The following is a 46934-nucleotide window of genomic DNA, read 5'->3' on the forward strand; positions in this document are numbered from 1 at the left end:
CGCCGCAGCGCTGGACGCGGTCGGGGTCCTCGACGAAATCGCCTTCGGCAAGGGCTACGGCGAGGAGAACGACTGGTGCATGCGCGCCCGCAAGGCCGGGTTCTCCAACCTGCTGGCCGAGGACGTGTACGTCTACCATGCCGGCCAGATCTCGTTCGGGCTCGACCCGGGCGGCGAGTACGACCAGGGTCAGGCGGCATTGCTGGCCAAGCACCCGGACTACCCGGCGTTGGTCGGCCAGTTCGTCCAGGCGGATCCCGGTCGGCGCGGCCGGGCGCGGCTCGACCTGCATCGGCTCGCCCGGCACTTCCGCGGCCGGGCTTTGCTGTTCGTGACCCATAGCTGGGGCGGGGGCATCCAGCGGCACATCGACGACATGATCGCCCGGCTCAAAGCCGAGGGCACGGCCGTGGTGCTGCTCTCGGTCGACCGGGCCCGGAACATCCAGGTCAACGTCTCGTATCGCAGCCGCGAGTTCGTGTACCTGCCGAGCCTGGACAGCCTGTACCTGCCCCGCGACGCCGACGCGGTGGCCGCGTTCGTGGAGCAGCTGGCGCCGCTCCTGATCCACGTGCACTCGCTGGCGGGGCTGCGCTGGAACGCGGCCCGCGCGCTGATGGACCTCGTATCCGGCTCGGGGCGGCCCTATGCCTGGACGCTGCACGACTTCTCGCCGGTCTGCCACCGCAATCACCTGGTGATGCCGGATGGGCGCTATTGCGGCCTGGCGCCGGTGCCGGTTTGCCGGGACTGCCTGGCCTCGGACGCGGACGGCTACGAGGAGCCGGACCCGGAGGAGCGCCGGGCGACGTTCGGGCGGTTCCTGGCCGGGGCGGCGCGGGTGTTCGCGCCGTCCGCCGACACGGCGGGGCGGATCGGCGGGGTGTATCCGGATCTGGCGATCACAGTACGGCCGCACGTCGAGCACGACCGGAGCGTGCGCTCCACCGCCCTGCGCCGGCCGGGCCGGGTGCGCCGGATCGCGGTGCTCGGCGCGATCAGCGCGACCAAGGGCGGCCTGTTCCTGCAGGCGCTGGCCACCGATGCCCAGGACCGCAAGCTGCCGCTGCGGTTCGCGATCGTGGGCTACACCGATCCCGCGCTCACGGGCGGCCTGGAGCGGGCCGGGGTGAGCCAGACCGGGCGCTACACCGGCGACGACGAGGCCCTCGACCTCGTTGGGCGGACTTCCGCCGACCTCGTCCTGCTGCCGGCGATCTGGCCCGAGACCTACTCCTACGCCCTGACGCTGGGATTGCGGACAGGCCTGCCGGTAGTCGCCTTCGACCTAGGCGCCCAGGGCGACCGGCTGCGGGCCTACCCGAACGGCCACGTCCTGCCCTACGCCCTGGCCAACGACCCGGCCGCCTTCAACGACCGGCTGCTGGCGATCGACATCTCGGCCGCCGGGGAACTCTCGGTGCCGATCCAGGCGGCCGAATACGACGACCTGATGCGCGACTACTACGTCCTGGACCTGAATCCGGCCGGGGCGCAAAACCCACTCGACGAGGACGCCGCATGATCTCCGTCAACGAGGACATGAAGCAGGAGATGCTCCGGCGCGGCATCTCGGTGCTGCATCCGGCCCCGTTCGGCCTACCGGAGGACTGCACCTTCGAGCCGCCGTGCAGCATCAAGTGGATGGGGATCGATTACTGCCTCACCATGGGGGCGTTCTCGTACGCGGTGAGCGGCTATTATTTCGGCGCCGACATCGCCCGCTACTGCTCGATCGGCGAGAGCGTCCAGGTCGGGCGCGGCAGCCATCCGGTCCATTGCGGCTCGACCTCGCCGCTGTTCTACACGCACCATTCGGCGGTGTTCGACCGACTCGATCCCCGCGCCGAGGATTACGAGATCTGCGGCCCCTATCTGTGGCCCAAGCGCGTGCGCATCGGCAACGATGTCTATATCGGCCACGGCGCCTTCCTGATGCCCGACATCACCATCGGCGACGGGGCGATCATCGGCGCCATGGCGGTGGTGACCAAGGACGTGCCGCCCTACGCGATCGTCGCCGGCAGCCCGGCCCGGGTCGTGAAGATGCGCTTTCCGGACACGCTGATCGAGCGCTACCTGGCGGTGCGCTGGTGGCGCTACGCCTTCTGGGACCTGCGCCAGTGCTCGATCACCGACCCGGAAAAATTCCTCGACGCGGTGGAAGAGCGGATCGCCGGCGGGATGCAGGAATACCGCCCGGACCTGATCCCGATCCAGTCGCTGATCCCGGGCGCCTGAGGCTCACGCTTCCGCGTCGGCGAACCGCGCGAACGCCGCCACCAGCGCGTCGGCGGCCGGCCCGCTCAGATCGCTGAAGCAGAGCCCGTCGCCGACGAACACGGTCCACACCCCGTCATAGGTCGCTTCCTTGCGGATCCGCATGGCCACCCTCTGGCATTGATCTGGATCAACGGTCGGGAACGGGGGGCGTTGCTTTGGCGGGTTTGAATTAAAATCGCGTTGCGAACATGCCGGATGACGGGAGCAATCTGTTCGTCCGTAGGTATCCTGTTTGGATCGGCACTTTGAGGCGTCATTCGGCTTTATCTATACCGACATGAAAAATCTGACGTCCTGTCGCCGGGTTGCCGTGCATCAGGAAGCCCTCCCCGGCTGATCGGCTCAGAACGGATCCGGCCGAGAGCTTGCTGTAGGCCCCTAAGCTTACTTTCGGCAGGATCGAGGCGCCCGTACCTAGGAATGCGGCCGTCCCACATACCGCGTGTCCGCATAGTCGCGCGCCTGGTGATAAGACGACGGACGCGTCGAGCCGGGCATCGTGACCAATTACCCCTTGCGCGTTCAGCAGCACGTTTGCGCCTACTTGCGCATAGGGGCCAACGAAAACCCCTGGATAGATGATCGCGCCGTCTCCGATCATCGCCGAACGAGCGATGTAGGCCATCGGGTGGACAATGCGCGCCAGAGTAAGGCCCAAGCGGACAATCTCAGCATACACTTTGTGTCGGATTGTTGGGTCGCCCGTGCAGATAATGAACTGCTTCGCCTCTTTGTCTGAGACGGATGCAATATCCGCGTGAACAGTAAATGAACCTCCGCAGACAGCCGTAAGGTCCGGGGCTCGCATCGGCCCGGGGGAAACCACGTCTGTGACTTGGAGTTTGCGTCCACTCTTTTCGATATTGAGGTCCAACAGGAAGGTAGCGACCTCGACAGCAAGACTGCCCCCACCGCACAAGACAAGCCCACAGGTCATAAATCCTCTCTATGGTGCTTCACGGCTAACATGGTGCGCTGAATTATGGTGCTCCAAGTTCAGTCAGCGCACGCCGCAGGGCCGCGCAGACGGCAGTGACATCGGCCTGGGTCAGGGCTTCGAAGGTCGGCAGGTTGAGCCCGCGGGCCGACCAAGTTTCAGCAACCGGATAGCGAATATTCTCATAATAAGGCGGCTGGTCATGCATCGGGTGGAAGACCGGCCGGCTATCAATTCCCTCGGCCAGAAGCGCGGCCATCACGGCATCCCGCTCGCGAGCGGCTCCCTCGGTCAGCAACACGGTGATGAGCCAAGGTACTGGCACCGCCCAGGATTCCGCACCCAGCAAGCGCAGGCCGTTGATTCCGGCGAGGCGCTCCGCGTACCAGGTAGCGATTTGCCGCCGCGCCGTGAGGATTTCTTCGACCCGTTCCAATTGGGCAAGACCGATCGCAGCGGCGATGTTCGTCATCCGGTAGTTGAAGCCCACCACCGGATGAATGTAGCGGCGCTGCGGATCAACGCCCTGACCGCGATAGAGGCGCAGGCGGGCAGCTAGCGCTGCGTCGTCCGTCACCACCATGCCTCCCTCGCCGGTGGTGATAATCTTGTTCCCGTAGAAGCTGAAGGCGGCACAGGCTCCCAGCGATCCGACCGGGCGCCCTCGATAGCTCGCCCCATGCGCCTCTGCTGCATCTTCGACCACGATGAGATTATGGCGTTCGGCGAGATCTAGGATCGGGTCCATGTCGGCTGGGTGGCCGTAGAGATGGACTGGCAGGATGGCTCTGGTGCGCGAAGTGATCCGGGCTGCGATTTGATCCGGATCGACGTTAAGGGTCTCCGGCTCGGAATCGACGAAGACCGGTTTGGCGCCGCAATAGGTCACCGCGTTCACCGATGCGATGTAGGTAAGATCCGGCACGATCACCTCGTCGCCAGGACCGATGCCGAGGGCCGTAAGAGCCAAGTGGAGTGCGGCGGTACCGTTGTTGACCGCTACTGCGTGAGAAACACCACAGAAACGGGCGAAAGCAGCCTCGAAGGCATCGAGGTAGCGTCCGTTGGACGAGATCCAGGTGCTGTCGAGGCATTCGAGCACGTAGGCGCGCTCGTTCCCGGCAAGGCTCGGGGCAGCCACGGGGAGGAGGGGGCGGGGCGTCATGGTCAGACAGTCGGCCCCGTGGCGAGCAATGTCTCATCCGCCTCGCTCAGCGGCCGACCGGCGGCTTTGCGGTAGAGAATGCCAAACCGGCGTGCCACCGACTCCCAAGTGTGCCGTGCAACGACATCCCGCCCGCGGGCGGCAAGTTGGTTACGCAGCGGCGCATCCGACCATAGCTTGAAGATTGCGCTGGCTATATCGCCGCCGCTGTCGGGATCGAACAGAAGCGCGCCGCCTGCCGTCTGCGACGGAAGCGACGTGACGTTGGAGCAGGCCACAGGGCAACCGATCGTAAAGGCTTCCCAGATCGGAGCGCTGGCGGCCTCGAACTTCGTCGGCACAAGGACGCCGCGCGCAAGATGATAGAGCAACACTAGATCACGTTGGGCAATGTAACCGGCCCACCGAATGCAATCGGTCACATTCAGTTCTGCTGCTCGCTCGAGCACGCGCAGCGAAAATGGTGTGAACGCCCCAGTAAAGACTATAAGGGGCGCCTCGAAGCCTTGAGCGCGCAGCAACGCAGCAGCCTCCACCAAGCGGATGTGGTTCTTGTGCTCCCAGCCGGCCGCCGGATAGAGTAGGAATCCGCCTGGCTGGAGTTGCAAACGATCGCAGATCGTCCGCACTTCGATCGGTGTCGGCGGCGCTCGATCGGCGGCAGGCGGCGCGAACGGAATGATGGGCATCTTTTCGACTGGCACGCCGTACTGCCGCTGGATATCCTCGGCAATCCAGCGTGAGGCCACGGGAACGATCGTCGCCGCAGCGCAAAAGTACTGATATATCACCTCGCGTTGCTCAAGATCTTCTTCGGAGAAGAACTGTGGTAGGTGAAGATGCTGGAGATCGTGCGGATGGTAGAGGAACGGCAGGTCGGCATCGATCGCGAATTGTGACACTGCGTGCACCACGGCCACGCCTGCGGCTCGGAGCGGCCCCGTTGCGTCGTGAAATCGTATCCGGAGTTTCGTGCTCTCATCCTGAAAATTGAACTTCCGCTTGGCCAACGGCGTGCCGGCCAGCCTGAACTCGCGCTCGCGCACCGGCTGGGAGGCAATGTCCAGCGGCAGCAGAGCGCAATGGTCCGGCATGATGGCACGTAGGTCGCCACCTGCCTCCGCGTTCACAATAAGAGAGAAGCGAAAGTCATCCGCTGAGAGATGATGAAGATGTGTTACCAGACCGCGTGTGACTTCGGCCACGCCGCCGGCCGCTCCAAGAGAGGCACGCGCATCAATTGCGACATGAAGCGGTTCGGCCACGGCTCGAAGTCCCTCTGAGGAGCCCGCTCAATATTTCTGGGCTCTCACCTCATCGGACCAGAACCTTGCTTGGGGCTGTCTCACCAGGGGATGCGGCCGTACCGCTCGATGAGCATCGTGTATTCTGCCTCACTCTGTTGCTTAAGAACCGGATCGACTGCGATCCGGGCTGTGCCGGAGCGGGAATGCACCAAGCGGATGACCAGCGGAGCCAACATCGTGTGCCGCTGAACTTCTATCTTGTCCCCCCCAAAGCGCACGACATTGGCAAGCCAAGGGCGCACCTGTTCCGCCAGCGCGAGGCTATTCGGCGCCATCGCATCGACGAGATGGCAGCGCTTGATGCCGCTTTCGCCCAGTCGGCCGAGCCACTCATTGTCGAGATGCCAGCGCATGGCCGGATCGAAGCGTCCGACCCGCCGGAGGGTGTCGAATGGCATCATCCAGCCCGACGGAGTCGGAAAATCGTTGATGCGGACGATTTGGCCATGCTCGTCGACCTCGAGCTGAGTCGTCGAGACAAAGCCGCATCCATCTAGGACACCCAGGCTAAAGGCCAGGTATTGTGAATCCCAACGATCGTCGTCTTCGAGGAACGCAATGTAGTCGAAGCGGTCTCCCGCGGCATCAATTCCGGCATTCAGGGCGCCGACCTGCGAGGATGTATCACTTCGAGCCCAGACGACGTCGCTCCGCTCCGCGAGTCGGGGAGGGACGCTCGCACCTGCATCGATTCCGATGATGAAGGTCAGCGAGACTCGCCCCTCTGCAACGATCGTCTGAGCCAAGGCGCTCGCAATTGCGCGTTCCAGAAAATAGTCATTGGGACCGATCTGCTCCAGTCGGGACGGTATAATCACGCCGACTGGAATTTTCTTTGAGATCATTTCGGATCCAAACCGTAAAACTTTGCAGCACTTATATTGCGAAGATTCAATGAAAATATTGTCCACGACTCGTCGATAATATTAACAAACACAATGAAGCATTGTCTTGTAAACATCATGACATTAAATTAATTATCTATCGACGCCCGATGTTGAACAGGAGTATTTGCTCATCCGGAATGGCCGAACGCATTACGATGTATCGTCTTTTTCTGCCGGCCATGTCAACGCACGTCAAACTTGCCGTTAAAAACTTCGGCTCACGCAAGCCAAGATCTTGAATTTAACAGACCGGCGATTCTTCAGCGTAAAATAGCGCCTGAACGAACTGGTATATCGCCAGTTCGACGATCTTCGTCTGAGAACGTTTGATTATTTTCTTAATAAATTTTATTTTATAATAAATGATATTTGAAAAACTTTGGTCACACATTCAGAATACGCCCCAGACGATCGTTTCGTCACACTTCGCAAATTCAACCCCGTCATGAGGAATCTCGTCATTATGGAATTATCGTGACGTCCGCGCATCCTTGGTCGTATCCGTCAGCGATACCGCATGAGCACAGTCGATCGTTCTGAGACGCGGGTCGAATGTGACCGCCCGCAGCCTGCCCTGTTGCCGCACCGATCGCGTACTACTCTGCCGCCGCCAGCCGCCAATCCGCCACGGGGTCGCCGGCCATCCAGGCACCGAGATCAATCCGAGCGCGGTCGGTGAGCGCCCGCCGCTTCAGCACGGCCTTTTCCGGGCCGCGCAGGCGGCGGCCGGTCTCGTTGCGGGGGGCCTGGGCCAGGGGCGGGAACAGGCCGAAATTGACGTTCATCGGCTGGAACGAGCGCGGGGCGTTGGCCTCGCCGTCGGCCGCGACGTGACCGCCGGTGATGTGCGCGATGAGGGCACCCAGCGCCGTGGTCTGGGGCAGGGGAGCGAGCGGCCGGCCCGCCGCCTCGGCCACGGAAAAACGGCCGGCCATCAGCCCGACCGCGGCGCTCTCGACATAGCCCTCGCAGCCGGTGATCTGGCCGGCGAAGCGCAAGGCGGGCCGGGCCTTCAGCCGGAGGGTGGCGTCCAGCAGCCGCGGGCTGTCGAGATAGGTGTTGCGGTGCAGGCCGCCGAGCCGCGCGAACTCGGCCCGCTCCAGGCCCGGAATCGTGCGGAAGATCCGGACCTGCTCGGCATAGGTCAGCTTCGTCTGGAAGCCGACCATGTTGTAGAGGGTGCCCAGCGCGTTGTCCTGGCGCAGCTGCACGATCGCGCAGGCTTTAACCTGCGGGTCGCGCGGGTTGGTGAGGCCCACGGGCTTCATCGGGCCGTGCCGCAGGGTCTCGGGGCCGCGCTCGGCCATCACCTCGATCGGCAGGCAGCCGTCGAAATACGGCGTGCCCTCCCATTGCTTGAACCCGATCTTCTCGCCCGCCACGAGGGCGGCCACGAAGGCGTCGTACTGCGCCCGGTCCATCGGGCAGTTGAGATAGTCGGCCCCCGTGCCGCCGGGGCCGGGCTTGTCGTAGCGGGACTGGAACCACGCCACGTCCATGTCGATCGAGTCGCGATGGACGATCGGCGCGATGGCGTCGAAGAAGGCGAGGGACTCGGCGCCGGTGAGGGCCCGGATGCCCTCGGCCAGCGCCGGGGCGGTCAGCGGGCCGGTGGCGACGATGCAGGGCCCCCATTCCTCGGGGGGCAGGCCCTCGACTTCGCCGCGCACGATCGTGACGTTGGGGTGCTGCTCCAGGGTCCGGGTCACCGTGGCGGAAAAACCCTCGCGGTCCACCGCGAGGGCGCCGCCCGCCGGCACCTGGTTGGCGTCGGCGGCCCGCATGATCAGCGAGCTTAAGGCGCGCATCTCCTGGTGCAGCAGGCCGACGGCGTTGCTCTCAGGGTCGTCCGACCGGAACGAGTTCGAGCAGACGAGTTCGGCCAGGCCGTCGGTCTGGTGGGCCTCGGTGCCGCGCACAGGGCGCATCTCGTGGATCACGGCGCGATGGCCGGCCTCGGCCACCTGCCAGGCCGCCTCGGAGCCCGCCAGCCCGCCGCCGATGATGTGAAGGGTCTGTGTCATATCCCAGAATAGCGAAGGACCGTCGCCCGGATCAACGGGCGGCGGTCCTTTGAATGAAATCGCGATGGGTCGAGGAGATCAGACGCGGGCGATGCCGTGGATCTCGCTGCGGTTGATGCCGAGATCGGCAAGGTCGCGATCCGAGAGGCGGGAGAGCTGGGAGACGGTGTCGCGGTACCGGAGATAGGCGCGGACGCGACTCAGGACGCTACGAGCGGCGGACATGGAGTTCATTGACCTCTGTTCAGGCAGGGGATGGCGCGCCGTTGCGCATCGCTGCCTCTTGTTGGTGCAATGCACATATAAACCTGCCGCGGCGCAGCAGGAGTCAAAAGGTCAAGGATCTGGTCTGCACGGGCCGCATGGTCGGCTTAAGAAACCGGCAACCTTCCCAGCTGGTCATTCTTTGTGCGCATGGTGAGACCCGGCCTGAACGCGCGAAGGGCGCCCCACCGGCCGGCGGGGCGCCCTTCGCAGTGCGGTCGAGCCCGGTCGCTCAGTAGAACGGGCGCGGGCCGTAGAAGCCGTAGGGCCGGTCATAGGGTCGGTAGAACGGCCGCGGCCGGGCATAGCCGTAGCCGCCGTAATAGACCGGCCGGCGCCAGTAGGGCCGGGGACCCCAGTTCGGGCGGCAGATGCCCCAGGGATTCGGGTGGAAGCCCGGGCCGCAGCCCCCCGCCGCCTGGGCGGAGCCCGCGAGCCCGAGGCCGCCGGCGATCGCGGCGGCCATAACGAGTGCCTTCGCGCGCGGTGCGCTCAGAATCGCCATGACAGATCTCCTCGAAGCGTCCGGCGGATCGGTGCCGGTCGAGAGAGAGTCGGCCCCGTCGCCTGAACCGACCCTGAGCCTGAGGTTGTATCCCGTGCAGGCTCGCGTCGGCATCCGAGAAACGCGGCCGCGGCGGCGACGGTTTCGCGGGCGCCCGTCAGTGCAGCGAGGGCGTGCGCAGGAACCGCTCCCGGTCCGCCGAGACCAGGGCGAGCTTCACGCCGCGGCCGTCGCGGCGCACGGTGAGCGGGACGCGCACACCCGCCTCGCCGAGCGCCCAGATGCTGCGGAACAGGGCGGCGAGGTCCGGGACCGGCTCGCCGGCCACCGCCTCGATCACGTCGCCGCTGCGCAGGCCGCCGGTCTCGGCCGGGCCGCCATCGGCGAGCCCCATCACCACGATGCCCTCCTCGCTCTCGGTGGCGTAGAGGCCGAGCCAGGGCCGCGGCGGCCGGTTGGCGCGCCCGCGCGTGGCCAGGTCGTCGAGGATCGGCGGCAGCAGGTCGATCGGCACCACCATGTTGATCGGGCGCGCACTGCTGCTGCCGCCCTGCTGCAATTGCAGCGAGCCGATGCCGAGCAGCTCGCCCTGCGCACCGATCAGCGCGGTGCCGCCCCAATGCGGGTGGGCCGGGGCGGTGAACAGCGCCTCGTCGAGGACATACTCCCAGTACCCGGCGAATTCCTGCCGGGCGACGACCTCGACGGCGACGCAGCGCTGGCGTCCGCCCGCTCCCGCCACCACCGCCCGGTCGCCGGTCTTCAGCCCGGCCGAGCGGCCGATGGGCAGGGCCGGGACCCCGAGTTCGCCCAGCGCCTGGACCAGGCCGAAGCCGGTGGCGGCATCGAAGCCGAGCACGTGGCCCTGCACCGAACGGCCCTCCCGGGTGGTCAGCCAGACGCTCTCGGCCTCCGTGACCAGGTAGCCGACCGTCAGCACCAGCCCGTCCTCCCGGATCACCACGCCGTTGCCGGCGCGCTCGGTGCCGAGGGTCTCGGCCGTGAAGGCGCTCTCCGGCACCCGCGCCGACAGGGCGAGCACCGACGAGAGCGCCCGATCGAGATCGTAGCCGTAATCCGCCGGCCTGGGCTGGGCCTGCGCCGGGATCTTCCACTCGCCCTGCGTCGCCATGAGATTCCTTCGGCTGGTTCGCCCCTGCGCCGGCGCCACCGGACGCGCGAAATCGGACTTAGATAGGCGGTCCGCGCGGCCTGCGACACCCGTGGCGCGGCGCCGCGCGCGGATCGTGCGCGCCGACGGCCCGTCGACGATCCTGTGCGGGGCCGGCGATGTGACAGGACGCGCGGGGGCCCTTAGACCTATCTTACGGAAACGCGGCCGGCAGGGGAACGGGCGCGCGGGTGCGGGAACGGATCTTGGCCGGACCGATTTTTGCCGCGGGGGCGACCCCGGACCGGGTGCCGCCGGGTCTTCCCGGCGCCGACGAGGCCCGGCTGCGGCGGTTGCTGTTCGAGATCGGGCGCGGCGAGGCGGCGGCTTTGGCCGAACTCTACGATCTGACCAGCCCGAAACTCTTCGGCGTGATCCTGCGTATCCAGCGCGACCGGTCGCTCGCCGAGGATATCCTTCAAGACGCGTATCTGCGGATCTGGCAGGCGGCCGGGAGCTACGACCCCGAGGCCGGACGCCCGCTCGCCTGGCTGTGCACGATCGCCCGGAACCGGGCGATCGACGGCCTGCGCCGGAAGGGATCGGTGGAGGTTCAGGGGCCGGTGCGGGACGACGGCGAGGATTGGGTGGCGCGGCTGATGGACCCGCATGACGACGCCGCGGCGTTCCTGGACCGGGACGCCCTCGCGGCCTGCCTGGGTCGGCTGGAGCCGGCGCACCGGGATTGCGTGATGCTGGCCTATTGCGAGGGTCATTCCCGGGAGGAACTGGCCCAGCGCTACGAGCGGCCGGTCAACACGATCAAGACCTGGCTGCATCGGGCGCTCGCCTCCCTGAAGACCTGCCTGGAGGCGGTCTCGTGAGCGGCGGCCCCGAAGACCCGACTTCGGATCCCGCTTCGGATCCCGACCTGCGCGCGGCCGAGTACGTGCTCGGCACCCTCGACCCGGGGGAGCGGGACGCGATGGCGCGCGCCCTCGCCACCGATGCCGCCCTTGCCGGCCGGGTGCGGGCTTGGGAGCGGCGGCTGTCGCCGCTGCTCGCCGCGATCCCGCCGGTGGCGCCGCCGCCGCGGGTGCGGGCGGCACTGCTGCGGGCGCTGGCGGCCGGGTCCGGCGGGTCGCACGATCCCCTCGCCCATCTGCGCCGGCAGGTCCGACGCTGGCGGATCGCCACCGCGGGGGCCGGGCTGCTGGCGGCGGGGCTGGCGCTGTTCGTCGCGGTCGGGCAGCGGCCGGAACCGGAGGGCGGCCGCTACCTTGCGGTGGTCCAGGGCGGCGGCGCGCTCCCGGCCCTGATCGTGCGCGTCGACACCCGCACCGGCACCGCCCAGGTCCGGCCGGTCGGGGCCGAGGCGCCCGCGGGCCGGAGCCTGCAATTGTGGTATGTCGGCGCCGAGGGGCCGAAGCCGCTCGGCCTCATCGGGGCTGGCGCGAGCCGGGTGAGCCTGCCGCAGGGCGCCGCGCCGGACGGGGTTCTGGCGGTCTCGGTGGAGCCCCCGGGCGGCTCGCCGAGCGGCCAGCCCACGGGGCCAGTGGTCTATACCGGCACGCTGATCGCCGAGTAGGAACCGCGGCGCCGGGACGGCACCGCGGCGCGTGGCCTCTGGATCAGGGCGTCAGCACGGCGTTGACCACGTGGATCACGCCGTTCGACTGCATCACGTTCGGGATCGTCACCGTGGCGGTGCCGCCCTTCACGTCGGTGATCAGGACCTTCTTGCCCTGCACCGCCACGGCGAGCGGCTCGCCCTCGACGGTGGTGAGCTGGCCCTGGCCGCCGCCCTTCTTGACGAGCGCCATCAGGTCCTTGGCGGTGTAGACGCCCGGGACCACGTGGTAGGTCAGGATCTTGGTCAGGGTCGGCTTGTTCTGCGGCTGCACGAGGCTCTCGACGGTGCCCGGCGGCAGCTTGGCGAAGGCGGCGTTGGTGGGCGCGAACACCGTGAACGGGCCGGGGCCACTCAGCGTCTCGACGAGGCCGGCGGCCTTCACGGCGGCGACCAGCGTGGTGTGGTCCTTGGAGTTGACCGCGTTCTCGACGATCGTCTTGCTGGCGTACATCGGCGCGCCGCCGACCATCGGGTTCTTGGCCTGAGCCGCGCCGGTGGCGCCCAGACCGAGGGCGAGAGCGAAGGCGACGGCCCGGGCCGCGCGCCGGCCGCTGAGAGCGTTGAGCATCTGTGTTTCCTTCCGTCAGGCATCCCGTGATCGCGCTGTGCTCGGGATTGCGTGGCCGCTTACGGGGCCTCGGGCGGAAAGGTTTCACAGGACCCGACTTCGGGCCGGGACCGGCGGACAAAAAAAGACCGCCCGGCGGAGGCCGGACGGTTCGCCGTCCTGGCGGACGGGATGGCGGAGATCCGGGTCTCCCACCGCCTGCGCGGCGGGAGACCCGGATCTCGGGTCGATCAGTACTTGCGGACCAGGGCCACCGGGGCCGGTGCGGCGGGGGCCGGGGAGTACAGCGGCACGATCAGGCGGAGCCAGCCGTCCGTGGAGTAGTCGCTGCGGGCGCGGCTGAACGGCGTCGCGGCGATCTGCGCGCCGGTGACCACGTCGCGGGCGACGTAGGCCTGCACGGTGAAGACCTTGAAGTCGTAGCCGATCAGGCCGCCGACGGCGAACCGGCCGCGGTTGTTGGCTGCCAAGCTGGTCTGGCTGATGTCGAAGTTGTAGGTGCCGTAGGCGACCGGGCCGATCTCGAAGTTGCCGAACTTCTTCGTCGCGGTGATGTCGAAGTTCAGGGAGTCCGAAATGCGGAGCGGGCCGATCGCAGCGCCGACCTGGCCGGGGAAGCGGCCGGGCGAGTCGTAGATGTTGGCGGTCAGGTTGCCGGTGATGTTCCAGCCGTCACCGGTGTAGCTGCCGGCCACGCCGAAGCGGTAGGTGTTGGAGGAGAGCTGACCCAGAACCGGGGTGGCGGTCGTGCCCTGCGGCGTGATGATCGAGCCGCGGTCGCCGTTGAGGTCGTTCAGGTATGCGCCGCCGAGCAAGCTGACGCCGAAGTTGTTGCCCAGGTCGAACGCCCAGATGCCGCCGACGAAGGTACCGACGTTGATCGAGATGTCCTTATTGCGCACGCCCGCCGGGTTGCGGGTGAACGCGAACACGGTCGGGGGCGCCACGAGCAGTTCGACGCGGCCGCCGAACGGCACCAGCGGGGTCGACCAGACCAGCACCGGGACGTTGACGGCCGTATCGGGATCGTTCCGGCCGTCGGTGCGGCGGAACGTGAAGGTGTTGATCGCGTAAACGCCCTCGGGCAGCGGCGCGCCGATGGCGAGGCCTACCTGCTCGCCCGGAACCGTCGTGGTCTGCGCCTGCGCGATCGTCGAGGTCATGCCGACCGTGAGCGCGACCGCGCCGGCCGCGAGCCAGTTCTTCATCATTGTTTCGATCCTTCCCAAGGTCTCAAGGCATCCGTCCCGCATTCGGCACTACCCTGCCGGTCTGCTCGCCATTGGCGGCTGCCGACTTCCGGTGTGCCGAGCGCCCCCACGGAGCCCGCCCGTCTCAACGCTGCTGACTATTCTACAGAGACCTGCGGAATGACAGTGGAATGCTGGTCGAAGCGGCAAAACCGGCTGAACCGTTGCGCAAAAGACGCATTTTTGCGGCGATGCAACACAGTCCCCAGAATTGAATATAGGGGCCCTGGCCGGCAAAATATCGTTGAACGGTCAAGCTGTTGCCGACGGCATCGGCGGGAGAATCCGGCAAGCAGGGGCGGGTGAACGGGCAGCGGCCGACCCGGGGCGCGGGGCCCGGGATGTCCGCTCCGGACGGTCCGGAACCAGTCCGAACCGACCGTCGCGGCCCGAATCACGGGTCGCGGCGACTCGTTTCAGCCGAGATTCGAGCCGTCACCCGGCAGAATCTGCCGATCCAGCTCGCATCGGCGCCTATTCGGCGGCGCTGCGGCGGCCGGTCTGCGGGGCGGGGCGCCTTGCCAGGACCTCGCGCAGGAACCGGCCGGTATGGCTCGCCTTCGAGCGGGCGATCTCCTCCGGGGTGCCGAGCGCCACGACCCGGCCGCCGCCATCGCCGCCCTCGGGACCCATGTCGATCACCCAGTCGGCGGTCTTGATCACTTCCAGGTTGTGCTCGATCACCACTACGGTGTTGCCCTGGTCCACGAGCTCGTGGAGCACTTCCATGAGCTTGGCGACGTCGTGGAAGTGCAGGCCGGTGGTCGGCTCGTCGAGGATGTAGAGGGTGCGCCCGGTGGCGCGCTTCGACAGCTCCTTGGAGAGCTTCACCCGCTGCGCCTCGCCCCCCGACAGGGTTGTCGCCTGCTGGCCGACATGGACGTAGTGCAGGCCGACCCGCTTGAGGGTCTCGAGCTTCTCGCGGATCGCCGGCACCGCCTTGAACAGCTCGGCCGCCTCCTCGACGGTGGAATCGAGCACGTCGGCGATGGACTTGCCGCGGTACTTCACCTCCAGGGTCTCGCGGTCGTAGCGCTTGCCCTTGCACACGTCGCAGGTGACGTAGACGTCCGGCAGGAAGTGCATCTCGATCTTGATGACGCCGTCGCCCGAGCAGGCCTCGCAGCGCCCACCCTTCACGTTGAACGAGAAGCGCCCCGGCTGGTAGCCGCGCGCCTTGGCCTCGGGCAGGCCCGCGAACCAGTCCCGGATCGGCGTGAACGCGCCGATATAGGTGGCCGGGTTCGAGCGCGGCGTACGGCCGATCGGCGACTGGTCGATGTCGATGACCTTGTCGAGATGCTCCAGGCCTTCGAGGCGGTCGTACGGGGCCGGGTGCTCCAGCGCCCCGTTCAGTTTTTTCGCGACGGCCTTGTACAGGGTGTCGATCACCAGGGTGGATTTCCCGCCGCCCGAGACGCCGGTGATGCACGTGAAGGTGCCGAGCGGCACCTCGATATCCACGTCCTTGAGGTTGTTGCCCCGGGCGCCGAACACGCCGAGCTTGCCCTTCCGGCTCTTTCGACGCGCGGCGGGGGTGCGGACCGACATCTGCCCGGTGAGGTACTTGGCCGTGAGCGAGGCCGGGTTGGCCAGCACCTCGGCGGGGGTGCCCTGGGCGATGATCTCGCCGCCATGGATGCCCGCGCCCGGACCGACATCGACCACGTAATCGGCCTGCAGGATCGCGTCCTCGTCGTGCTCGACCACGATCACCGAATTGCCGAGGTCGCGCAGGCGTTTGAGCGTGCCGAGCAGCCGCTCGTTGTCGCGCTGGTGCAGGCCGATCGAGGGCTCGTCCAGCACGTAGAGCACGCCGGTGAGCCCGGAGCCGATCTGCGAGGCCAGCCGGATGCGCTGGCTCTCACCCCCCGACAGGGAGCCGGAGCCGCGGGCGAGGGTCAGGTATTCGAGGCCGACATCCACCAGGAAGCTGAGCCGGTCGCGGATCTCCTTGAGGATCCGGACCGCGATCTCGTTCTGCTTGGGTGTCAGCTTCTCGTGCAGCCCCGAGAACCAGCGATGGGCTTCGGAGACCGAGAGCGCGGTGACGTCGCCGATATCGGCCATGGCGACCTTCACGGCGAGCGCCTCGGGCTTCAGCCGCTTGCCGCCGCAGGAGGCGCAGGGCGTCTCGCTCATGAAGCGGCCGATTTCTTCCCGGACGGCGTCCGAGTCGCTCTCCTTGTAGCGGCGCTCCAGGTTCGGGATCACGCCCTCGAACGGCTTGTTGACCGCGTATTTGCGCAGGCCATCGTCGTAGGCAAAGCGGATCGCCTGCTTGCCGGAGCCGTACAGGACCACGGCGCGGGCCGCCTCCGGCAGGCTCTGCCAAGGCACGCTGGTCTTGAAGCCGTAATGCTCCGCCAGCGCGTCGAGCGTCTGGCCGTAATACGGCGAGGTCGATTTCGCCCAGGGGCCGACCGCGCCGCGCTTCAGGCTGAGCGCGGGGTCCGAGATCACCAGTTCGGGGTCGATCCGCATCTCGTGGCCGATGCCGCCGCAGGTCGGGCAGGCGCCGAACGGGTTGTTGAACGAGAACAGCCGGGGCTCGATCTCCGCGATGGTGAAGCCCGAGACCGGGCAGGCGAAGCGGGACGAGAACGTGATCGTCCGCGGCTCCTCGCCCTCGGGGGCGTCCGCGAACACGATCTCGCTGATGCCGTCGGCGAGCTCCAGGGCTGTCTCGAACGAATCGGCCAGCCGCGCCGCGATATCGGCCCGCACCACGATCCGGTCGACCACCACGTCGATGTCGTGCTTGAACTTCTTGTCGAGCTTGGGCGCGTCGTCGATCGCGTAATACTCGCCGTCGATCCGCAGCCGCTGAAATCCTTTTTTTTGATATTCGGCGATCTCTTTTCGGTATTCACCTTTTCGCCCACGGACCACCGGAGCCAGCAGGTACAGCCGGCTCTTCTCCGGCAGCTCCAGCACCCGGTCGACCATCTGCTGGACGGTCTGGCTCTCGATCGGCAGGCCGGTGGCCGGGGAGTAGGGGATGCCGACCCGCGCCCAGAGCAGGCGCATGTAGTCGTAGATCTCGGTCACCGTCCCGACGGTGGAGCGGGGATTCTTGGAGGTGGTCTTCTGCTCGATGGAGATGGCCGGCGAGAGCCCGTCGATCTGATCGACATCGGGCTTGGACATCATCTCCAGGAACTGGCGGGCATAGGCCGAGAGCGACTCGACGTAGCGGCGCTGCCCCTCGGCGTAGATCGTGTCGAAGGCGAGCGACGACTTGCCCGAGCCCGACAGCCCGGTGAACACCACGAGCTTGTCCCGGGGGATCGTCAGGTCGACGTTCTTGAGATTGTGCTCCCGGGCGCCCCGGACCGTGATCACCCGCCGGTCGGCGGCGGCCGGCTGCGCGGCGTCGAACAGCGCCTCCAGCTTGGCGTCGGTGGCGGCTTCGTGGCGTCCGGCGCCCGTCTGTGCAGCCTTGCGGGCGGATGCGGGTGCCTCGGCCTTCTTACGCGCGGGCTTGGCCGGCACCGCCTCGACAGCCGCCGCCTTGGCGGGCGTCTTGGGCGAAGGCGCCTTTACGGGAGAGGGTTTGGGGGCGGCTTTGCCGGCGCCGACTTGGGGTCCGACTCGGGTTCCGGCTTGGGCTTTGGCCATGAGGGCGGCGGTCTTTCGAGGCGTCGACACGGTCGGGCTGGCTTGCGCGCGGGTCAGCCGCCGCACCCGCTCATGTCGAGCCCGGAGCGGTCGACGGCAAGGTGGGCCGGCGGGACGCAGGCCCGTCATGCGACGCCCTTGCTAGAACGAAACGCGTACGCCGGCAACCGCTCCTCAGAGGCCTGTCGTTTCACGACCGGGAGGACTGGGTTTCCAAAGGGCCTGCGGCCCTTTGGCGGGGTTCAGGGGCGGAGCCCTTGAGACCTGCAGGGCGCTGCCCTGCACCCGCAAAAGGTCACGGACCTTTTGAATCCGGGACTTCACGCGTCGGCGTTGCGAGCCATGAAGGTGGCGGGTGAGCCGTCCGCCGGGTCCACGAACACGATGTCGGTGGGCGCCCGCCGCGGGGTGTCGATCGACAGGAACGTCACCGGCTCGTCCGGCGCGATCTCCGGCATCGCGTGCACCGTGCCCTTCTCGAAGAACAGCAGCTGGCCGGGGCCGAACGTGGTGAGGTTCGCGGGGTCGCCCAGCCAGACGGTGCCGCGTCCCGACAGGCAGTAGAGGTACTCGTCGCAGGTGGCGTGGTAGTGCGGCGGCGTCGGGCGATAGACCCGGAACACCCGGGCGCTCGCCGCCGCCCGGTCGGTCAGATAGGTGTCGACCAGGAGCGTCTGCGCGCTGTCGGGCAAGGCCGCCGCCAGCGCCAATACGTCGAAGAGGCCGGTGCCGGTCTCGGTCATGGCGCCCGCCTCACTGCGAAAAGCCTTCGAGCACGATCTTGCCCTTGGCGCGCCCGCTCTCGATCAGCGCGTGGGCCCGCCGCAGGTTCTGGGCGTCGATCCGCCCGTAATGCTCACCCAGGGTGGTGCGCAGGCGCCCTGCATCCACAAGCCGGGCGACCTCGTCGAGGAGCGCGCCCTGGGCGCCGATGTCGGACGTGCCGAACATCGAGCGGGTGAACATGAACTCCCAGTGCAGCGACAGGCTCTTGCGCTTGAGCAGGGCCACGTCGAGCTGCGCGGGGTCGTCGATCAGGGCGAACCGGCCCTGCGGGGCGATCAGCTCGGCGATCTCGGCCAAGTGCGCGTCGGTGTTGGTGGTCGAGAACACGAGGCCCGGTGCGCCGAGGCCCAGGGCCGCCACCTCGGCGGCCAGCGGCCTGGCATGGTCGACCACGTGATGGGCGCCGAGATCCCGGCACCAGGAGGCGGTCTCGGGCCGGGACGCGGTGGCGATCACGGTCAGGTCGGTGAGCTGCCGGGCGAGCTGGATCGCCACCGAGCCGACACCGCCCGCCCCGCCGACGATCAGGATCGCCGAGGCGGCGCCCGGCACCGGCTTGACGGTATCGAGCCGGTCGAACAGGGCCTCCCAGGCGGTGATCGCGGTGAGCGGCAGGGCGGCGGCCTGCGCCCAGTCGAGGCTGGTGGGCTTGTGCCCGACGATGCGCGCGTCGACGCAATGGTACTCCGCGTTGGTCCCCGGCCGGGTGAGGTCGCCCGCGTAGAACACCGCATCGCCGACGGAAAACCCCTCGGCCTGCCCGCCCTTGGCGACCACGGTGCCGGCGGCGTCCCAGCCCAGCACCTTGACCCCGCCCGCCTCGGGCTCGGCCCGCAGGCGGACCTTGGTGTCGACCGGGTTCACCGAGATCGCCTCGACCTTCACCAAGAGGTCGCGGGGTCCGGGCTCGGGCTGGGGCAGGTCGCAATCGACCAGGGCCTCGGACTCGGTGATCGGCAGGGATTTTCTGTACCCGACGGCGCGCATCGCAATCTCCTCCGGCTGACCCGCCAGGAGATGCCGCCCGCCTTCACGGCACGCAAGTACGCACATAAAACGCCACTAGTGCCAAGAATGATACCGTCGAGGATCTCGTCATGCCCCGCACCCGACATCATCGCGGCACGTGCAGCCCCGGCTGCGCCGTCGAGGCGACCCTCCGGCTCATCGACGGCAAGTGGAAGGGGGTGATCCTCTACCACCTGCTGGAAGGGACCCTGCGCTTCAACGCGATTCGGCGGCGGCTGGCGAGCGTGACCCAGCGCATGCTCACGAACCAGCTGCGCGAGATGGAGGCGGACGGCCTGATCGCGCGGAAGGTCTACGCCGAGGTGCCCCCGAAGGTGGAGTACAGCCTGACCGAGCGCGGGCGCTCCCTGGAGCCGATCATCCACGCGCTGAAGGCGTGGGGCGATTTGCATGCCGAGCTCGGGGCCGACCTGCAGGCGGATACGGCAGATCCGGTTCGGACTGCCGCCTGATTGTGCATCGCACGAAGCGGCAAGGCCCTGCACCGTAACGGTGTTTTTATATCCGTGCGGGATGAGTCCGGTTAACCCTGAACCGTTCTGGATCCCGATGGCCGTCCTCTCCTCGCTCCGCGCCCGCATCCTCGCGGTGGCGCTTGCGCCCTGCCTCGCCTTCGCGGGCGCGGCCGGCTGGGCGGTGTCCGACCAATGGGCGCGGCGCGCCGAGATGGACCGAGTCGAGACCCTGGTCGGCCTCGCCTCGCGGATCAGCGCCTTCGTCCACGAGGGCCAGCGCGAGCGCGGTGCCTCCAGCCTGTTCCTGGGCGCCAAGGGGGCGCAGTTCGGGCCGGAACTCGCGGCCCAGCGCAGCCGCACCGACGCGGCTTTGGCCGGGCTGCCCGAGGCGATGGCAGCCGCGACCGGCTTCGGCCCCGCCTTCGCGGCGCGGGCCGAGGGATTCGCGAAGGCGCTCGCCGGGCTCGCGGCCCAGCGCCGGGAGGTCGACGCCCTCGGCCTGAGCGCGCCGCAGGCGGTGACGTTCTATACCGGCCTGATCGGCGAGGGGCTGGGCCTGGTCCGGGCGATGGGCGGGGTGATCGACGAGGCCGGCCTCGCGGCCCGGGCGAACGCCTACGCGGCGTTCCTGGCGCTGAAGGAGGCCGCCGGCCAGGAGCGGGCCGCCGCCTCGGCGGTGTTCGCCTCCGGCACCCTGGACCTGCCCGCCGCGCGCCGGCTCACCACGCTCTCGGCCGATCAGGCGACCTACGGCGCCCTGTTCCGGGCCGGGGCCACCGACGGGCAGGCCGGATTGCTGGACGCGGCCGAGGCCACCGAGCCGGCCCGGGAGGTGGCGCGCCTGCGCAAGGCCGCGCAGGAGACGATGCCGGGCACGAGTCCCGCCTTCCGGGACGCGCCGGCCTGGTTCCGGCTCGCCACCCAGCGCATCGACGCCCTGAAGGGCGTCGAGGACCGCCTGACCGCCGACCTGGTCTCCGCCGCCGGCGCGGTGCGGGCCCGGGCCGACCGGATGCTGACGGCCTGGATCGCGGGCGGGCTCGCCCTGTTCGCGCTCTCGGTCGGCTTCGCCTTCTGGCTGGGCACGGCCATCGCGCGGCCCCTGGTCCGGATGGCCCGGGTGCTGACGGCGATCGGCCGGGGCGAGGGACACGACGAGCCGGGCGCCGACCTGACGATCCCCGCCGGAGGCGCGCGCGAGGTGCAGGCGATCGCTGCCGCCGCGGTGACGTTCCGCGACAGCGTCGCGGAGCGCCGGCTCGCCCGCGCCGCGCAGCAGCGGCTCGCCGCCGAGACCGCCGCCGCGCAGCGCACGGCCGCCCTGAGCCTCGCCGACAGCTTCGAGCACCAGGTCGGCGGCATCGTCGAGGCGGTCTCGGCGGCGGCCGAGCAACTGGAGGCCTCCGCCCACGGCATGGCCCGGGCCGCGCAGGACACCACCGACCTCAGCCGGGCGGTGGCCGGCGCCGCAGATTCGGCCGCCCGCTCGGCCGACACGGTGGCGGCAGCCACCGAGGAACTGACGGCCTCGGTCCGGGAGATCGGCGTGCAGGTCGGGGCCTCGGCCGACCTCGCGGCCTCCGCGACCCGGGATGCGGACGGCATGGCCGGGGAGGTCCGCCGCCTCGCCCAGGCCGCCGGCAGCATCGGGGAGATCGTCGCGATGATCTCGGACATCGCCGGCCAGACCAACCTGCTGGCGCTGAACGCCACGATCGAGGCGGCCCGAGCCGGGGAAGCCGGCCGCGGCTTCGCGGTGGTCGCCGCCGAGGTCAAGAACCTCGCCGGCCAGACCGCGAAGGCCACCGAAGAGATCGCCGCTAAGGTCTCCGAGATCACCGGGTCCACCGAGGCCTCGGTCCGGTCGATCGGCGGCATCACCGAGGTGATCCGCAACCTCGCCCGGATCGGGGCCGAGATCGCCGCCATGGTCGAGCAGCAGGGCGCGGCCACCGCCGAGATCGCCCGCACCACCGGCCAGACCTCGCAGGATACCCGGGCGGTCTCGGGCCACATCGCCGGCGTGGGCGATGCGGCCGATATGGCCAGCCACGGCTCGTCCCAGGTGCTGGACGCCGCCAGCAACCTGGCCCGGCAGGCCAGCGCCCTGCGCGGCGCCGTCGGCGATTTTTTGGCCAACGTGCGCGCCGCCTGACAGCAAAGTCCCGGATTCAAAAGGTCCGAGACCTTGTGCGGGTGCGGGCGGAGCCCGCTGTTTTCAAGGGCTCCGCCCCTGAACCCCGCCAAAGGGCTGAGCCCTTTGGGATCTCAGGACTGGGCCTAGGAGAGGCCGAGGTTGAGCAGGCGGTTGGCGTTGCGCCACAGGGCGGCGTCCAGGGCGTCCTCCGAGAGGCCCAGCGCGCGAAAATCCTCGACGCCCTGGCGCATCGGCCGGAACGGGAACGAGGAGCCGAACAGGAACTGGTCCTTCATGAAGCCGTTCGCCGCCTCCACGTAGAGGCCGCCGCCGGGGGCGAACGTGTACATGTCCGGGGAGACGAACACGTTCTCATTGCGGAAGGCGACCGTCACCATCTCGGCGACATGCGGGTAGAACCCGTGGCAGCACACGATCGGCAGCTTCGGGAAGGTCTTGGCGACCCGGTCCACCGCCAGGGGATCGTTGAGGCGCAGGTCCGGGGTGGTCGGGCCGGACATCACGAAGGCCGGCACCGCGAGTTTCTCGCACAGCTCGTAGAGCGGCATCAGCCGCTCGTCGTCGGCCCGCATACCCTCGCGGTAGAAGCCGGCATCGAGGTTGATCCCCTTGAAGCCGAGCTCGGTCACGGCGCGCTTGGCCTCGGCGACCGCCGCCTTGCGGCCGAGCTTCACCGGGTCCACCGAGGCGATGCCGATCAGCCGCTTCGGGTCATGCCCGGCGGCCTGCGCGAGGGCATCGTTCGAGATCCGGACCCCCGGCACCGAGCGGGCGACCATCACGGCGACGTCGATCCCGGCCCCGTCCATCTCGGCGCAGAACCCCTCGATCGTGGCGCCCCGGGTGAAGTGCTCGACCTCACGGCTGCCGACCCGCGCGTTCAGCCAGCGCGCGACGCCGAATTCCGGCGTGTCGGGCTCGGCGCCGAAGAATTTGTGCAGGAAGGTCGGACGGCTGCGCATGTCCACGACGGGCATTTTTGGGGACTCCACGTTTGTGATGTGAGCAAGGTATGGGCTTGAACCTCGATCGCTGAATCAGATCAAGGATTCACAAGGTCGAGACCTTGTGCGGGTGCAGGGCAGCGCCCTGCAAGACTCGCCTGGAAGACTCGGCGGCTCGTCCGCTCAATGCGAGACCGCCTCCAGCACCTTGCCGCGGGTCTCGACCCCGAGAGTGAGAACCAGCAGGGCAGCGATCAGAAACCCGCCCGCTCCGACCTGGAAGGCGGTGGCCGGCCCGTAATCCCGCACCAGCACCGGCACGATCATCGGTCCCAGGATGGCGCCGATCCGCCCGAAGGCCGAGGCGAAGCCGGCCCCCGTGGCCCGCGCCCGGGTCGGGTACAGTTCCGGCGTGTAGGCGTAGAGGCAGCTCCACATGCCGAACATGAAGAACTGCATCACGAAACCGGACACGAACAGCCAGGTCTCGCCGGCGGCGTTGCCGTACAGCCAGGCGGCCGCGGCCGCGCAGATCAGGAACAGCGCCGTGGTCGGCTTGCGGCCGATCCGCTCGAGCAACACGGCCGCGGTGGCGAAGCCAGGGATGCCGCCCAGGGTGATCAGGGTCACGAAGCCCACCGAGCCGACGATCGAGAAGCCGCGCTCCTTGAGCAGCACCGCGATCCAGGAATTGAGCCCGAAGAAGCCGATCAGCGCGAAGAACCACAGCCCGAAGGCCATCACGGTGCGCATCCGGTAGGCCGGCGCGAACAGGGTCGCCACGGCGCTCAGCCGGGGGGCGGGAGCCGTCTCCGCCACCGCGGCGGCGATCTGCGGGGTGACCGGGGGCAGGGGCCGGCCGGTGGCACGCTCGACGGCCCGCTCCATCGTGGCCATCACCGCCTCGGCCTCCGCGTGGCGCCCGGCTTCGGCGAGCCAGCGGGGCGATTCGGGCATGTTCCGGCGCACCGCGAGCACCACCAGCGACAGCAGGCCGACCACCACGAAGGCCCAGCGCCAGCCGAGATAGGGCAGCACGAAGAAGCTGATCGCCCCCGACAGGACGTAGCCCACCGCCCAGAACCCCTCCAGGATCGCGATGTATTTGCCGCGCACGGGGGCCGGGACGATCTCCGAGACCATCGCCTGCGCCACCGGCGCCTCACCGCCGACGCCAGCCCCGATCAGGAACCGGCAGGCCATCAGCACGGGCAGGCTCCAGGCGGTCGCCGCCGCGAGGCTCGCCAGGCCCCAGACCACCATGGTCACCTGGAACACGGCCTTGCGGCCGAACCGGTCGGAGGCGGTGCCGGCGACGATGTTGCCAACGAGCTGGCCCGCGAAGGTCATGGCGGCGAGCTGGCCGGCCTCCGTGGGGCTCAACCCGAACGCCACCACGATCGAGCCGAGCAGGAAGGTCAGGAGCGCCACGTCGATCTGATCGACCAGCCACGCCGAGGCGATGACCGCGAAGATCTTGCGCTGGTAGCGCGACATCGGCAGCCGTTCGAGGCGCGCGGCGATGTCCGAGACGACCGGTCGCGCGTCCCCCTGAGATGTGTCGGCCAGCGGCACGGCGGATCCTTCCTCGACACCCGGACCGCGGCGCCCGCGATCCCGTTTCCGACCCGGTACAGCAGGGCCGCCCGTCGGAACAGGCGTGACGGCGGACAGGCATGGCGGCGGCCCGGATCCGGCCTATCTGCCCGGGCGCCCCCGGACACTGGACCCGCGATGGATGATGCTCCCTCGGCCGCGCAGCACGGCCGCTACCGCTACAGCGCCCTTCCGGACCGGCCGGTCTATGACTGGCCCGGGGCTAAGCGGCTCGCGGTCTATGTCGGGCTCAACCTCGAGACCTTCGATTTCGGGTCGGGGCTCGGGGCGGAGCTGGCCCCGGGCGGGCCGCAGCCCGACGTGCTCAATTACGCCTGGCGCGACTGGGGCAACCGGGTCGGGGCCTGGCGGCTGCGGGACGCCCTCGACGGCCTCGGCCTGCCCGCGAGCGTGCTGGTTAACAGCCGGCTCTACCGGGACTGCCCGGGCCTGATCGAGGCGTTCCGGGCGCGGGGCGACGAGATCGTCGGCCACGGCCGCACCAATGCCGAGCGGCAGGGGACCCTGTCCGAGGCGGAGGAGCGCGCCCTGATCGCGGAGGCCACCGCGATCCTGACCCGGGAGGAGGGCCGGGCGCCGGCCGGCTGGCTCGGGCCCTGGATCTCGCAATCGCGGGTCACGCCCGACCTGCTGGCCGAGGCCGGCTACCGCTACCTGCTCGACTGGTGCCACGACGACCAGCCGACCTGGATGGCGACCCGAGGCGGCGGCCGAATCCTGGCCGTGCCCTATCCGCAGGAGCTGAACGACATCCCGGCGATCGTCGCCCGCAAGGAGACCGGCCGCCAGTTCGCCGACGCGATCGTCGACGCCTTCGACGAGATGCTGGAGCAATCCGCCACCGCCCCGCTGGTGATGGGCATCGCGCTCCACCCGTACATCGTCGGCCAGCCCCACCGGTTGCGGCCGCTGCGGGCGGCGCTCGGCCATATCGCGGCCCACCGGGACCGGATCTGGATCACCACGGCCGGCGCGATCGCCGGAGCCATTGCCTGACCGCCAAAAACAGGGTTTCCAAAGGGCTCAGCCCTTTGGCGGGGTTCAGGGGCGGAGCCCCTGAGAGACCAGGGCTCTGCCCTGGACCCGCAAAAGGTCGAAGACCTTTTGAATCCGGATTTGATCCGCTCAGTCGGGGATGGCGAGGCCGATCGACAGGCACAGGGCCGCCACGACCGTCAGCGCCACGGCCGCCTGCCGGACCTGATGCCAGCGGGCGGTGCGGGCGCGTTCTTCCGGGCTGGCGCCGAGATGCAGCTCGTCGTCAAAGCCCTTCACGAAGGATTCGAAGCTCGGGAAGGCCCGCCGGGCGAGCCACAGCCAGATGCCGACCGCGATCAGGCTGGCGATCCCGCCCCCATACGTAAAAGCATCGTCCAGCATCCGGCGCACGCCTACCAGCCCACGCCCCCCTCTTATTTGTCTTCTACGGTATGGTGCTGGAATTGCCTAGATCACCATCCGATTTCGGCAGGCAACATTTTGTTTCCGCCGGGTATCGGAGCCCGGTTCAGGTCGGCGGCCGGCCCAGCGCGTAGAGGGTGATGGCGGCGGCGTTCGAGACGTTGAGGCTGCGGATCGCCCCCGAGAACGGGATCCGGGCCAGGATATCGCAGCAGGTCCGGGTCCGCTCGCGCAGGCCCTTGCCCTCCGCGCCGAGGACGATCACCAGCGGCCGCGCGATGGTGAGCGTGTCGAGGCTCGCCGGCGCGTCGGAATCGAGGCCGATCCGGGTGTAACCGCGCTCGCCCAGCTCGATCAGCGCCTCGGCCAGGTTGCGGACCGTGACGAAGGGCACGTGCTCCAGGCCGCCCGAGGCGGATTTCGCCAGGACCCCGGTGGCGCCCGGCGCGTGCCGCACCGTGGTGACGATGCCGGCGACCCCGAAGGCCGCGGCCGTGCGGACGATCGCCCCGACATTGTGCGGGTCGGTGATCTGGTCCAGCGCCAGCAGCAGGGCATCGGCCGGCAGGTCGTCGAGGCCGGGGGCGGGCAGGGGCTCGGCCTCGAGATAGAGGCCCTGGTGGACCGCGTCCGGCCCGAGCAGGCGGCCGATCTCGCTCGGCCGCACCAGCTCGGGGGTGATGCGCAGGGCGTCGCCGAATTCCTCGGTCAGCCGGGCGGCGGCGTTCTCGGTGGCGAGCAGCCGGTGCAGCCCACGCTCGGCATTGCCCAGGGCCTGAACCACCGGGTGCCACCCGTAGAGCACGGCTGAGCCGTCGGCTGCGCCGGATTCGGGCCGCGGTCCGGGTCCCCCAGAACGGCCGCCGGGCCGGAAGCCGGGTCGCGATCCGAAACGGGGCGGACCGCCCGGGCGGCCATCGTTGCGACGGCCGGTCATCGGAGCGCGATCGGGGAGGGGAGCATCGGCACGGCCTTTTCTGAATGGATCGCGCCGAGAAACCGGGCGGCGCCGCTCACGTCAAGCCGAGGCCGCCTGAAAGGCTGCATCGCGGTCAAGCGCAGGATTGATCGCAACGTCGATTCCCTGAGCCTCTTTCCCATCGGCACACCGCCGGTCTGTGGACGGATCAGGTATATTCCCTTCAAACCATGTGATTATCGACGGAACAGGATGCGTTCTTCAGAACGAACGAGTGCGCCGTTAAGTAGGAAAAATATCAAGATGTAATCTTTCAGAGAGTCAGTTCGGAAGACTATATGCAGTGGCGATTTCCTGATTTCTGCCAGTGGTTTGAGACTGGTTCTCGTATCCGACTCTGCGCAGATGCGCATGCAACTCTGCGGGGTCGCGTATCGAAGTCTGCGCGGATCGAGCCGGCGGGCGTATCGGATTCTGCGCGGTTCCGTATCGGATTCGGCGCGGATTCCGGCTCGGACCGGTGGAATGCGGGGACAGAATGCCGGACCGCGGGCGTATCGAACTCTGCGTTGGCCTGAGGGCTGGATCCGCCCGTATGGAACTCTGCGCGGGTACCGCCTCCGAGAACCGCGGGGAAACGTGGCGGGGAAACGGGGATTGCCGGGACAAGCCGGACCGGACCGGAGCCTCCGCCGGCGAATCGTGGCATGGCAGGATCGGGCCGCTGCTCCCCCTTCCGGAGGGGCGTGTCCGCGTGCGGCTCGGGCTGAGGGGCGATGGGCGTCGAGGAAAAAATCGCTGCGATCCACGACGCGGATCTGCGGGCCGAGATCGAGGCGGCGCGCGGCGGCTTCCTGTTCGCCCAGATCGTCGAGCACGTGCTGCACCGCCAGCGCGAGCGCGACACGCAAGCCGCCGTACTCGGCGAGCAGGAGCTCCGTCGCGCCCAGCTGTCGCGCGACCAGCGCCGCCGCGACGCGGTGCGCCTCGTCATCGAGAGCGAGCCGGCGCTGCCGTCGAGCCTGCAGCACATCCACTCGGTTCTGGCGCTCTGCGGCCTGCCCTATCGCGATCCCGGGCCGGTGCGCGAATTCACCCGCACCTACGGGCGCAATTCACTCAGCCTGATGGCCGGGCGGATCAAGGATCCGGAGACCGGCGCCTTCGAGCCCCAGGGGCTGCCCTATGGGCCGAAGGCCAGGCTGGTGCTGCTGCACCTTTGCACCGAGGCGGTGCGCCAACGCAGCCCGACCGTGAAGGTCGCCGAGACGCTCTCGGGTTTCATGCGCGAGATGGGTTTTGCCGTGACCGGCGGCGAGCGCGGCACCATCCGGCAGTTCAAGGAGCAGCTGAACCGGTTGGCCGCCTGCACCATGCAGATCGGCCTCTGGGACGGGCGCGACAGCGCCACCACCCTCAACGTCCCGCCGTTCCGCAGCCTGGAATTGTGGAAGCCGCGCGCCGGGGAGGGCGAGGACGAGGCGGGACGGACCGTGCGGTTCGACCCGGAATTCTACGAGACGCTGATCAAGCACGCGCTGCCGGTGGACGTGCGGGCGGCCCGGGCCTTCTCCGGCTCGGCGCGCAAGCTCGACCTGCTGTTCTGGACCGGCTACCGGCTGCGCTCCCTGCAGCGCCCGCTGCGGCTGACCTGGAACAACCTGCACGCGCAGTTCGGCGCCGAGAACGCCTCGATCCGCAGCTTCCGGCAGGCCTTCAAGGCCGATCTGGCACATCTGCGCGAGGTGTTTCCGCGCCTCCCGATCGTGCTCGACGATGGCGGCCTGACCCTGCACCCGGCCGATCCCAGTGCACTGCTGGTGCCGCCGCGGCCGGCCTCCACAAAGAGAATACAGGCTCGGCGGCAGGGAATTTAGCCCGGGCTCAAGGAATGCAGTTGGGGTATTCCATCACGTTCCCTCTATGTCTGGGAACAGAATGTCGAAAAGCATTCCCAACGTGCTCGGAACGCGCTAAATGTTCCCTGGTGCTGAAGGGAACGCTGGATGGGCCTGTCGGAGGACGAGATCGAAGCGCGGTTGGCCGCATTGCGCCGCCAGCGCGAGGCGCTCGACCGGGAGATCGCCGATCTCGTGCTCTATCTGGAACTCGGCCGGCGCTTGAGCGGGGCGGGGAGCGGACTGGCCCCTGTCGATCGGGGGAGGGGCGACGCGCCGGGCAAGCCCGCCCGCCCCGTGTCGGAACCGCCGGCGGTCGCGACCCACGACGCTCCCGTCAATGACGGCCTGCCGCGCAGGGCTCGGCCGGTCTCGGACCCGACCGGGCTCGAGGCCTGGGATACCCTACCGCGCGAGACCCGACATGGCCCGCCGGATGAGGAGGCGGACGGGATCCCGCCGGCGATCGCATTCACGGAGGATGCGGCGGCGGCCCGCCGCTACGGCCGCGCGCTGGTGGAGGCGGCCGTAGCGGCGATCCGGGAGGCGGGCCGGCCGATGCATGCCGGCGAGATCCTGGAGATCCTCGTGGCCCGCGGCTTCACCCTGCCGGGGCGCGATCCGGTGGCGGCCCTCAACACCCGCCTGTGGAAGCGGTCCGGCCCGGGAGGCCCCCTGCGCCGCGTCGCCGAGGCCACCTACGCCCTGGCCGAGGCGTCTCGATCCGAGCAGGACCGCGATCCGGAGGCTTGAGACGGCGAGACCGGCCTCGCCGCGACGTCGGCGGTCACGATGCCGTGACGCCGCGTGGCCTGGTGCCGATCCCGGCCGGCCCTGATCCATATGGGGGACGCGCTGCCGCGCCACCGTCTGTACGTCTCGGATCGACGCGATCGGTCCGTCAAGAGCGCGGTCTGTCGATCGGAGCCGGCGGCTTGGGGCGGGGGTTTGGAGGCGGGCCATGCACAGCGATGCGCGATCCCGCTCCGCGGGCCTGGTGGAGGGTCTATGACAGCGGCTCTCGTCGCACCGGCCGCGCAGGTCTGTGCCTTTGCGCTGGGCTGTGCGGTGATCCACGCCGCCCGCGGGCATGCCGAGATCCTCACCCGGGTGCTCGCCGCCGCGGCGATCCTGGCGGCCGTCCTGCTGCTGCTCGTCGCGTCGCTCGACTGCGCCCCGGAGGCGGACGAGGCCTTGGGCCAGAGCCCCATTTCCGCGGCTTCCTGAACGAACCGCGGTCGCCGGGCCGTCAGTTGATCAGGCAGAAGCCGGCGCCGGTGCCGACGCGCCTGTCCTGCGCGCACCAGGGCCTGGGGGCTGCTCGGAGCGCCTCCTTGGGCAGGTCCGCGGGGCTCCTCAGGGCCGAGGTCGTCTGGGCGGCCTCGGGCTCCGGGTGACGCAGCGCGAGGCTGTCGGGGAGGAGGCGAGGCTCCTGTTCCGGGAGCTGCGCATTTGCAATCGAACTCGCCGCCACCAGCCGGGGGCCGTCGGTCCGCTCCTGTGCGGCCGCGGCCCCGGTTAGGACCAGGCAGGCGATCGGGGCCGCGAGGAACCTGAACATCGACGAAGCTCCCTGCCGAGGACGCGCATCCGGCTGATCCCAAGCTTACGGGGCGGCCGGACCGGGCGAGTGTGCCGCCGGCATCTTAAAAGGGCGCGAAGATTCAGGCTTAACCGGATGCCAAGATCGTGGATCGAAGGATCTATACAGGCGGACAAAGTCATCGGCCCGGGTGGCGATCAATCGTCGGTGGACCAAGACTCTCGTCCGGTCGGAGCGGACGGGGCCGGCGCCTACGCCGCGCGCATCCGGTCCCCCGGCAGGAGCGACTGGGCCACCGGCATGTCCGCCTCGGCGATCGGCCGGAACCGCCCAGTGGTGCCGTCATAGGCCAGGAGCGCGCCGGACTCGATCTCGAAGAACCAGCCGTGCAGGCGCAAGCGGCCCTTGGCCAGGCCGACGGCCACGCTCGGATGGGTGCGCAGGTTGGCGAGCTGCACCACCACGTTCTCCAGGGCCAGCGCCCGGTGGCGCTCCTGCGGGTCCATCCCCTCGGGATAGGCCTCGCAGACTATGCGCTCGGCGGCCTCGGCGTGGCGCAGCCAAGCCGCGACGCTGGGCATCTTCTTCAGGAGGTCCGGCTTCATCAGGCCGCTCATGGCGCCGCAATCGGAATGGCCGCAGATCACGATGTCCCGCACCCCCAGGGCCACCACGGCGTACTCGATCGCTGAGGAAACGCCGCCGACCACGTCGGAGGCCGGGGGCACGATGTTGCCGGCGTTGCGGCAGACGAACAGGTCGCCCGGCCCGGCCTGGGTGATGTGCTCGGGCGAGACCCGGGAATCCGCGCAGGCGATGATTAGGGCGCTCGGGTGCTGACCGTCGCGCACGAGCTGCTGGTACATCTGGCGCTGGCCCGGGAAGACGCTGCCCTGGAAGCTGGCGATGCCCTGGATGATGCTGTTCACGGATGCGGTCTCTGCGGCAGGGGATTGGGCTGGGAGAGGTTCGGACAGGCGGCACGGGATCGCGAGCGCCGCGCCGGCGCTGCGCTGCGTGCTGGATTCGTGCAGGGGGATGTGGGGGGATTCGGAAGGCGGTCGCCCGCATCATCCCGAAAGCGGGGGTCCGGCTTTCGGGATGATGCGGAACTCAAGATCTCGCGCAGCGCCCGGATATCGGGTTCGGGACGATGCGCGAGGCGGTCTCGGATTGCGTCAGCGGCGGACGCGGCGCTCGACGTGCCCGGATGCCCAATGGGGATCGATCACGTTGCGGCGCGAGACTGCGGTCTGGGCCCCGTCATGCACCATCGGGGCGCCGAGGAGCTGGCCGCTGCCCATGCGCTGCGAATGCAGGGAGCGCGGATCGTGGGAGGGATCGCTGACATAGGAGCTCATGTGGCCGCCGCCGGCGGCCTGCCGGCTGCCGCCGCCGCCCTCGCCGGCCTGGGCCGCCATCGGCAGGGCGAGGGCACCGGCCAGGAGGCCGAGGGTCAGGAAGCGCTGGGTGATCGTGCGCGTCATGTGAAGCTCCGCCTGTGTTCGTCATGCTGGCCCGGGACACCGCGTTCCGTGCCGATGAACCGAACATAGCCGCCGCCGTTCGAAGTCGATGTGCGGTCAGACACAGTAAAATCTAATTCCTCTCGTTGATCTACTTGTGCGGATCCGCACCTCGGCGCTGCGATATCTGTCGAGGGTCGGGATTAATCGGCGTCGCGCCCATGCACGCAGCATCCACGCCGCCGCAACAGGGCACGGCCGGAGCCGATCCGGATCGGCGGCCGGGGGAGGGGGCCGGATCAGTCGAGCCCGCGCCCGTGCCGGATGTCGCCCACCGGGCCGACCATCCGCAGGGCGGCGGGTTCCGGCCCGAGGGCGAGGGGCAACGGTGCGACCGCCGCGTAGACGAGACCCCCCGGCTCGTAGGCCAGGGTGGCGCTGTCGCGTCCGGCGAGGCCCCGCTCCAGCAGGCGGGTGCCGAAACCGCGCCGCGACGGGGTGGCGACCGGCGGACCGCCGCGCTCGCGCCAGGTGATCCGCAGGGTCCGGCCGCCCCCCAGGTCAGCCTCCAGCGCCCAGTCGAACGACGCCCGTCCGCCCGGGACCGAGAGGGCGCCGTACTTGACCGCGTTGGTGCACAATTCGTGCAGGATCATCGTGAGCGCGAGTGCCATCTCGGGGGGCAGGCGTAGGTCCGGCCCGGCCAGGGTGACGCGCGCCGCCTCGCCCTGGAACGGGCGAAAAGCCTGGTCGGCGATCCCTCGCAGGTCGGCGCCGATCCAGCTCTCCCGGGTCAGGACGTCGTGGGCCCGGGACAGGCTGAGCAGCCGCGCCTCAAAAGCCTCGCGCCCGACCTCCGCGCCGGCGCCGAGATTCTTGAGGCTCTGGGCCGCCATCGATTGCACGGTGGCGAGGGTGTTCTTCACCCGGTGGTTCAACTCGTCGACCAGCAGGCGATGGGCCTCCGCGCGCCGGGCGAGCTCGTCCGCCGCCCCCGTCAAGGCGTCGGCGATCATCGCGCCCTCGCGCACGATCGCCCGGGGTAGGGGCGGCAGCGGCGCATCGCGGCCCAGCGCCCCGGCGGCGACCGCAAGGTCCCGCAGCGGCCGGGCGATCAGGGCCGCGAGGAGCCACGCGAGCATCGCCGCGGCGAGCGCCACCGCGCTGCCCGCGGCCAGGATGTTCCAGCGCAGGGCCGCCACCGAGGCCAGGGCCCGGTCCTCGGTCTGGCGCACCACCACCTGCCAGCCGAGGCCGGGATAGTCCCGGTATCCGGTCGTGCGCGCGCTCGCGCTGAGATACCCGGCGGTGCCGTCGGGCCAGGGGCCGAGCCGGCTCGTGCCCTGCGGGTCGAGGAGGCGCCCGCCGGACAGCACGGTCTCGGTGAGGCGGGTGCCCTGGAGAGCGGCAGGCCCGAGCAGCACGGTGCCGTCCCGGGACAGGATCAGGATCTCGGCCCCGCCGCGGTGGCTCCGGAGCGAGGCTTCGAGGATCCGCGCCATGTCGCGCGCCCAGGTCCAGTCGAGATGGGCGGCGAGCACCCCGACGAAGCGGCCATCCGGAGCCCGGACCGGGGTGGCGAGGTCGAGGAGGCGCAGGGGCTCGCGGGCCGCCGCGTCAGGCGTCTTCGGCGCCAGCACGGACTGCAGGAGCTTGGCCGGATGCACGTCCCCCACGAACGGTTTTTCGTGCGCACCCTGGAAATAGTCGCGGCCGGAGACGTCGGCCCCCTCCAGCGCACCGGTGCTGGTGACCGCGACGCGCCCGTCCGGATCGATCAGCCCGATGATCGAGTAGGCCGGATAGGTGACCTGGAGGCGCTCCATCACGGCCCGCTTGGCCTCGGCCCCGGTGCCGGGATCGCGCAGGCTGTCCGAGGCGGCGGCGATCTGGATGTCGCGCCAGCGCTCGAACATGCCGAGATCGAGGCTCCGCGCCATCTGCCCGGCGATCTCGGCGAGCTGGCTGCCGACCTCGGCCTCGAGCCGGCGCGACGCCTCGCGGCTCACCAGGATGGCCAGGGCCAGGGCGGCGAGGAAGCCCAAGGTCCCGAAGCCCAGCGCCAGCACCAGGCGCAGCCGCGGCACCATCGGCCGCCGGCGGACGGGATCGGTCGGGGCGGCCGGATCGGCCTGCGATCCCGCCGCCGCTACAGGCCCGGATCGGGCGACCGCTTGCATCCGCTCTCCCCGGAGCCCGCCCGGCCCGCCCCCGGTCGAAGCAGGCCGCGTCCGAGCCCGCCCGTCTCAGCACGCGCGGAAGGGCTCAGCAAGGCCGTATCAGTACGGGCCATCGCGCGTGCAATCCTGTGTTGCACAGATGCGCTCATGCACACCCTTTGCACTGCCCTTCGCACTACCCTTGCACGACGCCTGCGCTCAGCCTCCGAGCAGCGCATGCGCCGCCCGCACCAGGATCCCACCGGGCCGACGCAGCTCGCCGAGCACCGAGAAATGCTCGGCCCCGGGCACCGGCAGCAGGGGACCCGGCGCATGGGCCGCCGCCCGCAGGGCGTGCAGGTTGCGGGCATCGTGGATCAGGGCCGGCAGCTCGCGGCTGCCATAGGCGAGGCAGAGCGGCTTGCCCACCACCGGCAGGCGCAGGGGCGACAGGGTCTCGACCTCGGCTGCCGTGAGGCGCAGCTTGTCGTCGAGGGCGGTCTGGCGGATCGGCGCGAGGTCGTAGACGCCCGAGATCGCGAGCCCCGCGGCGACCGCCGGGTGGCCGAGATGCAGGGCGGTCAGCAGCCCGCCCGCCGACCAGCCGGCCAACACCAGGGGGCCGCCGATCCCGTGTGCGGGTCCGTGGCGGTCGATCCAGTCGAGCGCCGCGCCGATCTCGGCCGCGATCCGGGTCAAGCTCGCCTCCGGGGCGAGGGTGTAGCCGACCATCGCCACCGACCAGCCGGCGGCGTTCGGCCCCTCGGCGAAGCAGGCGAACAATTCCCGGGCGCCGCGCTGCCAGTAGCCGCCATGGAGGAAGACCAGGGCGGGGGCCGAGCCGTCGCGGGCCGGGTAGAGGTCGAGGGCGTTGCGGGCGCCCGGGCCGTACGAGATGTCGAGGCCGGCCGGATGCGCGGCCCGGTAGGCGGCCGAGGCGGCGTCGCGGGCGGCCACCTGGGCGGCGCTGTCGGCGACCGCGCGGGTGTTGTCGTAGCAGGCGCTGCGCGCGTCCCGGTCGAGTTCGGCCCAGCGGCGGCGCGGATCGGCCGGGGTCGGATCGTCCAGGCGGAAATCCAGAGCCATCGTGGGTTGTCTCCCGGCCTCCCGCCACACCATGACAGGCCGCCGGACCCGGGTCGAGGCGCCCGGCTCAGGAGGTAGCTCCCGGATCCTGGGCGCCGATCGCCCGCAGACCAGCACGGGCCACCGCGACATCCTGGTCGCTGGTGCCGGAGCCGACCCCGATGCCGCCCAGGCAGGCGCCGTCGATCACGATCGGCAGGCCCCCCGGGAGGTTGGTCAGCCGGCCGCCGGAGGCGAGGGCGACCGTCACGGCGAGATCGGCGGGGAGGCGGCCGGTGGGCGCGCCGTTCGAGGCGGCGGTCACCGCCTTGGCGAGCGCGCTCTCCCGCGACAGCAGCTTGGCGCCGTCCATGCGCAGGAAGGCGAGGAGGTTGCCGTCGGCATCGACCAATGCGACGTTCTCCGGCACCCCGATCGCCTCGGCCTGGGCGACGGCGGCCTGGAGGGCGGTCAGTGCCGCCGCATGGGTGAGCCGGGCGGCGGGACGGGTGGTGGCGGTCATCGCGGGCCTCGGCAGCGGTCTCGGCGGGGGAGGGGGCAGCGGGTCAGAAGCCGGGCCAGGCTCCCGGGATCGTGCCGCCATAGCCCCAGCCGGTAAACGGCGGGGCCGCGACCCGTTCCTGCGTAGCCGGGGGCAGGGCGCGGGCGAGGAGCCGGGGCGCCTGCCAGGCCTGCCAGCCCCGGAGCCGGTCGTGCTCGGCCATGCGGGCCAGGGTCGCGTCCGTGTCGGACACGTGCCGGTGGTGCGGCTTGCGATGGGGCGGCCGAGCCTCGGCCGGGGCGATCGCCAGCAGCAGCGCCACCGGCATCAGGATCGAGAAGATCAGGGGGCGCATGGTTCGGGCTCGCGGAGCGTGCGCGGCGGGGCCTTCACCGGCGGCTACGCTGCGCCGCGCCCCCGGTTCCGAGGCAGGGCGATTTTCGCCGATCCGAAGCCTGCGAAAACCCCGTAGGATGGGGAACGCCCTCCCCCGAGACGATGCGAGCCGCCCGATGCCGATCGCCGCTGAAAACCCCGCCGTGCAGGATCCGGTGGCGCTGCTCGAGACCCTCGTGGCCTTCGACACGGTGAGCGCGCGCTCGAACCTGCCGCTGATCGACTGGGCGGAAGGCTATTGCCGGGATCACGGCGCCGCCGTCGTCCGGGTGAGCGACGCCACCGGGACCAAGGCGGCGCTGCTCGTCAGCGTCGGCCCGTTCGCGACGCGGGCCGGCTACGTGCTCTCCGGCCACAGCGACGTGGTGCCGGCCGAGGGCCAGCCCTGGTCGTCGGACCCGTTCGTCCTGCGGGAGGAGGCGGGCCGGCTCTACGGGCGCGGCACCTCCGACATGAAGGGCTTTCTCGCGGTCTGCCTGGCGCTGCTGCCGGAGATGGTCGCAGCCGAGCTCGCGACGCCGCTCCACATCGCGATCTCGTACGACGAGGAGGTCGGCTGCCTCGGGGTGCGCCCGCTGATCGCCCGGATGCTGGAGCGGGGGCCGCGCCCGCTCGGCTGCTTCGTCGGCGAGCCCACCGGGATGGGCGTAGTGGTCGGGCACAAGGGCAAGTCCGCGGCCCGCCTCACCTTTCGGGGCAAGGCCAGCCATTCGGCCCTGGCGCCCGCGGGCGTCAACGCGGTGGAATACGCCGCCCGCTTCATCGAGCATGTCCGGCTGTCCGCGGAGGCGATCGCCCGGGACGGCGCCCGCGACCCGCTCTACGACGTGCCCCACACCACCGGCCTGTCGAGCGTGGTCCGGGGCGGCTCGGCGCTCAACATCGTGCCGGATACCTGCAGCGTCGAGTTCGAAGTCCGGGCGATCGGGGCCGACGATGCCGGGGCGCTGGCGGCGGCCGCGATCGCCTACGCCACCGAGACCCTGGCGCCACTGATGCGGGCGACGGACCCGGCCTGCGGCGTCGATGTCGAGCCGCTGATCGACTATCCCGGCCTCGACACCGACCCCGAGGCGGCGATCGTGACGCTCGCCAAGCGGCTGGCCGGGCGGAACGCGCACGGGAAAGTCTCGTACGGGACGGAGGGCGGGCTGTTCGAGCGGTTGGGCGGCGTGCCGGCCGTGGTAATCGGTCCGGGCTCGATCGCCCGGGCCCACAAGGCTGACGAGTACGTGACCCGGGATGAGCTCGCCGCCTGCGCGGACTTCGTCCGGCGGCTGATCCGGGAGTGCCGAGGCTGACGGCGCGGCGAAGCGCGGCCTGCCGTTCGAAGAGACTGAGAAGTCTGAGACCGTTCCGCCCGCCGTCGGGGGCCTACGAAGAATTGCCGGACCTCACGGCCGGCATCCCACGTGGGCGCGTCACGTCGAGGAGCGAGAGGCCAGATCGATCACAACGCGATCGCGTCCGGATCGGAGGGCCGCAGGTCGCTGCGGTCTCACCACGGGATCCGTCCGAAGCGGTCGACGAGCCGCTGGTACTCGGCGTTGCTCTCCTGCTTGGCGGTCCCGCCCTCGCCGACATGCGAGGTCCCGGATCCCGGATGCACGAGACGGTACACGAGCGGCAGGACGAAGCCGTGTCGCACGAGTTGAATGTTCGGGCCGCCGAAACGTAAAACGTTGGCCAGCCAAGGACGGACTTGAAAGGCGTCCTGCATGTTCGCCGGTGCCGTCGCCTCGACCAAGTGGGCGCGACGCAGGCCGGTTTCGGCCAAGCGCCCGAGCCATTCGTTGTCATAGTGCCACTTTGAGGACGGATCGATCGCGCCGACCTTCTCGAATGTGCTGCGGCGCATGAGCCAACCGGACGGCGCCGGAAAATCGTTGATCCGGACGGGCTCGTCGGCTTCGTTCACCTCGAGTTGAGTCGAGGAGACGAAGTCGAATCCGTCGAGGGCCCGGATGGCGACGGCGAGATATTGCGGCAGCCAGCGGTCGTCGTCCTCGAGGAAGCCGACGAGGTCCCAGCTGGTATCCACTGCTCGGATCGCCGCGTTCAATGCGGGGACCTGGGCCTTGCGGTCACTCCGCACGAACGTGATTTGTCGATGATCGGCGAGCCGCGCCGGAATCACGGTGTCCGCATCGACTCCGACGAAGAAATGGATCGTGAGCTGTCTATCAATGAGCTCCTGAGCCCCAGCGCTCGCAACGGCGTGCTCCAAGAAATAGAGATCGGATTTGCCGACCAGCGTCGAGGTCTTAAGCCGGGATGGCGTAATGATTGCAACTTTCATCCTGATTCTCTTCAATTTATGCGAATAAATTTAGAAATTCATCGCACTTTCAATTCGAATCGATATCTTTCAATTCGGATAAGCGATGTTCTCAAGCGCTAAACAATCCGAAACATTGCGCGTTTCGAACTGTCAAGTTGTTTTCAAGGATCCGATCTGAATGAATAATCTGCGTCATGTCCTTTATTCGCAAAAAATATACAACCAAAATTCTCAAATAAAGAAAATTTACACACATTTTCCACCAGATGCCGATCGATGTGCTGAATGGAATCGGCCGCTTTGCTGTTGTTCGGAAGTCACCAACAATGCAAGATGCGTGACCACCGCTTGAGCTGGTGAGCCCGCTCTGTTCGGCTAAGGTATCACGTACCGCATGCCGGAAGATCGACGGCCGGCACCCGACAAGAAACCTTTGCGCCGCTCGCGGTTTGGAGGAACGGCGGGCCGCGGAGCCGGCTCGGGAATTGTCGGAAGCGCATGGCCAGCCTCAGCGTCGCGATCGCGTTCGGCGTCCGCCTGCTCCTGGTGTTGCTGTTCCTGCCGTTCAGCGCGCTCGACAAGATCCTCAACTTCAAGGGCGCGGTCGGCCAGGCCCGGCAGGCGGTGCATGCCACCGGACCGGCGACCCTGCTGATCCTGATCGGGCTCGGGGTCGAGATCGGGATGTCGCTGTGCATCCTCACCGGCACCGCCGACCGGGCGGCGGCCTTCGTGCTGGCCGGCTATTGCGGCGTCACCGCGCTGCTGTGGAAACAGTTCTGGGCACCCGGCGATTTCTGGGCGGGCGGCAAGGGCCGCGAGCTGTTTTGGGATTTCTTGAAGAATTTTGCGCTGGCCGGCGGTTTCTTGCTGATCACCTTCGGGACGGGCGCCGGGACGGTCCAAGACTTCTTCGCCGACCCGCTCGCCTCGTCCCACCCCTACGCGGTCCAGGCCCGGCCGTAGAATCCGGGTTTCCAAAGGGCCCACGGCCCTTTGGCGGGGCGCGAAGCCCCGAGGTCTCACCCCTTCGGGATCGTAGCGACCATCGAGGGCCGGCCCTCGAACACCGCGTACCAAGCGGCGGTGGCGGGGCGTCCCTCGCGCCAGGCGAGATCGGGGAAGCGCAGGTCGAGATAGCCGAGGGCGCAGGCGATCGCGACCGTGCCGATATCCAGGACCGGCATATCGGCGACCAGGGTCTCGAACCGGTCGAGCGCCGCCGTGATCTTGCCGACCTGCCCGGCCTCCCAGGACTCCCAGCGCTGTGCCTCCGGGCGCAGGACCCGCTCGTAGCGAGTGAGCAGCGCGGCATCGAGCAGGCCGTCGGCGAGCGCCTGCCGGGTGAGCGCATCCCAGCGCGCCGGACCCTCGGGGAACAGGCGCGGGCCGGTCGACAGCCCGTCGAGATACTCGCAGATCACCCGGCTGTCGTAGAGGGCGGTGCCGTCCTCCAGCACCAGGGCCGGGATCTTGCCGAGCGGGTTGTGGGCGGCGACCTCGGGGGAGGGCCCGGTCGGCGAGGCCCCGGCGGCGGTGACGGCGATCTTGTCGATCAGCCCGGTCTCGTGGGCCAGCACCAGCACCTTGCGGGCGTACGGGGAGGCGGGGGAGTAGAGGAGCTTCATCGGACCGTCCCGGTTCGTGGTGACGTCGGGACCTCGCATTCCTGCCGGCTGGAATCCAGTCCGGACGCTGAAACCGGGTTTCCAAAGGGCGTGGCCCTTTGGCGGGGTCTTGGGGCGGAGCCCCGAAGGATCGGGCGAAGCCCGACACCAGGGTTCTGCCCTGGACGCGCACAAGGTCACGGACCTTTTGAAACCGGGCCTTTCAAGCGCGATCCGCGTCGGCCGGGATGAACCGCAGCGTGCCGGCCCGGCGGGTCGGTTGGCCGGTGTCGTTGGTGTGGTTGACCCCGTCCATGACGGGCACCGCGGGGAAGTCGAACGGGCTGATTCCGTCCAGGCACGCCACGTTCACGGCAAAGAGATCCTGGTTCGAGCGCCGCTGGTGATGGGTGTAGATCCCGCAGCGGGAACAGAAGAAGTGCTGCGCCGCTCCGGTGTGGAAGCGGTAGCTCGTCAACGCCTCCGCGCCTTGCAGGATCTCGATCCCGCCCGCTTCCGCCATGGCGACGACGGCGCCGCGCATCCGGCAGTACGAGCAGGTGCAGCGGCGGATCGAGTCGAAGCCGTCGCCGAGGGTCGCCCGGAAGCGCACCGCGCCGCAATGGCATTGGCCGGCATGGAGGGTCATGGTGCCCGGTCCCGTTCGGATCCCGCCTGCGCCCGGTCTTACGAGACGTGTCCGCTCGCGCTGGGCCACGGACGGGAGTGCCGATCGAGATCGGCGTCACGTTGGACGTAGCCCCGAAATTCGGGCCGGACAATCCATGAAAAGCTCGCGCGCTGCGTGAGAAAAACACGCGCGACGGTCCGGGGATGCACGCCTGAGATCAGCGGCAAGCGTTTGAACCCGTATGCCTTTCTTGCCGGTGCGCCGGTCGCCCCCCGGTCAGCTCGCCCGGACCACCACCTCCACGAGGTTGGCGCCGCCGGACCGGATCCCGGCCTCGATCGCCGGGGCGATGTCGGCGGCCCGGGTCACCCGCCGGGACGGCACCCCCATGGAGGTGGCGAGCGCCAGATAGTCGACGCGCGGGTCGGTGAGATCCATGGCGATGAAGCGGTTGGCCCGCACCGAGGCGTAGTGCGCCTGGCCCTTCATGAAGTTCTTCAGGATGTTGTACTCGGCGTTGTTGATCACCACGAAGGTGACCGGCAGCTTTTCGTGCGCGGCGGTCCAGAGCGCCTGGGGCGAGTACATCGCGGCGCCGTCGCCGACGACACAGACCACGGGCGCCCGGTCGATGCCGAGCGAGAAACCGACCGCGGCCGGCATGCCCCAGCCGAGCACGCCGCCGCGCATCGCCGCGTATTGGTGGGTGGACGGGCTGTCGAGGAAGGTCCGCAGATGGGTGAGCGTCGCAGGCGCCTCGTCGATGATCGTGGTCTGCGCCCCCACCGCCCGGGCCACCTCGCGGGCGGCGACGAGCGGCGCGATCACCGGATCGTCGAAGGCGGCGTCGGCCGCGGCGGCGAGCTTGGCCCGCCGCGCGGTCCGGGCCGTTTCCGCCTGTGCCCGCACCTCCGCGTAGGTGGCGGCGCGATCGGCCACGCGCGGGGCCAGCAGCGGCAGCAGCGCGTTCAGGGACGCCTGGATGTCGCCCACCGTCGACAGGCTGGTGGCGTAGGTGCGCCCGAGGTCGCGGACATCCGCGGAGAGCTGGAACACCTGCGTCCCCGGCGGCACCGCCGAGACCTCCGAGTAGAGGATGGTGATCAGCGACTTGCCGCCCAGCGCGAACACCGCGTCGTAGCGCCCGAGGATGTCGGCGATGGCGTCGGCCCGGGTCGGCAGGTTGCCGGCCCAGAGCGGGTGGGCGGTGGGGAAGGGGATGTGGGCCGGCCAGGACGAGCCGTAGACCGGCGCCGCCAGCAGGTCGGCGAGGGCCACGGCCTGGGCGGAGGCGTCGGAGGCGTCGATCTCGTCCCCGGCGATCAGGGCCAGACGGCCGGGCGCGATGGCGGCGAGTTTTTCGGCCAGCTTGTCGAGGGAGCCCGCCACCGCCCGCTGGTCGATGGTCGAGGTCTCGCCCGCCGGGGTCGCGGTCATCGCCTCCATCACGTCCATCGGCAGGGACAGGAAGACCGGGCCGGACGGGGCCGCGCCGCAATCGTGGAAGGCGCGGCGCAGGAGCACCGGGATCTGGTCCGGGCTGGTGACCTCGCGGGCCCACTTCACCACCGGGTCGGCGATGGCGACGAGGTCGCCCATCAGCAGCGGGTCGGAGAGGGCGTGGCGCAGGTCCTGCTGCCCGGCCGTGACCACCAGCGGCGTGCCGCTGACCTGCGCGTTCCACAGCGCGCCCATGCCGTGACCGAGGCCGCCGGCGGTGTGCAGGTTGAGGAAGGCCGGCCGGCGCGCGCCCTGGGCGTAGCCGTCGGCCATCGCCACCGCGGTCGCCTCCTGCAGGGCGAGGATGTAGCCGATGTCCTGCGCCTCGGTGAGCGCGTCGATCAGCGGCAATTCGGTGGTGCCGGGATTGCCGAAGATGTAGCGCACGCCCTCCGAGCGCAGCACATCCAGCAGCAGGTCGGCGCCCCTCCGGCTCCCGGCGGCATCCACGGTCTCGATCGACATACGCAACCCTCCTCCGCCCCCCGGCGGAATCAGTGCGACGCTACCCCATGACCGCGCCGCGACGAAGACCCGAGGCGCGGGATCGAGTTTCCAAAGGGCGAGCCCTTTGGCGGGTTGTCAGGGCGGAGCCCTGACGGAGCCGAACGCTAGAGCCGTGCCCGACCACGTTGGGTCGGGTCACGCCTCTAAGCTCTTGTTTTGACGCGCTCGCTTGCGCCGAACCGGTATCCACTTCGGCGGCGAGCGCTCTAGAGGCCGATCGGCAGCAGCCCGGGCGCCAAAGCCGCGGCGGCCCGCGGCCCGTCCTTGACCAGGCGAATCGCCGTGCGGGCGACGCGATTGCGCAGGCGCCGGGCCCGCCAGAGCGTCCCCGTCTCCACGGCGAGGCCACGGGCGTAGACGCTGGCGCGCAGGCTGCGCGCGTCGCAGGCCTGCTTGACCGGGTCGGCATAGAACGCCGCGATTTTTTCGCGACCCATGCCGGGGGTGGCGAGCCAGGCCGGCACGTGGACCCGGGCGAGCCGGTCGGCATCGGTGAGCAGCTTGCCGATCCCGGTGCCGGGGATCGGGCAGGCGGTCTGGAAGGCGTCGCCGATCAGCACCAGCCCGTCGCGCTCCACCCCGTCGGCCCGGGCGAGGTCGATCGGCCGGACCTCGAGGGGGCCGGACACCGACAGGTCCGGGCAGTGCCGCGCCAGGTGGGGCATCATCGCCCGCAGGGTGGCTTCCGGGTCCCGGCGCAAGGCCGCGACCCAGGGCTCGCCGGGATCGCGGTAGCAGAACAGGTTGGCGCGCATCACCTCCCCGATCGGGAACAGGGTCAGGTAGGCGTCGCGCCCGCCGAACCCCTCGGCGAAGTAGGTCATGGCCGGGAACGGGAAGGCGGCCCGCGGCGCCGCCATGTCGAAGCCGACCGCCAGGGAGTGGCGCGGGCTCAGCGCCCGCTTGGCGATGCCGGCCTTGGCGAGCAGCGCATGGCCGAGCCCGGTGGCGAGCACAACGAGGCGCGCCTCGATCCGGCGGCCGTCGCTCAAGGCGAGAATCTGGCGATCCGGCCCGAGCTCGAAATCGGCGACCCGCCCGGGGGTCAGCAGCCCGTCGGGCAGGGCGGCCCGGGCGGCCCCGACCAGGACGGGATAATGCGCGCCCCATTCGCGGGCGGCCTCCCGGTAGGCGAGGCGGCCATAGCGGACCACCGCGACCTCCTCGGTCGCCGTCGTGCAGGCGGCCAGAGCCGCCCCGAAGCCGAGACCCTCGAACAGGGCCATCTGGTCGGCCCCGAATTTCTCCGCCCGGAAGTCGCGGCGCGCTTCGCCGCGTTCGGCCTGGGCGTCGATCAGCGTGACCCGGGTCCCGGCGCGGGCGAGCGCCCCGGCCAGGCAGCTCCCGGCCAGCCCGGCGCCCACCACGGCTACGTCGTAGCGATCCACCACGCTGCCCATCGCTGTCATCGCAAAGTCGTCCCGTTCCCGGCGCCAGAGTTTGAATGCACGAAACCGCACAGATGGCAGCGATGATGACGCCCGTAAAGCACGTACGTAATCTTTTTAGAGCCTGGAAACATTCGTTTACAGGACGACAACGAAGCTTTCAGGCCGCCTCATCTTCTGATTGAATCGCCGCACCTTATCCGGATCTCCTACCCAACCCGGATCTGTGCCGCGCTCACGCCCGCAACTGCGCCACGAAGGCGCGCATGAACGGCGGCAGGCCGTCGAGGTCGCGCAGGCACAGGGTCAGGTCGCGGCGGGCCCACGAATCGGAGAGCGGCACCACCGCGATGGCGAGCCCTTGCGCGGCGCGGGCGGCGGCGCTCTCCGGGAGCACCGCGAGCCCGACCCGGGCCTCGACCAGGCGGCAGACGGCATCGAAGCCGCGCAGCTGCACCCGCAGGCGCATCGGCCGCCCCTCCCGCACCGCCTGGGCGACCAGGAACCGGCTGATGGCGCTGCGCCGGTCGAGGCCGACGAGGTCGTGGCCGAGCACCTCCACGAAGGCGATGTCGGCGCGCGCCGCCAGGGGATGGTCCCGGGCCGCCACCAGCACGAACCGGTCCTCCCGGAACGGGAAGGTCTGGAGCGAGCCGGTATCGACCGTGCCGGACAGGATGCCGAGATCGGCCACGCCCTCGGCCACCAGCCCGACGATCTCCTCGGAGGTGCGCTCGTCGATCTCGACCCCGATCCCGGGATGGCCGGCCAGGAAGGCCGAGAGGGCGTCGGGCAGGAACTCGGTCAGCGCGTTGGTGTTGGCGAGCACCCGGATCTGCCCGGCCGCACCGCCGGAGAACACCGCCATCTCCTCGCGCAGGCGCTCGACGCCGGCCAGGATCTCCCGGGCATGGGTGAGGAGCGCGCGCCCCGCCGGGGTCGGGCTGACGCCCTGCCGGCCCCGGGTCAGGAGCGCGGCGCCGAGGGAGTCCTCCATCAGCCGGATCCGCGTCGAGGCGGCCGCCAGGGCGAGGTTCGCCCGCGCCGCCCCGTGGGTGATCGAGCCGGCCTCGACCACGTGCCGGAACAGGCCGAGATCGGTGAGATCGAACCGCATCATCACCGAAGGTCCTTCCCGGGAGCGGCATCACGGAGCGCCTTCGTCCCGTGGCGACGGCGCGGGACGGTATCGTCGCACCGCCGGCCTGTCAGCGTCGCCGGACCAATGCCCGGGCATGGAAGGCGCCAGGACAAATCGAAAACCATCACTATAAGATCCATGAAAATCTGAACTCGGAGCATTCAATTTATATTCACGCCATAAAAATTGCCACGTCTCGGTTTATTTATGAGATCATCAAATGAAACTCAGCAGAACAGACGTTTAGTCCATCTCTTAGATCAAAATTACCGCCCAACGCGAGCATGAGAACATTTACTCCCCTTTAACGTGCAATATTACAAATGTGTCACATCGTCGAAGAGACCTTCCGCATTGAGGACGGCACCTTCACCCGCAATCGTCCCGGACCGGATCATGACCGCGTTCAGCCCGATGGATCCGATCTTGGAAAGCCACGGCTCTCGGTGCCCGCAGGCTCCCCAAAGCGCGGCGCCGACACCCCGCCGATCCCGCGCCGGGCACGCACCCGCGGAGCGAGACAAGACGCCATGATGGATGCGCTCCTGGTTGACGACAGCGCGACCATGCGCCGGCGCCTGCGCCAGATGCTGGAGGCCAAGCCCGACGTCAGCGTGACCGACTACGCCGACCCGGCCGCCGCCCTCGTGGAGGCGCAGATGCGCGCCTTCGATCTCGTGCTGGTCGATTACCACATGCCCGCGATGGACGGGATCGCGTTCATCCAGCGGATGCGCACGATCCCGCACTACGCCCAGGTGCCGATCGCGATGGTCACCAGCGACATCTCCGACGCGGTGCGGCTCGCCGCCCTGGAGGCGGGGGCGACCGACTTCCTCGACAAGTCCATGCGGGGCGTCGAGCAGACCGTGCGGCTGCGCAACCTGATCCGCCTCGCCAAGGCGGTGCGGCGGCTGGCCGAGCAGGCCGCCTGGCTCGACGGCGAGGTCGAGGCCGCCCTGCGGCACATGCGCGAGCGCGAGGAGGAGATCATCTTCCGCCTGTCGCTGGCGGTCGAGTATCGCGACAACGACACCGGCGACCACACCTGGCGGGTGGCCCGCTACAGCCAGATCGTGGCCGAGGCGCTCGGCCTGTCGGCGGAGCTGTGCCGCAACCTGTACCTCGCCGCGCCGCTGCACGATGTCGGCAAGGTGGCGATCCCGGACGGGATCCTGCTGAAACCCGGCCGGCTCGACCCGGACGAGTTCGCCCTGATCAAGACGCACGCGACCATCGGGCAGCGCATCCTGGGCGGCAGCAGCTCCGAGCTGATCCGGCTGGCCGCCGAGATCGCCGAAGCGCATCACGAGAAATGGGACGGCAGCGGCTATCCGAAGGGGCTCGCCGGCACCGAGATCCCCCTGGCGGCCCGGATCGTCGCGGTGGCGGACGTGTTCGACGCCCTGACCACGCAGCGGCCCTACAAGGAGGCGATGTCCTTCGAGGCGGCCCTCGGCTGCATCCGGGCCGATAGCGGCCGCCATTTCGACCCGGCCTGCGTGGAGGCCTTCTGCGCGCGCTGGCCGGACGTGCTGGTGGCCGGCGGGCAGGAGCGGGGCGCGGTCCGACCGGGCGCCCGCGCCGTCACCGAGCCCTGGGCCCGGGTGCCGACCCTGCTCCGCGAGATCGCCGCCGAGACACCCGTTCTGGCAGGCCGGTTCGTGGACGAAGCCCCCGCCCGCAGACGCCACGGATGAGGGCGCCGATCACAGGTCATCTGTGAAAATCCCGGATTCAAAAGGTCTGGACCCAGCGCTTTCAAGGTGTTTGGCCCCGTGCGCGTCGTGGGATCAGGGCTCCCGAGCAGATCACGCGCGCCCCTTTCCCGGACAGGTGAAGCGAAGCGGAACCTGATCCGGGACCCAGCACACGAAGCGCCGCGCCAGCGGCACAGGTCGATCGGACGGACGCTGCGCGCCGTCGTGTGCTGGGTCCCGGGTCGCATTCCGCTGGCGCTGCATGCGCCCGGGAAAACGGCCGTGC

45 protein-coding genes are annotated in these 46934 nt (G+C 69.4%); 14 read left to right on the forward strand and 31 right to left on the reverse strand.

All coding sequences use genetic code 11. The annotated features are described in order from the left end of the window. Together MKK67_RS05715 and MKK67_RS32540 are read left to right on the forward strand one after the other, a co-directional pair. The coding region (locus MKK67_RS05715) for a glycosyltransferase (protein ID WP_243962724.1) at nt 1–1525 on the forward strand (1525 nt) is incomplete at its 5' end. After that, nucleotides 1522–2241, forward strand: a complete 720-nt coding sequence (locus MKK67_RS32540) for a CatB-related O-acetyltransferase (protein WP_279594651.1) — start codon at nt 1522–1524, stop codon at nt 2239–2241. The genes MKK67_RS05715 and MKK67_RS32540, both read left to right, overlap by 4 nt. A gap of 3 nt (nt 2242–2244) precedes the next feature. On the opposite strand, the gene MKK67_RS05725 is transcribed toward MKK67_RS32540, so the two are convergent. The 9 genes from MKK67_RS05725 to MKK67_RS05765 form a co-directional block, all read right to left on the reverse strand. Then, nucleotides 2245–2385 carry a hypothetical protein gene (locus MKK67_RS05725; protein ID WP_243962725.1) on the reverse strand — a complete coding sequence of 47 codons (141 nt, stop codon included), beginning with the start codon at nt 2383–2385 and terminating at the stop codon, nt 2245–2247. 151 nt (nt 2386–2536) lie between these two features. After that, nucleotides 2537–3157 carry a hypothetical protein gene (locus MKK67_RS05730; RefSeq protein ID WP_243962726.1) on the reverse strand — a complete coding sequence of 207 codons (621 nt, stop codon included), beginning with the start codon at nt 3155–3157 and terminating at the stop codon, nt 2537–2539. 106 nt (nt 3158–3263) lie between these two features. Beyond that, nucleotides 3264–4385 carry a DegT/DnrJ/EryC1/StrS family aminotransferase gene (locus MKK67_RS05735; RefSeq protein WP_243962728.1) on the reverse strand — a complete coding sequence of 374 codons (1122 nt, stop codon included), beginning with the start codon at nt 4383–4385 and terminating at the stop codon, nt 3264–3266. Between the two features lie 2 nt (nt 4386–4387). Further along, nucleotides 4388–5650, reverse strand: coding sequence for a glycosyltransferase family 4 protein (locus MKK67_RS32755; RefSeq protein ID WP_243962730.1), 1263 nt, complete (start codon nt 5648–5650; stop codon nt 4388–4390). Nucleotides 5651–5730: 80 nt separating this feature from the next. Beyond that, nucleotides 5731–6537 carry a glycosyltransferase family A protein gene (locus tag MKK67_RS05745; protein ID WP_243962733.1) on the reverse strand — a complete coding sequence of 269 codons (807 nt, stop codon included), beginning with the start codon at nt 6535–6537 and terminating at the stop codon, nt 5731–5733. Between the two features lie 638 nt (nt 6538–7175). Then, nucleotides 7176–8603 carry a methylenetetrahydrofolate--tRNA-(uracil(54)-C(5))-methyltransferase (FADH(2)-oxidizing) TrmFO gene (gene trmFO, locus MKK67_RS05750; RefSeq protein WP_243962735.1) on the reverse strand — a complete coding sequence of 476 codons (1428 nt, stop codon included), beginning with the start codon at nt 8601–8603 and terminating at the stop codon, nt 7176–7178. A 78-nt stretch (nt 8604–8681) separates the two neighbouring features. After that, a complete protein-coding gene (locus tag MKK67_RS05755; RefSeq protein WP_007566967.1) occupies nt 8682–8828 on the reverse strand; it encodes a DUF1127 domain-containing protein in 147 nt (48 codons plus the stop codon). Between the two features lie 271 nt (nt 8829–9099). Next, nucleotides 9100–9372 carry a GCG_CRPN prefix-to-repeats domain-containing protein gene (locus MKK67_RS05760; protein ID WP_243962737.1) on the reverse strand — a complete coding sequence of 91 codons (273 nt, stop codon included), beginning with the start codon at nt 9370–9372 and terminating at the stop codon, nt 9100–9102. A 157-nt stretch (nt 9373–9529) separates the two neighbouring features. Continuing rightward, nucleotides 9530–10504, reverse strand: coding sequence for a S1C family serine protease (locus tag MKK67_RS05765; RefSeq protein WP_243962738.1), 975 nt, complete (start codon nt 10502–10504; stop codon nt 9530–9532). Nucleotides 10505–10791: 287 nt separating this feature from the next. Between MKK67_RS05765 and MKK67_RS05770 the strand changes: the two genes are divergently transcribed. Further along, nucleotides 10792–11367, forward strand: a complete 576-nt coding sequence (locus MKK67_RS05770) for a sigma-70 family RNA polymerase sigma factor (protein ID WP_409568140.1) — start codon at nt 10792–10794, stop codon at nt 11365–11367. Next, nucleotides 11364–12071, forward strand: a complete 708-nt coding sequence (locus MKK67_RS05775; protein ID WP_243962739.1) for an anti-sigma factor domain-containing protein — start codon at nt 11364–11366, stop codon at nt 12069–12071. Before MKK67_RS05770 ends, MKK67_RS05775 begins: the two co-directional genes overlap by 4 nt. 43 nt (nt 12072–12114) lie before the next feature. Here MKK67_RS05775 and MKK67_RS05780 read toward each other — a convergent pair whose 3' ends face one another. The 5 genes from MKK67_RS05780 to MKK67_RS05800 form a co-directional block, all read right to left on the reverse strand. Continuing rightward, a complete protein-coding gene (locus tag MKK67_RS05780; protein ID WP_243962740.1) occupies nt 12115–12684 on the reverse strand; it encodes a fasciclin domain-containing protein in 570 nt (189 codons plus the stop codon). A gap of 230 nt (nt 12685–12914) precedes the next feature. Then, on the reverse strand, nt 12915–13895 hold the full coding sequence (locus MKK67_RS05785; protein WP_243962741.1) for a transporter: 981 nt from the start codon (nt 13893–13895) through the stop codon (nt 12915–12917). A gap of 513 nt (nt 13896–14408) precedes the next feature. Beyond that, nucleotides 14409–17555, reverse strand: coding sequence for an excinuclease ABC subunit UvrA (gene uvrA / locus MKK67_RS05790; RefSeq protein ID WP_243962742.1), 3147 nt, complete (start codon nt 17553–17555; stop codon nt 14409–14411). A 320-nt stretch (nt 17556–17875) separates the two neighbouring features. Continuing rightward, nucleotides 17876–18298, reverse strand: a complete 423-nt coding sequence (locus MKK67_RS05795; protein WP_243962743.1) for a cupin domain-containing protein — start codon at nt 18296–18298, stop codon at nt 17876–17878. A 10-nt stretch (nt 18299–18308) separates the two neighbouring features. Further along, complete coding sequence (locus MKK67_RS05800) at nt 18309–19328, reverse strand: zinc-binding alcohol dehydrogenase family protein (RefSeq protein WP_243962745.1); 1020 nt, start codon at nt 19326–19328, stop codon at nt 18309–18311. Between the two features lie 110 nt (nt 19329–19438). On the opposite strand from MKK67_RS05800, the gene MKK67_RS05805 reads away from it, so the two are divergent. Together MKK67_RS05805 and MKK67_RS05810 are read left to right on the forward strand one after the other, a co-directional pair. Next, entirely contained in the window at nt 19439–19822 is a 384-nt protein-coding gene (locus MKK67_RS05805; RefSeq protein WP_243962747.1) for a winged helix-turn-helix transcriptional regulator, read from the forward strand. 97 nt (nt 19823–19919) lie between these two features. Further along, nucleotides 19920–21980, forward strand: coding sequence for a methyl-accepting chemotaxis protein (locus MKK67_RS05810; RefSeq protein WP_243962748.1), 2061 nt, complete (start codon nt 19920–19922; stop codon nt 21978–21980). Between the two features lie 125 nt (nt 21981–22105). Here the strand turns inward: MKK67_RS05810 and MKK67_RS05815 are convergent, their stop codons facing one another. Together MKK67_RS05815 and MKK67_RS05820 are read right to left on the reverse strand one after the other, a co-directional pair. After that, the gene (locus MKK67_RS05815) at nt 22106–22960 is read right to left on the reverse strand and encodes an amidohydrolase family protein (protein ID WP_243962749.1); all 855 of its coding nucleotides are present in this window, start codon (nt 22958–22960) and stop codon (nt 22106–22108) included. Nucleotides 22961–23110: 150 nt separating this feature from the next. Continuing rightward, a complete protein-coding gene (locus MKK67_RS05820; protein ID WP_243962750.1) occupies nt 23111–24502 on the reverse strand; it encodes an MFS transporter in 1392 nt (463 codons plus the stop codon). 159 nt (nt 24503–24661) lie between these two features. Between MKK67_RS05820 and MKK67_RS05825 the strand changes: the two genes are divergently transcribed. Next, a complete protein-coding gene (locus MKK67_RS05825) occupies nt 24662–25540 on the forward strand; it encodes a polysaccharide deacetylase family protein (protein WP_243962751.1) in 879 nt (292 codons plus the stop codon). A 129-nt stretch (nt 25541–25669) separates the two neighbouring features. On the opposite strand, the gene MKK67_RS05830 is transcribed toward MKK67_RS05825, so the two are convergent. Next, nucleotides 25670–25924, reverse strand: coding sequence for a hypothetical protein (locus MKK67_RS05830; protein ID WP_243962752.1), 255 nt, complete (start codon nt 25922–25924; stop codon nt 25670–25672). Nucleotides 25925–26051: 127 nt separating this feature from the next. Continuing rightward, nucleotides 26052–26882 carry a TrmH family RNA methyltransferase gene (locus tag MKK67_RS05835; protein WP_243962753.1) on the reverse strand — a complete coding sequence of 277 codons (831 nt, stop codon included), beginning with the start codon at nt 26880–26882 and terminating at the stop codon, nt 26052–26054. Nucleotides 26883–27640: 758 nt separating this feature from the next. On the opposite strand from MKK67_RS05835, the gene MKK67_RS05840 reads away from it, so the two are divergent. The 3 genes from MKK67_RS05840 (at nt 27641) to MKK67_RS05850 (ending at nt 29989) form a co-directional block, all read left to right on the forward strand. Continuing rightward, nucleotides 27641–28741 carry a replication protein RepA gene (locus MKK67_RS05840; protein ID WP_243962754.1) on the forward strand — a complete coding sequence of 367 codons (1101 nt, stop codon included), beginning with the start codon at nt 27641–27643 and terminating at the stop codon, nt 28739–28741. A gap of 129 nt (nt 28742–28870) precedes the next feature. Continuing rightward, nucleotides 28871–29515, forward strand: a complete 645-nt coding sequence (locus MKK67_RS05845) for a winged helix-turn-helix domain-containing protein (RefSeq protein ID WP_243962755.1) — start codon at nt 28871–28873, stop codon at nt 29513–29515. A gap of 255 nt (nt 29516–29770) precedes the next feature. Further along, nucleotides 29771–29989, forward strand: a complete 219-nt coding sequence (locus MKK67_RS05850) for a hypothetical protein (RefSeq protein ID WP_243962757.1) — start codon at nt 29771–29773, stop codon at nt 29987–29989. A gap of 22 nt (nt 29990–30011) precedes the next feature. Here the strand turns inward: MKK67_RS05850 and MKK67_RS05855 are convergent, their stop codons facing one another. The 7 genes from MKK67_RS05855 to MKK67_RS05885 all read right to left on the reverse strand — a co-directional run bounded on the left by MKK67_RS05855 (nt 30012) and on the right by MKK67_RS05885 (nt 35852). Then, nucleotides 30012–30323, reverse strand: a complete 312-nt coding sequence (locus MKK67_RS05855; protein WP_243962759.1) for a hypothetical protein — start codon at nt 30321–30323, stop codon at nt 30012–30014. Between the two features lie 233 nt (nt 30324–30556). After that, the gene (locus MKK67_RS05860) at nt 30557–31234 is read right to left on the reverse strand and encodes a carbonic anhydrase (protein ID WP_243962760.1); all 678 of its coding nucleotides are present in this window, start codon (nt 31232–31234) and stop codon (nt 30557–30559) included. Between the two features lie 249 nt (nt 31235–31483). Further along, nucleotides 31484–31792, reverse strand: a complete 309-nt coding sequence (locus tag MKK67_RS05865) for a hypothetical protein (RefSeq protein WP_243962761.1) — start codon at nt 31790–31792, stop codon at nt 31484–31486. 278 nt (nt 31793–32070) lie between these two features. Further along, nucleotides 32071–33951 (reverse strand): sensor histidine kinase, encoded by a 1881-nt coding sequence (locus MKK67_RS05870; protein WP_243962762.1) that lies wholly within the window; start codon nt 33949–33951, stop codon nt 32071–32073. A gap of 198 nt (nt 33952–34149) precedes the next feature. After that, nucleotides 34150–35016: an alpha/beta hydrolase gene (locus tag MKK67_RS05875; RefSeq protein ID WP_243962763.1), complete on the reverse strand. Its 867-nt coding sequence runs from the start codon at nt 35014–35016 to the stop codon at nt 34150–34152. A gap of 67 nt (nt 35017–35083) precedes the next feature. After that, entirely contained in the window at nt 35084–35518 is a 435-nt protein-coding gene (locus tag MKK67_RS05880) for a GlcG/HbpS family heme-binding protein (protein ID WP_243962764.1), read from the reverse strand. A gap of 43 nt (nt 35519–35561) precedes the next feature. Next, the gene (locus tag MKK67_RS05885) at nt 35562–35852 is read right to left on the reverse strand and encodes a hypothetical protein (RefSeq protein ID WP_243962765.1); all 291 of its coding nucleotides are present in this window, start codon (nt 35850–35852) and stop codon (nt 35562–35564) included. Nucleotides 35853–36009: 157 nt separating this feature from the next. On the opposite strand from MKK67_RS05885, the gene argE reads away from it, so the two are divergent. Continuing rightward, nucleotides 36010–37194, forward strand: coding sequence for an acetylornithine deacetylase (gene argE, locus MKK67_RS05890; RefSeq protein ID WP_243962767.1), 1185 nt, complete (start codon nt 36010–36012; stop codon nt 37192–37194). Between the two features lie 197 nt (nt 37195–37391). Here the strand turns inward: argE and MKK67_RS05895 are convergent, their stop codons facing one another. After that, complete coding sequence (locus MKK67_RS05895) at nt 37392–38192, reverse strand: glycosyltransferase family 2 protein (protein WP_243962768.1); 801 nt, start codon at nt 38190–38192, stop codon at nt 37392–37394. A gap of 480 nt (nt 38193–38672) precedes the next feature. On the opposite strand from MKK67_RS05895, the gene MKK67_RS05900 reads away from it, so the two are divergent. Then, nucleotides 38673–39140 carry a DoxX family membrane protein gene (locus MKK67_RS05900; RefSeq protein WP_243962769.1) on the forward strand — a complete coding sequence of 156 codons (468 nt, stop codon included), beginning with the start codon at nt 38673–38675 and terminating at the stop codon, nt 39138–39140. 56 nt (nt 39141–39196) lie between these two features. Here the strand turns inward: MKK67_RS05900 and MKK67_RS05905 are convergent, their stop codons facing one another. From MKK67_RS05905 to MKK67_RS05925, 5 genes are all read right to left on the reverse strand, one after another. Then, complete coding sequence (locus tag MKK67_RS05905) at nt 39197–39802, reverse strand: glutathione S-transferase N-terminal domain-containing protein (RefSeq protein WP_243962770.1); 606 nt, start codon at nt 39800–39802, stop codon at nt 39197–39199. 202 nt (nt 39803–40004) lie between these two features. Further along, nucleotides 40005–40430 (reverse strand): GFA family protein, encoded by a 426-nt coding sequence (locus MKK67_RS05910; RefSeq protein WP_243962771.1) that lies wholly within the window; start codon nt 40428–40430, stop codon nt 40005–40007. Between the two features lie 258 nt (nt 40431–40688). Beyond that, entirely contained in the window at nt 40689–42377 is a 1689-nt protein-coding gene (locus MKK67_RS05915) for a thiamine pyrophosphate-binding protein (RefSeq protein ID WP_243962772.1), read from the reverse strand. A 248-nt stretch (nt 42378–42625) separates the two neighbouring features. Next, nucleotides 42626–43828, reverse strand: a complete 1203-nt coding sequence (locus MKK67_RS05920) for an FAD-dependent oxidoreductase (RefSeq protein ID WP_243962773.1) — start codon at nt 43826–43828, stop codon at nt 42626–42628. 214 nt (nt 43829–44042) lie between these two features. Further along, nucleotides 44043–44927 carry a LysR substrate-binding domain-containing protein gene (locus MKK67_RS05925; RefSeq protein ID WP_243962775.1) on the reverse strand — a complete coding sequence of 295 codons (885 nt, stop codon included), beginning with the start codon at nt 44925–44927 and terminating at the stop codon, nt 44043–44045. A 47-nt stretch (nt 44928–44974) separates the two neighbouring features. Here MKK67_RS05925 and MKK67_RS05930 point away from each other — a divergent pair, with 47 nt between their 5' ends. Both MKK67_RS05930 and MKK67_RS05935 read left to right on the forward strand, forming a co-directional pair. Continuing rightward, on the forward strand, nt 44975–45172 hold the full coding sequence (locus MKK67_RS05930) for a hypothetical protein (protein WP_243962776.1): 198 nt from the start codon (nt 44975–44977) through the stop codon (nt 45170–45172). Between the two features lie 309 nt (nt 45173–45481). Then, the gene (locus tag MKK67_RS05935) at nt 45482–46648 is read left to right on the forward strand and encodes an HD domain-containing phosphohydrolase (RefSeq protein WP_243962780.1); all 1167 of its coding nucleotides are present in this window, start codon (nt 45482–45484) and stop codon (nt 46646–46648) included. Nucleotides 46649–46934 lie beyond the last annotated feature (286 nt).

The organism is Methylobacterium sp. J-072 (assembly GCF_022829425.1).
Taxonomy (GTDB): domain Bacteria; phylum Pseudomonadota; class Alphaproteobacteria; order Rhizobiales; family Beijerinckiaceae; genus Methylobacterium.

Coding starts and splice junctions, on each gene's coding strand:
- MKK67_RS32540 (WP_279594651.1), top strand. CDS start 1,522: ATGATCTCCGTCAACGAGGACATGAAGCAGGAGATGCTCCGGCGCGGC.
- MKK67_RS05725 (WP_243962725.1), bottom strand. CDS start 2,385: ATGCGGATCCGCAAGGAAGCGACCTATGACGGGGTGTGGACCGTGTTC.
- MKK67_RS05735 (WP_243962728.1), bottom strand. CDS start 4,385: ATGACGCCCCGCCCCCTCCTCCCCGTGGCTGCCCCGAGCCTTGCCGGG.
- MKK67_RS05745 (WP_243962733.1), bottom strand. CDS start 6,537: ATGATCTCAAAGAAAATTCCAGTCGGCGTGATTATACCGTCCCGACTG.
- trmFO (WP_243962735.1), bottom strand. CDS start 8,603: ATGACACAGACCCTTCACATCATCGGCGGCGGGCTGGCGGGCTCCGAG.
- MKK67_RS05755 (WP_007566967.1), bottom strand. CDS start 8,828: ATGTCCGCCGCTCGTAGCGTCCTGAGTCGCGTCCGCGCCTATCTCCGG.
- MKK67_RS05760 (WP_243962737.1), bottom strand. CDS start 9,372: ATGGCGATTCTGAGCGCACCGCGCGCGAAGGCACTCGTTATGGCCGCC.
- MKK67_RS05765 (WP_243962738.1), bottom strand. CDS start 10,504: ATGGCGACGCAGGGCGAGTGGAAGATCCCGGCGCAGGCCCAGCCCAGG.
- MKK67_RS05780 (WP_243962740.1), bottom strand. CDS start 12,684: ATGCTCAACGCTCTCAGCGGCCGGCGCGCGGCCCGGGCCGTCGCCTTC.
- MKK67_RS05785 (WP_243962741.1), bottom strand. CDS start 13,895: ATGATGAAGAACTGGCTCGCGGCCGGCGCGGTCGCGCTCACGGTCGGC.
- uvrA (WP_243962742.1), bottom strand. CDS start 17,555: ATGGCCAAAGCCCAAGCCGGAACCCGAGTCGGACCCCAAGTCGGCGCC.
- MKK67_RS05795 (WP_243962743.1), bottom strand. CDS start 18,298: ATGACCGAGACCGGCACCGGCCTCTTCGACGTATTGGCGCTGGCGGCG.
- MKK67_RS05800 (WP_243962745.1), bottom strand. CDS start 19,328: ATGCGCGCCGTCGGGTACAGAAAATCCCTGCCGATCACCGAGTCCGAG.
- MKK67_RS05805 (WP_243962747.1), top strand. CDS start 19,439: ATGCCCCGCACCCGACATCATCGCGGCACGTGCAGCCCCGGCTGCGCC.
- MKK67_RS05810 (WP_243962748.1), top strand. CDS start 19,920: ATGGCCGTCCTCTCCTCGCTCCGCGCCCGCATCCTCGCGGTGGCGCTT.
- MKK67_RS05815 (WP_243962749.1), bottom strand. CDS start 22,960: ATGCCCGTCGTGGACATGCGCAGCCGTCCGACCTTCCTGCACAAATTC.
- MKK67_RS05825 (WP_243962751.1), top strand. CDS start 24,662: ATGGATGATGCTCCCTCGGCCGCGCAGCACGGCCGCTACCGCTACAGC.
- MKK67_RS05830 (WP_243962752.1), bottom strand. CDS start 25,924: ATGCTGGACGATGCTTTTACGTATGGGGGCGGGATCGCCAGCCTGATC.
- MKK67_RS05835 (WP_243962753.1), bottom strand. CDS start 26,882: ATGACCGGCCGTCGCAACGATGGCCGCCCGGGCGGTCCGCCCCGTTTC.
- MKK67_RS05840 (WP_243962754.1), top strand. CDS start 27,641: ATGGGCGTCGAGGAAAAAATCGCTGCGATCCACGACGCGGATCTGCGG.
- MKK67_RS05845 (WP_243962755.1), top strand. CDS start 28,871: ATGGGCCTGTCGGAGGACGAGATCGAAGCGCGGTTGGCCGCATTGCGC.
- MKK67_RS05850 (WP_243962757.1), top strand. CDS start 29,771: ATGACAGCGGCTCTCGTCGCACCGGCCGCGCAGGTCTGTGCCTTTGCG.
- MKK67_RS05855 (WP_243962759.1), bottom strand. CDS start 30,323: ATGTTCAGGTTCCTCGCGGCCCCGATCGCCTGCCTGGTCCTAACCGGG.
- MKK67_RS05865 (WP_243962761.1), bottom strand. CDS start 31,792: ATGACGCGCACGATCACCCAGCGCTTCCTGACCCTCGGCCTCCTGGCC.
- MKK67_RS05870 (WP_243962762.1), bottom strand. CDS start 33,951: ATGCAAGCGGTCGCCCGATCCGGGCCTGTAGCGGCGGCGGGATCGCAG.
- MKK67_RS05875 (WP_243962763.1), bottom strand. CDS start 35,016: ATGGCTCTGGATTTCCGCCTGGACGATCCGACCCCGGCCGATCCGCGC.
- MKK67_RS05880 (WP_243962764.1), bottom strand. CDS start 35,518: ATGACCGCCACCACCCGTCCCGCCGCCCGGCTCACCCATGCGGCGGCA.
- MKK67_RS05885 (WP_243962765.1), bottom strand. CDS start 35,852: ATGCGCCCCCTGATCTTCTCGATCCTGATGCCGGTGGCGCTGCTGCTG.
- argE (WP_243962767.1), top strand. CDS start 36,010: ATGCCGATCGCCGCTGAAAACCCCGCCGTGCAGGATCCGGTGGCGCTG.
- MKK67_RS05895 (WP_243962768.1), bottom strand. CDS start 38,192: ATGAAAGTTGCAATCATTACGCCATCCCGGCTTAAGACCTCGACGCTG.
- MKK67_RS05900 (WP_243962769.1), top strand. CDS start 38,673: ATGGCCAGCCTCAGCGTCGCGATCGCGTTCGGCGTCCGCCTGCTCCTG.
- MKK67_RS05905 (WP_243962770.1), bottom strand. CDS start 39,802: ATGAAGCTCCTCTACTCCCCCGCCTCCCCGTACGCCCGCAAGGTGCTG.
- MKK67_RS05910 (WP_243962771.1), bottom strand. CDS start 40,430: ATGACCCTCCATGCCGGCCAATGCCATTGCGGCGCGGTGCGCTTCCGG.
- MKK67_RS05915 (WP_243962772.1), bottom strand. CDS start 42,377: ATGTCGATCGAGACCGTGGATGCCGCCGGGAGCCGGAGGGGCGCCGAC.
- MKK67_RS05920 (WP_243962773.1), bottom strand. CDS start 43,828: ATGACAGCGATGGGCAGCGTGGTGGATCGCTACGACGTAGCCGTGGTG.
- MKK67_RS05925 (WP_243962775.1), bottom strand. CDS start 44,927: ATGATGCGGTTCGATCTCACCGATCTCGGCCTGTTCCGGCACGTGGTC.
- MKK67_RS05935 (WP_243962780.1), top strand. CDS start 45,482: ATGGATGCGCTCCTGGTTGACGACAGCGCGACCATGCGCCGGCGCCTG.